This is a genomic window from Acinetobacter sp. NigerLNRRAM0016 (assembly GCF_054112845.1).
In genome coordinates this window covers 1-47,356 of record NZ_JBSYVT010000026.1, presented here as the reverse complement: position 1 = coordinate 47,356, position 47,356 = coordinate 1, and the positions used below count along the sequence as shown (strand labels likewise).

Sequence of the window (47,356 nt, the reverse complement as noted above, 5' to 3'; positions counted from 1 at the left end):
GATATTGCGTAGATGCCACTTTACCGTATTAACGGACAAGAATACTTTATCTGCCAACTCAATATCCGTACAGCCCTCGCTCACCTTAAGTAAAATTTGTAATTCACGCTTGGACAATAATTCAGCCTGAATTGCACTGACAGCTTCATCTTCATGAACAACTTCAGTTTGAGGAGTTGGACAAATTGAAGTGAGCACCTCAGCAAATGCCAAAATTGAATGCTCTTTCTTCGGTTTCGATTTCAAGATAAATTTAACGTAATCCGCTAACAACTGAAACAGCAATGGATGTTCGTCTAAAACAATACGCACTGCTTTGGTCGGCTCTAACAATACTAAAGCTTGCTCAAACCAATTAAACGCAACATCAATCTGCTTTAAACGGTAGTCTGCCAAAGCCAGTAACAACAGAATTCGAACTCGACGTAATGGATAAGTCATAATTCGGGCCAGCTCTTGCTCTAAAAATGCTTTGGCTTGCTGTTCATGCCCCATAAAAATCAATTGGCGATACAGGGCTAAATCATCTCCTGTAATCACATTGGAGATATTTAAGGTTTTCTCTAAATGCTTTTGGCATAACTGTTCCACTTCTTGTGCATCAGCATCCAGTAACTTGTGCTTTTTATCAAACCACTGATATTGTTCATAAATGCTTTGCACAGTGCGACTTAACCTAGGCATGACCCAATCATTGGTGCAAATTTGTGATTGAGTCAGACATGCCTGCTCTGCCTGTAGATTGCCTTGAATATGCGCCAGACGTAATAACAGCTCAAACCCGACAATCGCAAGGTCAGGAATAATCAGTTGCTCACCATTATGAAAATGCTGCAAGGTATTTTCAGCGAGTGAAATCTCGTTCAGATCATAATAGAGACTGGCTTTTACACTGCTGGTAATCATTTTAACAATTGGTCGGAGAAACTCATCTGAACTCAGTTTTAAATAATCATCACTTTTCCCGATATATTCGAGTTTGAGTAAAGCTTTATCCAGATTCCCCTCTAAATAATCACACAACGCCTCAATACAGTCAGTAATGATCAAACCGAAGACATTCCGCCCTTGTATATACGCTGCACGGGTCTGAATGATGATTTTTCTGGCTTCAGTGATTTTCCCCAGACAAATGTGATACAAAGCACCGATTCCAATTAAGGGTGCACGCACAAAATAAGAGGCTTCTTCTAGTTTTAAGACATTCTCTTGCGCCAATTCTGATGCTTTTTTAATGTCATCACTCATTAACGCAACCATAGGTGCCAGAGCCAACTGGTCGTCCCCAACGATGCTTTCACTCGAATCCACTTTGAGCCAAAGCTGTAAATAATGATTGCCAAGTAAATGCTGATGAGTAATGGTTAAGGACCAAATCACGTCATAGAGTAAAACTGCCCGTTGTGCCAATAGTGCATCTGGGATGAGTTTGACCAATTCCAATAGACTATAAAAACGCCCTTCCAAGACCAGATCACGGCTCACATCACTTAAAAGATCCAAGACCAGCATTTGATGTTCTGCCTGCTGGGCATGGTAAATGGCTTCCATTAAATAATGGCGCTGCTGATACCAGTAAGCTGCACGAAGATGCGCTGCTTTATACTGTTCTGGGTTTGAAACTTTAAACCGATTTTCGAGGAATTCACGGAATAAATGATGAATTCGATACCACGAGTTTTGTTCATCTAAAGCTTGCAGGAACAATCCTTTTTGAATCATGTTCTCTAGCAATTTAGCTGCGGCTGGGTTTTCTGCCACTTCTAGAATATTAGATAAGCTAATTTTTCTTAATACACTAATATTGAGCAGAAAATTTTGCATATCTTCTGGTAGCTGAATAAAAACCTGCTCACTCAAATAGTCGACAATTTGATTGTGGACACCACTTAAGCTTTCAATTACTGCACCAGCATCGTGATAATTTTTTAAATATAGATTCGTCAGTTGAATGCCAGTTAACCAGCCTTCCGTTTTTTCAATCAACTGCTCAGCTAAAGCAGGCGTCAAAGTCACATGATCAAAATTCTGTTGTTTTAAAAAATCAATAAGCTATGCGCTGTCTGAAGGTTTAATGCTTAAGTGAACTTCCGTCACCAACTTCAAGCGCCCCAACAGATATTCTTTAGCAAAACTCCAATTCGGTTTAACCCGTGATGAAATTACCAAATGACAATTTAAAGGTAAATATTGGTACAACCACCACAGAATATTTAAACACTCAGGGTTTTCGATGACTTCAAACTCATCGATAAAGAACACCGTTTCAGCACTCATATCTGAAACTTTATGGGTTAATTCAAGAATATTTTGCTTATGCACCTGACGATCAGGAATAGAACTCAGCTGATCTAAGCCTAAGAGTGCAACCCAAAGATATTGATAAAGTCGAATCGGGTCATTGTCATCGCTATCCAGTGTTAACCAGCTAATACGTTTGCCCTTGGCAATCAGTGCTTCACTTAGCTGATGCATTAATGTGGTTTTACCATAACCCGCTGCCGCATGGATAAAGACGAGAGAAGATTGGCAATAGTCCAGCATATGGCCTAACAACTCAGGACGTTGCATTGCCTTAGCGCTCACAATGCTTGGACGGCTGAGTTTAGTTTTTAATACTTTCATTTCAAATCATCCAATCTTTCTTATTTAATTCCATCAGCAAATTTCTACTCCTTGAAATTTAACAGCAAATTTACATACGCTTCAAATATATGTATTCCGCTAGTATAAAGCCGTCCCCAAATTAAAATAAGGCAAACAATCTCGTCATGTGAAATTGCATCATAATAAGGTTGAAAATATAGCTTAGATACAAACTAATCGAACAATAATCAAACAACCCTAAATCCATTCTTTTGAATGGTTTGCTAATTCTGAAACGTTGCTATGCTCAAGTACATGGAAATAGCAGATATTCGCTGATCTAAGCGTTCTGATATCTCACTCACAAATAAAGACATACATGGAGTTTGTCATGAGTATTGCACAATCAATTAAACATCAAGACCGTTTATTAACTATCAACATTAATGATGGCGAAATTCAAAACGCATTACCAGGCGTACATGTTACCCCTTGCTTCTTAGATCCAGACAATGGTACTTGGGTAATCCGTGCGCGTTTTGATGCTGGTGTAGTATTACCACGCCATTTCCACACTGGTGTTGTACATTTCTATACAACAGCGGGTTCGTGGCATTATGTCGAATATCCAGAAGATGTTCAAACTGCTGGTAGCTATTTATTTGAACCAGCTGGTTCTATCCATACCCTATCTACTCCTGAAGGTGCTGAAGGATTCATGGTGATTGAAGGCGCGAATGTAAACTTAAACGATGATGACACACTAATGTTCATCATGGACGCTGGTTGGATTGAGCGTACCCTTCATGCAGTTGCGCAACAAACAGGTCAAAAAATGCCTCGCTACATTAAGCCTGGTTCAGAAGTTGCATTTAACAACAAATAAGTTCATAAAAGACTTTTAGCGCCTGCTAAAAGTCTTTCTTTATTTTAATAAAAAACAGCTACCAAGGATGAATGAAATGTTTGGCAAAATGATGCATCAATCTTTGTTGATTAGTAATTTACTAGAGCACGCAGCAAAGTATCACTCCGACACCTCTGTCATTTCACGTGAAGTGAATGGTCAAATTACGACAACCAACTGGTTACAAGTTCAACAAAACAGTAAACGCTTAGCCAATGCTTTTACGACATTTGATCTTGAAGCGGGTGACCGTATTGCGACAATCGCTTGGAATAACCATCGTCATTTAGAAACTTGGTACGCAATTTCGGGCAGTGGTTATGTTTGTCATACCATTAACCCACGTCTTTTCCCTGAGCAACTGATCTTTATTATTAATGATGCTCAAGATAAAGCGATTTTCTTTGATTCAACGTTCCTCCCTTTAATCCTTGCTGTGCAAGGTAAGGTTCCGTCTGTTGAACGTTTCATCTGTTACGGTTCACACGATGAAAAAATCGTCGAAGCTTTACCAGATGTACTTTTCTATGATGAATTGATTCAACATCAATCTCCAGAATATAACTGGCCACAGTTTAGCGAAGAAACACCAAGCTCATTGTGCTACACCTCAGGTACGACTGGTAACCCGAAAGGCGTACTGTATAGCCACCGTTCTACGCTATTGCATACCATGGCAATTTGCTTACCAGACTGCCTGAATTTATCTGCGCGCGATATCGTGATGCCAGTGGTACCCATGTTCCATGTAAATGCTTGGGGCGTACCTTATGCAGCAGCAATGGCTGGCAGCACCATTGTACTTCCTGGTCCAAACTTAGATGGTGACAGCCTCGTTAGCCTCATTGATGACTACAAAGTAACTGTCGCTTTAGGTGTTCCGACCATCTGGCAAGGTCTATTGGCGGCGGCGAAAAAACGCGGCACCAAATTAGAAAGTATGAACCGAAATGTGGTGGGTGGTGCAGCTTGCCCTCCATCTATTATTCGAGAGTTCAAAAACAGTTACGACTGTGACACGATTCATGCTTGGGGTATGTCAGAGACTAGCCCAGTGGGTACAGTCAACCAGCCGAAAGCCAAACATTCTGCGTTAAATGAAGCTGAATATGAAAACCTTCGTTTAACTCAAGGTCGTCCTCCATTTGGCGTTGAATTACGTATTGTGGATGGTGATAACCTCGCTGCATTACCAAATGATGGTCACACTCAAGGTAACCTACAAGTTCGTGGTCCTTGGATTGTTGAAAACTACTTCAACCAAGAGAAAAGTGCACTGACTGCCGATGGTTGGTTCGATACAGGTGACATCGCAACCATTGATGCAGATGGCTATATGACCATTTGTGACCGTGCAAAAGATTTAATTAAGTCTGGCGGCGAATGGATTTCTTCTGTTGAAATTGAAAATATTGCAGTGGGTCATCCAGAAATTCGCATGGCTGCGGCAATTGCTGCTCGTCATCCAAAATGGGATGAGCGCCCAATTTTAATTGCAGTGAAACAAGAAGACTCTACGCTTTCTGAAGATGATGCGCGTGCATACTTTGAAAACAAACTTGCTCGCTGGCAGATTCCTGATGTCGTGATCTTTGTCGATGCACTTCCAATTAACGGTACAGGCAAAATTGTTAAAGCTGATTTACGCAAACAATTTGGTGATGTTCTGCTTAAAGACGAAGTTGTCTAATCACTGTAAATTTAATGTTGATCTGAGGACATTGCGATGAAAAATAATAGCTCAAAAACAGCATGGGTGACTGGCGGTAGTAGCGGTATTGGTCTTGAACTGACGAAACGTCTACTCAAAGACAAATATCAAGTGTGTATTTTTGCCCATGCAGGTATTGAACAAGCCGTTACTGAATTGCAAAAGCTCTCTCCTGCTGTATGTGGATTTGAACTTGATGTACAAAATGAAAGCACGATGGAAGCAAAATTTGCTGAAGCTGCTGCAACATTTGGTGCGCTTGATCTGTTAATCAACTCTGCGGGGATTAGTATTGCGAAGAACTTTGATGAAATGTCTTCGCAAGAATTTGAAAGACAGATCAACATTAACTTGGTAGGTAGCCGTAATGTAGCGCATGCTGCTTTACCACACTTACTGCAAGCAGTTCAGCAAGGTAAACGCCCTAAAATCGTGTTTATTGCTTCTGCTGCAGGTCTGGTTGGTTGCTATGGTTATACAGGCTACTGCGCATCTAAATTTGGTGTGATTGGTTTAGCCGAAGTATTACGTATGGAATTACGCAGCAAGAAAATTGATGTTGCTGTGGTTTGCCCACCTGAAGTCGATACACCATTAGTCACTGAAGAGCGTAAAGCAGGCTCACCTGTTACCGCGGCCTTGAAACAATTGGGTGGTGGCACCATGCCAGTCGACAAAGCCTGTAAAGAAATCTATGAAGGCATTTTCTCAAATGATTTCATGGTGATTATTGGTGCTCAGCTGCGCATTCTGACCAAACTTTCTCGTGTCTTGCCAGATCTTTATCGTAGCCAAATCGATAAAAAATTAGACAAGATCATCCAGAAATTTTCGTTATAAGACACGGGTTGATTCAGCTACACGGTAGCTGAATCAACCCCAAATAGAATAAAAAGCCCAATTCCTAAAATTCGGTTTTTTCACTGCAAACGGATTTGAACCTGTTCATGTAAGAACACTATTCATAGATTGCAGTAAAACAAAAAATTCATTCAGATTCAGCAATGCAACGGCCGCCTATTTCTTCAGAATGGGTGTTTAGATAACTAATGCCTAATTTTCATAAAAATTAGAAAATTAATTGTCCATGTGCCTGTTTCAGTGAAATTGAGGTCTCTGAATAAAGCTATTTATTACAACACTCATAAGGATAATGAGATGCAAAATAATTCGTCAAAAACAGCATGGGTTACGGGTGGCAGTAGCGGTATTGGTCTAGAACTGACTAAGCGCCTACTCCAAGACAACTATCAAGTCTGTATATTTGCCCACGCGGGTATCGAACAAGCTCTAAAAGACCTCCACAAATTGTCTCCTAAAGTTACTGGCTTCGAAGTTGATGTACAAAATGAAAGCACCATGGAAGAAAAATTTGCGGAAGCAGTGGCTACATTTGGTACACCTGATCTTGTGATTAACTCTGCTGGTATTGGTGTTGCAAAATCTTTTGAAGATATGACTTCAGAAGAATACCAACGTCAAATCAATATTAACCTTGTCGGTAGCCGCAATGTTGCACATGCTGCTTTGGCACACTTAAAACAAGCCGTTCAACAAAGCAAACGACCTAAATTAGTATTAATTGCTTCTGCAGCTGGTTTAGTAGGTTGCTATGGTTATGCAGGCTATTGTTCTTCTAAATTTGGCGTGGTTGGATTAGCCGAAGTATTGCGTATGGAATTACGTAGTCAGAAAATTGCTGTGGCTGTGGTTTGCCCTCCAGAAGTCGACACCCCATTTGTGACAGATGAACGTAAGAATGGTTCCCCAATTACGGCTGCATTAAAACAGTTGGGTGGTAGCATGCCTGTTGAGAAAGCATGTAAAGAAATTTACCAAGGTATTTTCTCGAAAGACTTTTTGATTATCCCTGGTACACAAGCACGTATTTTGACCAAACTTTCTCGCGTATTGCCAGATACTTACCGTAGTCAAATTGATAAAAAACTTGATCAAATTCTTGAGAAATTTGCATCCTAATCAGAATCATATTTCTGACAATAAAAAAACCGAATGCATTGCATTCGGTTTTTTTTATTGTGATGAACTTACATCTCTGCAATCACACCTAAAATGCCAGTAATAATCATATCAATCGCAATAGTACCAATCAGTAACGCAGATAATCGACCCACAATATCCACATAACGGTCTATATATTTGGCATGCTTATACCTGAGATGATCATGCGAAAACTTCATCAAAATCATTAAACTACAGGTTAGCGCCAAGGTCAGGAAAATCACCAGTGCAGCGCCACCGATGGGCAAAGACATGCCTGTTACCACGGCGGCACTAATCGTCCCCGGTCCAATCATAAAGGGCATGGCAATGGTACCTGCCAAATGTTCAGGTGCTCCCCGCATCTCCCCGATGGTGTCTGCCCCTTGAAACACATAGCGATAACCAATCACCAAGAAAATAAGCCCACCAAAAATTTGAAATGCCTCAAATCGCACATTCAAATATTTGCTGAAAATCGCTTCGCCACCCCATGCAAACAGCATAAATACCACATAAGCAATTAAACAGCCTTGAATCAGGGCTTTATTAAACACTTTGGCTTCTGAATTACGAATCATGCCAATCATGTAAATGCTCATGAGAAATGGATTGAGCAATGAAAAGAACAACGCAAAAGCATGTAAATATGAGGTATACATGGTGTCCCCCGATTAGCCTTGTGGGTCTGGAAATAAAGGACGATTTCCAGGACTGATTCGGTTTATATGTAAGAAGGTCATATGCCGTTCGTATCTGTCTAGAATATCATTAATGACTTGCTCTTTGGTGTAACCAACCAAATCGTTCCCTTGTGAGCCTTCATAAAGATATGTTTCCAAACGGAAATAAAAACGCTTACCTAACTTACCGCGTTCACTAAATGTGGGTGCGATATAACGTACAGGCCAGATCTGATAAACAAAGTTCTGTTCTTCTTCCAGATGAATAATCAGATCTAAATGATATAAAGTTGGATCTTGCTCTAATGCACTTTCCTGAACGTCAATATTCACGCCTCTTTTTTGCATTTCTTCTGCGACGGCCAGCACCGCGGGTCGGCAGATTTCATCCAGCATGCGTTTAGTATCGGTCGTTCCGGGGTGATGCATGACCCGTGACAAGCGTTTTTTCCAGTTCAGAATATCTACATTACCCACCACAGGTGCTGCATTCAAACTACTACTAGCTTGTCGATAATCTTCCAGCCTTAAAGATTTATATAGACCTGCCATCACCAAGAACATCACAAAGCTAAAAGGCAGCCCCATGATAATGGTGGCATTTTGCAAAGCGGTAATCCCATTGGTCATTAACATGGCCAAGGTCAACAAGCCAATGGCAATAGCCCAAAATACACTGAGCCAGCGCGGTGCATCATGGTCGACATTGGTAAATTGTGTGGTGAAATTCCCTAAGACCAAAGCCCCTGAATCGGCTGAAGTCACATAAAACAACAACCCAGTAATGGTTGCGACGCCTGCAATAAAAGGAAAATACGGATATTGAGCCAACAGGTCGTAGAAACCATGTGCTGGATTGGCAATGACGGTTTGAGCCAATGCCAGATTTCCATCAAAAATCACATTGTGTAATGCGCTATTTCCGAAAATTGACAGCCAAGTTAAGGTGAAAAATAGCGGGATGATTAAGGTACCGCTGACAAATTCACGAATGGTACGCCCTCGTGAAATACGCGCAAGGAAAAGTCCAACAAAAGGCGACCAAGCCACCCACCAAGCCCAGAAAAACAGCGTCCAACTGTTCATCCATTCTTTGGGTTGCTGAAAAGCAAAACTTTCCAAGGTCATACTTGGGAAACGACTAATATAATCGCCAATGTTTTGCACAAAAGTATTCAGCAAAAATTCAGTATTGCCGAGGAATAAAATAAATAGCATCAAACCCACGGATACATAAATATTCACTTCCGAGAGTATGCGCAGACCTTTATTGACACCCGAAGTTACCGAAATAATGGTCATCACCACAGCAACACCAATTAGGGCTGCCTGCATCCACAGATTTTCAGGTAAATCGAACAGTACATGTAAACCGTAATTCAGTTGCACTACACCAATACCGCAGGTGGTCGCAATACCGAAAATCGTCCCGATCACCGCGGCAGTATCCACACTATGTCCAATCGGACCATGAATTTTTTGACCAAAAATCGGATAAAGCGCGGAACGGATGGTGAGTGGCAAATTATAGCGATAACTGAAATATCCCAGTGCCATGCCAATCAAGGCGTACATGCACCATCCTGTCAGACCATAATGGAATAAAGTCCAGACCATACTCTGGCGTGCCGCTTCAAAGGTCTGCCCTTCACCTACAGGTGGATGCATATAATGGGATAAAGGTTCAGCGACCGAGAAGAACATCAAGTCGATGCCAATCCCTGCTGAAAACAGCATGGCAGACCAACTGAGTAAACTAAATTCGGGTTTGGAATGTTTGGGGCCAAGCTTAATATCGCCATAGCGTGAACAGGCAATAAAAATCACAAACACCATATACAGTGTGGCTGCCAGTAAATAGTACCAACTGAAGGTGGAACTGACCCATGCCAAAACTGCATTCAGCGTTTGATTGGCGAAGTCATTGAACAAAATGGTGGTAATCGAAAAAATTAAAATAATGAGAGCTGAAATATAAAAGACCACACCATTTAAACGGTCTTTTGGCGCTAATGTTTGATCATCAACTGCTCTTGGATTATCTGTTGCCATACAATCCTCAAGGAAGTAAATATAAGTTGAAAATCAATTTTTAAACTTCTCGCTGTCGAGAGCTTAAAAATCGACAAGTGCTATACGACAGTACTTTTGTCTCCGACAAAAATGCTATCTTCGTGTAACCGAATGCTTAGCCAGAATATAAAGATGTGTGGCAGTGTAACAAATTCCCTGAATTTGCCCTGCTTAGACAACCAATTCCAACATGAGAACGACATAAATAAACGGTTCTTCTCCTTAAACTCAATTTTTGTAGAGGCTTTTGAGTGTTGTATCCGATGCTTCAAGCAAGAACATAAAAAAATGCGCGTACTCTGCCACAGGTTCATTCAAAGCCAACTACAAAACTATCCATATGATAAATAAGCATTAATGCTTTAAAAATTGAGCACAAATTTTGCAAAGCTGCATTCAATTTAAACAACATGATACTTTTAATTGATTGAACGTTCAATCAATTAAAAGTATCATAAAAAAATGCTATGATGTTTTCCATGTCAATAATTGAATCTAACACCTTTAAATCTAAGGTAAATTTTCTGGATTATCATGAATAAACGTAGAGTAAAACCTGAGCATGAACGTCGTGAAGAAATCATTCGCGCAGCCTATGAGGTCATTTACGAGGTGGGTTTATCCAATACCACCATTGCTCAGATTGCAAAAAAAGCCCAACTTTCTACAGGCATTGTGAGCCATTATTTTGGTGATAAGCAGGGTCTGATTGAAAGCTGTATGCGACAAATGCTCTTTGTATTACGTGAAACGGCGGCAACCTACAAAGCCAAAGTTAGTCAGCCCACACCAGAAAATTTACTCAAGGCAATTATTGATGCCAACTTTGACATCAGTCAGGTGAATCAAACAGCGATGCGTGTCTGGTTAGATTTCTGGTCCGCCAGTATGCACATGCCTGATTTAGGTCGCTTGCAGCGAATAAACGACCAGCGTCTTTATTCAAATTTGAAATTTCATTTACTGCAGATGATGCCCAAAGACCAAGCCAGCCATGTCGCCAAAGGGCTTGCCGCTTTGATTGATGGTCTTTGGTTACGCGGCAGTTTAAGTGGTCATCAAGCATTTGATCGTGACTTGGCACGTTCTATTGCATACGACTATGTCGATATGCAACTTCGCTTAATACAACAGATACGGCAGGAACAGCAAAATGAATGATGCACAATTACATCAATTGTATATCCATGGACAGTATGTCAATGCCACCAGTGGTAAAACCTTCGACACAATTAATCCTGCAACAGGTCAAATCCTTGCTAGCGTTCAGCAAGCCGCTAAAGCCGATGTAGATGCGGCGGTAAAAAGTGCCCAACAAGGGCAACAAGTTTGGGCTGCCATGACGGCTGTTGAACGGGCACGTATTCTGCGTCGTGCCGTGGATATTTTACGTGAACGTAATGATGAGCTTGCCCGTCTAGAAACGCTCGATACGGGTAAAGCCTATAGCGAAACCTCCAGCGTCGACATTGTAACTGGCGCGGATGTTCTCGAATATTATGCAGGTCTTGCAACCGCGATTCAGGGCGAACAAGTGCCCCTTCGTGAAAGTAGTTTTTTCTATACTCGTCGAGAACCCTTAGGCGTTGTAGCGGGTATAGGCGCGTGGAACTACCCTATTCAAATTGCCCTATGGAAATCTGCACCTGCCTTAGCTGCGGGGAATGCCATGATTTTCAAACCCAGTGAAATTACGCCACTGACGGCCTTTAAGCTGGCTGAAATTTATACCGAAGCGGGTCTACCTGCTGGGGTCTTTAACGTGGTTCAAGGGCTTGGACATGAAGTGGGTCAATGGCTGACTGAGCATCCTGAAATCGCCAAAATCTCGTTTACAGGTGGTGTAGAAACAGGCAAAAAAGTCATGTCCAGTGCAGCCGCTTCCAGTTTAAAAGAAATCACCATGGAACTCGGTGGCAAGTCTCCGCTCATCATTTGCCCTGATGCCCATCTTGACCGCGCTGCGGACATTGCAGTGATGGCAAATTTCTTCAGTTCGGGTCAGGTGTGTACCAACGGTACACGGGTCTTTATTCCACGCAACCTGAAAACCGAGTTTGAACAGGCTGTACTCGAACGCGTTAAACGTATTCGTGTGGGCGACCCAATGCTGGCAGCAACCAATTTTGGTCCGCTCACCAGTTTCCCGCATATGGAAAAAGTCTTGTCTTATATTGAATTGGGCAAACAGCAAGGTGCGACACTTTTAATTGGGGGTGAACGAGCGACGTCTGCTGAACTGGCTCAGGGCGCTTATGTCATGCCAACTGTCTTTACGGACTGTCATGACGACATGCGGATTGTACAAGATGAAATCTTTGGACCAGTGATGAGTATTTTGACTTATGACAGCATTGAAGAAGCCATTCAACGTGCCAACCAGACCCTTTATGGTCTGGCAGCGGGAGTTGTAACACAAGATATCTCGCAGGCGCACCGCATTATTCACCAACTTGAAGCGGGTATTTGCTGGATTAATACGTGGGGCGAATCCCCTGCTGAAATGCCTGTTGGGGGATATAAACAATCTGGTGTGGGACGTGAAAACGGTTTGTCGACCCTGCAACATTACACCCGCATTAAATCCATTCAAGTCGAATTGGGCGATTATCACAGTATTTTCTAAACGCTAAATACTGAGCTTTATTCTTTATTTTTCTGTTTTTACATCCTCAACTCAACATGTCGCCACGCTCTGATCGGGCGTGGTACTGCCATAGAAAAAGGATCATTATGCATTCTACACACTACGATTATATTATTATTGGCGCTGGCTCTGCGGGCAATGTTCTTGCCGCACGTTTAACCGAAGATGCCGATGTCTCTGTTTTATTATTAGAAGCAGGCGGACCTGACTACCGACTCGATTTTCGTACCCAAATGCCTGCTGCATTGGCTTATCCACTGCAAGGGCGACGTTACAACTGGGCTTATTTAACTGACCCCGAACCACATATGAATAACCGCCGCATGGAATGTGGACGCGGCAAAGGCTTGGGTGGATCGTCGCTCATTAATGGCATGTGCTATATCCGTGGCAATGCCATGGACTTAGAACAATGGTCGACTTTAAAAGGTTTAGAAAACTGGAGCTATGCCGATTGCCTGCCGTACTATCGCAAAGCAGAAAGTCGCGATATTGGCGCCAATGACTACCACGGTGATCATGGACCTGTAAGCGTGGCGACACCGAAAGCCAATAATAATGAGCTGTTTCATGCCATGGTAGAAGCTGGCGTACAAGCAGGTTATCCACGTACAGATGATTTAAATGGCTATCAACAAGAAGGTTTTGGTCCTATGGATCGAACTGTCACGCCCAATGGTCGACGCGCCAGTACAGCGCGTGGATATCTAGATATGGCAAAGCAGCGTCCTAATTTGACCATTATGACGCATGCCACCACCAATAAAATTCTATTTAGTGGCAAACAAGCAATTGGCGTCGAATATCTGCAAGGTGCGAATCAGCAACAGTTACATCAGGTCTATGCCAATAAAGAAGTCTTGCTCTGTGCAGGCGCAATTGCATCACCGCAAATTTTACAACGTTCAGGTGTAGGCTCTAGCGAGTTACTGCGTGATTTAGAGATTGCACTTGTACATGATTTACCTGGTGTCGGGGAAAATTTACAAGACCATCTGGAAATGTACCTGCAATATAAATGCACAAAGCCTGTTTCGCTCTACCCCGCCTTGAAATGGTATAACCAGCCTGCCATTGGTGCAGAATGGTTATTCAATGGAACGGGGATTGGCGCCAGCAACCAATTTGAAGCGGGTGGTTTTATTCGCTCTTCCGATGAATTTGCTTGGCCAAATATTCAGTACCATTTCCTGCCTGTTGCGATTAACTACAATGGTAGCAATGCAGTCAAAGAGCATGGTTTTCAAGCCCACGTCGGTTCTATGCGCTCACCCTCGCGCGGGCGCATCAAACTGAAATCTAAAGATCCATTTGAACATCCAAGCATTCTGTTTAACTATATGTCCACAGAGCAAGATTGGCGCGAATTCCGCGATGCCATTCGGATTACGCGTGAAATTATGCAGCAACCTGCATTAGATCCTTATCGCGGTGAAGAAATCAGTCCAGGTAAACATTTAAGCAGTGATGCAGAATTGGATGACTTCGTACGTAATCATGCCGAAACGGCCTATCACCCTTCTTGTAGCTGCAAAATGGGCGAAGATGAAATGGCGGTGGTCGATGGTCAAGGACGTGTGCATGGTGTGCATAATTTACGTGTGGTTGATGCCTCTATTATGCCGCTGATTATCACAGGGAATTTAAATGCTACGACCATTATGATAGCCGAGAAAATTGCCGATCAAATTCGTGGTCGTCCAGCATTAGCGCGTTCTAATGCAGGTTTTTATCAAGCTCGTTCATCTGCATAATTTTCATACACTCATGATGTATCAGACCACATTATTGCGATGAATTAATATGGTCTTTTTAATTCCTTATATTTTTTAGGTATTATAATTAGATATATTTTGAATATATTTTCATTATTTAAATTGCTTATAATTTATCCATTATCATATAGTGAATATTCTGCTGTGATTATAGTTAAAAATAGGGTTTAATTAGGGTAAACTTGTAGTTCATTGATTTATAGAAGAAATAGCTTTAATATAAATCACTGAAATTCATAAAAAATAATTTAACCATCACTCAAATTTATACATATTATATCCACATTTATAATAAAAATTACTTAGTCAATACTTATTTCGTCTAAAATGGCAACCGATTGGAAATGTGTGGTTAAACTAAAAGGTACATTTTTTCTTATTCTTAAGGATTCATGTATTTCACTCCCTCTCTTCTGAACTTTTAGTTTGCCACCATTTCCGTCACCCTCTTTTTTATATTTTTTGTTGCTCTCTATTCGCTCTAAAGCGATACAAAACACCTGCTCCCAAGGTCAAAATCGCATGAAAACTTTTTTAAAATACCTCACGGTATTTGTCGTACTGCTTTTGCTTGCAGTATTGATTTTTTTATTCCGTACAACTGCGTCTAAAAAAATTCAAACCTCAAATAATGAACCTGTTGTCGATGCCGTTTTAGTTGGTGGTGGCATTATGAGTGCGACTTTAGGCACTTATCTCACCGAACTGGAACCAAACTGGCAAATCCGCATGTACGAACGACTCGATCAAGTTGCTCAAGAAAGCTCGAATGGCTTTAACAATGCAGGCACAGGTCACTCTGGCTTTATGGAAATGAACTATACCTCTGAGAAAGACGGTAAGATGGACATTACCAAAGCGGTAAAAGTGGCTGAACAGTTTGAAGTTGCAAAACAATTCTGGTCTTACCAAGTTAAACAAGGCGTTTTAGGCGAACCAACAAGCTTTATTAACCCTGTTCCGCACATTGCTTTTGTCTGGGGCGACAACGTTAATTTCCTAGAAAAACGTTATGCAGCAATGGTTCAAAACCCAATGTTCTACGGCATGAAATTTTCAGAAAATCCTGCTGAAATTAAACAATGGGCGCCATTGGTCATGAATGGTCGTGATGCTTCGCAAAAAGTTGCAGCAACGCGTATGGACGTTGGTTCAGACGTCAACTATGGTTCAATTACCACACAATTGGTTAATCACCTGAATAAGCAATCCAACTTCAAATTAGAAACCTCAACAGAAGTCACGGGCATTAGCCAAAATGATGACAAAACTTGGACGGTTTCTTTCAAGAATTTGAAAACAGATGCCACCAACCATGTGAAAACGCGCTTCGTGTTTATTGGTGCGGGCGGTGCTGCAATTAAATTATTGCAGATGACTGATCTTCCCGAATCTAAGCAATATGCAGGTTTCCCTGTGGGTGGCGTGTTCTTGATGACCGACAACCCTAAAGTGACTGCTGGTCATACCGCTAAAGTGTATGGTCGTGCTGAACTCGGTGCTCCGCCAATGTCTGTTCCACATATTGATACGCGTTATATTGACGGTAAAAAATATGTGTTGTTTGGACCATTTGCGACTTATTCAAATAAGTTCTTGAAGCAAGGTTCTCAACTAGATTTAATAAAATCGACCACCAAAAACAATGTCTTACCAATGACCGCTGTCGGTCTGGAAAATCTGGACTTGGTGAAATATTTAGTGAGTCAGGTCATGATGACGAATGAAGATCGTTTTAATGAACTGAAAAAATACTATCCAGATGCAAAACCTGAAGATTGGCGTTTAAACCACGGCGGTCAACGTGTACAAATCATCAAAAAAGAAGATGGCAAACCAGCCAAACTTCAATTTGGTACAGAAATCTTCGCTTCTAAAGATGGTGCTGTAACGGCCCTACTTGGTGCATCACCTGGTGCTTCGACTTCACCCTACATCATGTTGAGTTTGCTTGAAAAAGCCTTCCCGCAACAAGTACAAGGTGAATGGAATCCGAAATTACATGAAATTGTAAAATCGTACCAACAAGAGTTAAGCACAAACCCTGTGTTACTTGACCAAGTACGTCAATACACCAGCCAAACTTTAGGACTGAAATATACTCCTATGGCGCAAGCAGCCAATGATTCAACAGCTGCTCTAAGCAAAGCGCAATAATTTCAGCTTTATCAGAGGGATGAACTACGGTTCATCCTTTTGTTTTTCATATTATTCCTATCTTTATTTATGTCTTTTCTCCACTCTGAAGCCTTTATTGCCTTCCGTTGTCGTGATTTCTCTTTGCTTAGCCTCAATCAACTTTGTTTGGTCCTTGCGGTGGTGATGCAGGAAGTCGCCATTGGTTTTGCACTTTATCAAATAACCCAAGATCCGCTCAGTTTAGGCTTCATTGCAGTCGTCGAACTGCTGCCTTTTATTGGCTTGTCATTTTTGGGCGGGCATTGGGCAGATCGATATAACCGTCAAAAGCTGCTGCAATGGAGCTTTAGTTTGAGTAGCAGCATTCCGCTGTTACTGATTGTGGTTTTTTATGCTTTCCAGACCCAACAGATTGAGCAAAACACGCTACTCTGCTTGGTTTATTTTCTTATTTTTTGCTTAGGCATTTTGCGCGGAATATACAGCCCTGCATTTAATTCAATACGCCCTTTTTTAATCGCTCGACAAGCAGAAAACAATGCCTCCACTTGGACCACTTCGATCTGGCAATTTGGGGCCATTGTTGCTCCGCTATGTGCTGGATTATTACTGAGCCATGTGGGACTTGTTGAAACGCTAGGTGTCGTCTTTCTGTTGAGTTGTATTGGCAGCCTTGCTGTTTGGCAATTGAGTCCACGTAGTTTTCCCATCTCGGTACACAACCAAGTTTTGCAAAGTTTAAAACATGCTTTTGGATTTATGCTGCAACAGCGCTTAATGTTTTGGAGCATGTTATTAGATCTTTTTACAGCCTTATTTTGTAGTGTCATCGTGCTGCTTCCGATCATCGCTCACGATGTACTGCATTTAGGCGCCGAAGGCTTAAGCTTACTAAGAGCAGCACCAGCTATCGGCACGGCTCTCATGATGTGTGTATTACTGCATTTTACGCCAACTCAAAATGCTTGGCGCAATATGTTACTTGCCAGTATAGGAATCGCAATCACGACATTTGTATTTGCCTTATCGACATCACTTTGGCTATGTATCGCCCTGCTTATGCTCATTGGCGCTTTGGACAGCATCAGTATGGTGATTCGCCAGAGTTTGTTACAGCAACTTCCTCCTCAAGACTTACATGGTCGTGTTGCGGCACTCAATGGCATATTGGTCACTACAGGCAATCAATTGGGTGCGTTAAACAGCAGTATGGCATCACGTTATTTTTCCATTACCCCTGCATTACTCATCGGAGGCAGTCTATGTTTAAGTCTGTGTCTTTTCAGCTTTTTTCGTACCCGAGATTTACTCAAAACACCATCAAGTTATGAGAAATATACAATACTTACAACAGAAAAATAGAAGCTTACACAGAATATGCCTATGCTTATTTCATGCGTAATGAGTTTAGATAAGGATTGATTTTTATGGCAAAAACAACCGAATTGACCCATCGACTTTATACGCTCATTTATTTTGTGATCATCTTTGTCATCTTGGCGTATTGTGTGCTGAACGCCATGTATACGGTGATTATTGGGGGCACCACTTTCTATCTCTTTGCCAGTTTTATACTGGTTCTACAGTGTATTTTTGCCTTGCGAACTTCGCTGGATAGTCGCATTTACGCCAGTTTAGGACTGGTATTGCTCATTGTAGGATTGTTATATACCCACGGGCTGGATTTTTTGAGTCATTTAAAAGCGATTGTTCTGATTCCAGCGCTCATGCTGACCCTATTTGGTCTTGATAGTTTATATAAATATCCAACTCGCTTGATGCTCTTGAAAATAGGACTCGTGATGGGGCTACTGCTGCTGGCTTATAGCCAATATTATGAGTTGGTTGAACTACAAAACTACTATAACTCGCTGCACAATGGTGAAACGTGGCAGCAATTTGGAGCGTTATAAATGATGATTTAAAAAAATTAAAGTCTTGATATATAAACTTTAAAAATAAAAGCAATAAACTTAAATAATATATTATAAAAAACCGCCCTGAGGCTGTTTTTAAATTAGTCTAAAATTGCAGACCAAAGCGAGTAAAAAGCTTGAATATCCGATTCAAGGAACTCATCACTTTCAGCATCATAAACAAAAGATTTTTCTTCTAATAAATATTCGCCATCTTGTTCAATCAAATATTTTTTTAAGAAAGTTTTAAAGTTATTTGCTCGATCAGGGAAAACTTGTTCTCCATCAAAAAAGATCATAACAACCTCTAACTTACTAGATCAGGTATGATTCTAAAAAATTTATTGAGGTTTATCAACATAAGATAATTTATTGATAAATACATCACTGTTTTTAAAGAAAAACAATTTTGTATCTTCCCACAATACCCCCCTTAATCTGCGAGAGAATGAGCAACCCTATCTGACTAAAGTCAAATAATTTTACATTTAATCAATTTATGTATCTTTATTTTCAAATAATGTGATTCATTTTGCATTTTATAAAATTCTATTTAAAATATAGAAAGGGATATTCCATGAGGTTCTATGCTATGAATTTCGATGTATTCTTTTCTGCTAAAGACCGTACAGAAGCAATTGATACCGCTAAACAAATGGTCTTTTTACCTGAAAATTGTTATTTCCTTGAAAATACAACACCAAGTATAAGTTTTTATCAAAATCATGATAATGAAATTTTCGCTAAAGTTATTGTTTCTTATCAAAATTGTGTGACAGAACTGATTACCGACAAACCCTTTACACTCAAGTTTCATGATAATGGTGTACATCAATTTTGGGAGTACGTTGATACTGGGACTAAAGAAACTTGGTTAATGTAATGTGACTTAAACAACAACATAGAACTATAAAATAAAAGGGAACTGTACTCATAGCAGTTTCCTTTTTTATGAGCCTATAGAAATTTTTCGTATATAGTATTTCTCTAAATAAGCGCAAATCAAGAAATTGTAGCTCTTCTATCTACCTACATCTTGCTTGACTCTGAATGCTCTTAGAAATTATAGACGACTACTCTAAGACTTAAATATCTTATATTGATTATGATAATAATTATCATTACAATTCATAAAAACATTCATCCCCTTTTCACTTGCATAACTTGGATGTTTGAAGTGGCAAAGGTTATATATGGATTCGAAGACGCCCAGAAACTCATGGTTCAGTGATCAATTTCACTTACACCAATCCACCTTGTTATCTTGGTTTAAGCACAAACTACAACATCACCATCAGTCCGAAGATTTAAGTCAGGAAGTCTTCTATCGCGCGTTAAAAAGCCAATATCAGTATGAAAAGATTAAAGAACCGCAAGCATGGTTTATGGGGATTGCTAAACATGTGATCATTGATTACTGGCGGCGGCAGCATATTGAGCGACTGTATTTAGAGGCATTGGCTCAACTTCCAGAAGAAGCCCACCCTTCCGTAGAACATGAGATGTGTATCCGCGAGACTTTATTGCAATTACATATCGTATTAGATCAATTACCCACGCGGACTGCGCAAGTCTTCTTACTGTCCCAGCTTGATGGTCTAACTTATAAAGAAATCAGTCAAAAATTTAACATTTCAGAAGCCACAGTAAAAAGAGAGATGAAACACGCCTTTTTAGCCTGCCTAATTCTCTCGTACCCATAAATGAGCACAGATTCATCATGCCCCCTTCTTTAAAAATCTCAGATGAGATACTCGATACTGCGGCAGACTGGATGGTTCTACTGCACTCTGGAGATATGTCCAATCAAGCACAGCTTGAATTTGAACAATGGAAAACCCAAAGCCCTGAACATGCTTTAGCCATACAACATCTGGAACAATTCACACAAGGTTTGAGCCAACTTCCAACGCAGATTCATCCCCAAACTTTGGTGGATTCTAATCAGAAATTTAAGACTGCTGTGAAACGGAACCTTATGCTGAGTCTTTCGGGTCTGGTGCTGTTAGGCAGTAGCTTGAGCCTATTGCCATGGGATAAGTGGCAATGCGATTTGCATACCCAAGTCGGGGAAATTCAAAATTTTAATCTAGATGATGGTTCTCAACTGGTTTTAGCCAGTGATAGTTATGTCGACATTGAATATACCGCGCACACGCGACGGATCAAACTGATCGAAGGTGAAATCTTTATTCGAACGGCAAAGGATATTGAGCATCGTCCTTTCTTAGTAAAAACCCAATCTGGTTTGGTTGAGGCACTCGGAACCGAATTTACAGTCCAGCAGGAGAAAAATAAATCTACCCACGTCGAGGTCTTTCAACATGCGGTGGCAATTCATCCCTATAAAAATGCCCAAGCGAAAATTCTTAAACAAGGGTTATCGGCAAATTTTAATAATCATGAGATTTCATCTTCGCAACCGCTCCAGAATCAACAACCCTATTGGACTCAACATTTGTTAGTCGTTGATAACTGGCCGCTAGACAAAGTCCTGAATGAACTTTATCGCTATCAACATGGTATTTACCATTTGGAGGATGACTTAAAGAAACTACCTGTTTCGGGCGTATTTTCACTAACCCACCCACACAACAGCATTGAAACACTGGCGTATACCCATGCTCTTGACCTGCAAAAATACGGTCCATACTTACTCAATATCAAAAAAATTCAAAAAAAATGAGCTGTTTTTCTGAGTAATTCGACTTAGAGAGAAATAGCTGCTCATATGAGAAAAATACATGAAGGACAATCAGGTTAAAAACACGTTAGCAATTGCTATACGTGCAGTGTTATTGGGGATTCCATTGATGGCGGGTAGCCTTGCCAGTACCGCTGTTTATGCTGTGACGACCTATCCAGTCAATATCACCCAACTCCCTTTGGATGAAGCACTTAAACAACTTGCGATTCAAACGGGAACCACCATTAGTTATGACGCCATAACCCTTTCTAATTTGCAGGGTAAAGCCCTCAAAGGAAATTACGCAGTCGATCAGGCATTGACAACTTTATTACAGCCTCATGCACTGGTGGCAGTTCAAGTGACCAACGGTGGCTATAGCATTCAAGCCAATCCGCAAACACCGAAAGAAACCCGCATTATAAAATTAGAGACAATCCAAACCCAAGCGCACTCAACCAATAGTTTAAGTCAGGCTCAAATGCTTGAGGATGCAAACACTACCCATCTGCCGACCATTGCATTGAAAGCGCAATCCAACACCCTTATCACTGAAAATTCAGGAACCTATAAGGCTGAAGCGAGTACAGCCGCAACGGGTTTAGCCTTATCGATAAAACAGACACCTCAATTGGTCAGCGTCATTACCCGTCAGCAAATGGAGGATCAGCATCTAACACAATTGACGGATGTTGTGTCACAGGCGGCAGGTTTAAGCATTAATCAGAGTGGTAATATTGGCAGTGACAACTCCCCCATTTATGCGCGAGGACAAGCTGTAGACAGTTACTTGCTGGATGGCGTCAAACTTCTTAGTTCTTATTCCAGTATTTTCCAAAGCCAAGATACCGCCCTGTTTGACCGTGTTGAAATTGTCCGCGGTGCAAATGGATTAATGACGGGTGCGGGAACAGCAAGTGCCAGTATTAATATGGTCCGCAAAAAACCATTACAAGATTTCAAAGCCTCCGTCAGTAGCAGCCTAGGCTCATGGGATACTTATCGTGCAGACGTAGATGTGTCCTCTCCACTAAATGATGCAGGTACGGTGCGTGGTCGAGCAGTACTGGCATATCAAACGGGGGATTCCTATATTGATCGCTACAGTGAAGATCGTGAAATTGCCTATGGCGTGATAGAGGCTGACATAAGCCCAAATACCAAAGCTAGCTTTGGTGCTAGTTTTCAACAAATTGATATTACTGGCATTGCCCGCGGTGGTCTGCCCTCCTTTTATAGTGATGGCAGCTTGATAGATTGGTCACGCTCAGATTCTGCTGCGGCTAGTTGGACTTATTCTGACCGCACCACCACTGCCTACTTTGCCGATATTGAACACCACTTGAATGATCGCTGGACCCTTAAAGGTACAATTTCTCGAACCGAAACCGCTTCAGATGAAGTGGTTGGATATACCTATTCCCGCTCAGGCATAGATAAAGTTACAGGTGCTGGTGCAATGCTGTATGCAACACGCTGGGATTATAAACCTATCCAAAACTTGTTTAACCTCACCCTAAACGGAAGTTTTGATCTGTTTAATCAAACCCATGACGTATTCTTGGGCACCACCTATACCAAAAGTGAAAATAAGCGACCAACCTATTCGGGATGGAATAATGCTTATACATGGGATAGCGATTTGGACAACATTTTTACTTGGGATGGCACCACACCAAATCGCCCTGAAACCATGATTGATGGCTGGTATAGCAATGATGAAACCAGCCAATCTGTATTTGGTGCAATTCGCCTTAAACTTACCGATCCGCTTGCAATTATTTTAGGGACACGTGTCGAAAACTGGGAACGCATAGACGGCGACTATTCTTCATCTGACCAAACCACCACCTACGCGAAACGTCAAGAAAATGGAGAAGTCATTCCCTACTTCGGTATTACCTATGATTTTAATGAGCACTGGACAGGATATGCAAGTTATACCAATATTTTCTCCCCCCAAGACAAGAAAACCAGTGCTGGAGGATATATTGAGCCTTTAGTCGGAAATAGTACTGAGCTTGGCATTAAGGCAGACTTTTTTGATCACCAATTGAATTTTGGAGCTGCGATTTATCAAACCCAAGAAGACAATAAAGCCATCGCAATCACCAATGTTTATGCCCCTGATGGATCTCAAGCCTACCGCACAGAATCTGGCACTGAAAGTCGTGGGTTTGAATTGGAAACCACAGGTAAATTGACTGATGTGTGGTTAGTGTCAGCCAGTTTTACTCGTAATCTATCTGAAGATAATCAGGGAAATAATCTCAACAGTAATATTCCCAACAATACTGCCAAATTATTTAGCACTTATACTCTGCCTTATCTCAATGAAGCCCTAACCCTTGGTTGTGGTCTGCGTTGGCAAAGCGATATTTACTCGGACAATGCCGGACCTACCAAAGTGAAGTTTACACAGGACAGTTATGCTATCGTAGACTTAATGGCACGCTATAAAGTGAATGAAAATTTATTGCTGAACTTTAAATTAAATAATCTGTTTAATGAGAAATATCACCTATCGACCACCAATAGCTATTATGGAGCACCGACCAACTTTAATGTGGGCGTTCGCTATCAATGGTAGGTATTCATCATTTTGAAATGAGATGACTGAGTCAAATTAAACTCAAATGCTCTATGGAATAAATTGGATAGGTCTATTCTGTAGAGCTTTGTAATATTGATCTAAGCGATTCGCAATAAGAATAAAGCGGTTTTCTTGACTATTTCCTTATCAGAAAATATATCTAAGCCCCCTCAACACGGATATAAAATCCACTAAGTCGCTTCGTTAATTGAATGCAATGGTTTGTACTTTTGAATTAATAGACTGTACACCTAACATATCAGCATGTACTTCAACTATACGATCCTCTACTTTACTAGTAGATCATGTTGGATATTTCGATTGTGTAAGTTTTTTTCTTAAGTGCTTTATTACCAACCGCTTTATACAACTGAGCAATTTTTTTTCGATGCATTTTTGATTATCAAGGATGAGATCTAAGAGTATCTTAAGTGTTGTATCGAACATCTTCTTGTCGTTAGCTGGCTCTGATGCTGCGTAATCTGCAGTTTTACACCAGATGTTTTGTTTTACGTAGTCGCAATAAAAAGCCCCTTCGTTATGAATAGGGCTAATATGCTGGGTATTTAGTTCAGATTTGTTGAGTATAAATAGTTTGGTTATGCAAGTTTATACATTTCCTTGTATATTTTTTGCTGCTCTAGGAATTTCTGATATGCCATTTGCACTATATGAGGCACTTTTAAGGTGAGAAATTCATTGGTTACTGGAATATCAACGCTAGGATTTACATAGGTTAGATGCGGCTCAATCGTTTTAAATTTTTTAATTATTTCCAACTTATTGTCTATAGCATATTGAATATCTTCTTTCCTAAAAAATGAAGCTTTAAAGCGAGGATCCTCAACAATAACAATATCTAAACCCCAATAATTAACAGGGTTATTCTGAGCATCTCTAATTAAAGGGTGATGAACAGCTAACGCCCATTGTGACAAACTTCTTAATTCATTTGGGTTCAAAAACATTAGTTCAGCATTTTCTAAATATTTATCACTATAGGCGATAATTTTATCTGCAAGCGGATGATGACTCATTTTCATTAACTCCATTTAAATTATTAATTTTTTTCCATTTATAATCAAAATATGAGGTTAAGCCATACCAAATTAGCAAATATACAAGCAAAGTTGCATCCCGATTTTTGGGTAAATTCTATTCAATTTATTACCAATAATCTGTTAAATCACCTACCAACAAGCAGAATCAGACAGCCCCCAAATAAGGCAAATCATTCCCCATAACTCAATCATTGCATCACGATTGTCATAAATAGGTATACCGCCATTGCCACAAGATCATAAAAATCACGATCACGGCTAGACGAGTTGAAGTGAATGAAATTTTAAGGAAACACGATGAATAAAGTTAAATTAAAGCTTGAAGAATACTGATCTCAATTAATTGCTTCGGATATTAGTTTGGTCAACTCGATTGATGTCGCGACCATCCTTGGTTTGAAAACAAATACTCTGTGTATGTGCAAGTTGAGGAAAAGGCGATTTGAAACCTGTGATGACAGGCAATCGCGAAAAATGGTGACTGACGGACATTCGCAATTTAGTGGGTGTATAAAGCCGACAGATAAAATCAATAATCTCAAACCTCCAAATGGAGGTTTTTTATTGCCCATATATCTCAGCCACCGACATTCTCGTCTTTATTAGAAATATTTTGAGTGCTTACATGGATTCTAAAAACAAAAAAGCACTTAGGATTAGTGCACCTAAGTGGTTGTTTTATTTGGTGGGCCCACCCAGACTCGAACTGGGGACCAACGGATTATGAGTCCGCTGCTCTAACCGACTGAGCTATAGGCCCAAATATAAGTTAATGAAATTAAATCAATAACTTGAAGACTGAGCAATACTAGCGATGTTTAATTAAATAAGCAAGTTTTTTGCGGCAGTTGTTTAAATATCTGCTATCTACTTATTTAATAATCGTGAAGTATTTACTACGTTAGCGATTTTAGCGATGTCATAAAAAAGAGTAAAGCGAACATAGACATTTTTTGACCAAACCGAATCAGAATCATCGACTTATTTTTTAGATGATTTTCTTTACAGTCAGCTTTTTTTACTGTTTAGAATAATATGAAGGTTTTATATGCCAAACCCTACTGAAAAAATCAATTCAATCATCAATCTAGTACAGCAGGGCTTGGATCAGATCGAACGAATTACCAGCCTAACTGCTTGTTCAAAGTCGCAGAATCGTAGTAGTCGCCTTGGTAAACAATTTTGTCATTTTTAACACGAACAAAACTGACACCTTCAAAGTTAATAGGCTTGTTTGTTGCAGGTGTATCTTGACTCCATGCACCAGTATTATCCCCAGTAAAGCGCCATTGGAAAGAAATACCATCTTTACTCTCAATTGGCATACTGGTCATTTCCCACTTTAAATTAGGTACAGCATTAATAAATACACTGATCACGTTATCTCGTGCTGCCTCTTGTCCTTTTTGAGGTGTACCTACAGCAGCATCATAAAATACGCCATCTTTAGCAAAATAAGAGGCTGCTTGGTTAGGATTATGTTGATTCCATGCTTTCATATAAGATTCAACCACCTGTTTCGGAGGTACAGCAGCATGTGCAACTGTTACACCTGCCATTACAGGAACTAAAACCAGTGCTTGTAAAATATTTTTCATGTGTCTTCCCTTTTAGAAAAAATATACAAATTGCATGATGATCCCAAATTCATCATGCTAAAAATTAGTCTTCGTATGCACTCATCACGTGTTTAACGCGGGTGTATTCTTCAAATCCGTAGCTAGATAAGTCTTTGCCGTAACCCGACTTTTTAAATCCACCATGTGGCATTTCCGCAGTGAGTGGAATGTGCGCATTGACCCACACCGTACCAAAATCCAAATCACGGCTGAAACGCATGCTGCGACCATGGTCATTTGTCCAAACGCTGGACGCCAGACCAAATTCAACATCATTGGCTTTGTCTAAGGCATCTTCCTCATCTTTAAAAGTTTGGATGGTCACAATCGGTCCAAAAATTTCATTTTGAATGGCTTCATCGTGTTGTTCTAAACCACAGATGATGGTTGGTTCAAAATAGTAGCCCACGTATTGCGTCACTTGTTTTCCACCCGTCACAATTTTGGCATGTGCAGGTAAACGATCTAAAAAGCCTTGAATGTGAACTAACTGTCTTTGGTTGTTTAAAGCACCATACAAAGCGGTTTCATCATCAGGTAAACCGCAGTGGATTTTTTTGGTTTTTTCCAGCATTTTTTCCATAAACGCTTCATAAATGCTTTCTTGAACCAATACACGTGCAGCAGCAGTACAGTCTTGTCCTGCATTAAAGAAGCCCGCAACAGAAATTGCATCTGTGGCTTTTTCAAGATCCGCATCTTCAAACACCAGTACTGGTGCTTTACCACCGAGTTCCAAATGTGCCTTTGCTAAGTTGCTTGCAGCAGAGGCTGCTACTTGGAGTCCTGCACGCACTGAGCCTGTAATTGAGACCATTGCAGGAACAGGATGTGACACCACTTTTGAGCCTGCATCTGCCAGACCTAAAATGACATTGATCGCACCTTTCGGAAAAAACGGGGCTGCAATTTCTGCCAGAAGCAAGGTACTGTTTGGTGTTGTATCACTTGGTTTGAGAACCACCGTATTGCCAGCAGCTAAAGCAGGCGCAATTTTCCAAACCGCCATCATTAATGGATAGTTCCACGGTGCAACTTGCCCAACCACGCCAATCGGCTCACGTCGAATACTGGAAGTAAAGCCTTCTAAGTATTCACCTGTCGATTTACCTTCTAGGCAGCGCGCAGCACCTGCAAAAAAACGAATGTGGTCTGCCGAAGTTTTAATTTCTTCAGCGGCAATCATATGTTTAAGCTGACCCGTTTCTAAACTTTGTACATCAACCAGCTGGTCTGCATGGGTTTCTAGCGCATCTGCGAAAGCCAATAATGCTTTTTGACGCATAGATGGAGTTGAACGTCTCCAGACTTTAAATGCAGCTTTTGCACAATCATATGCATAATCAACATCTTGTTGGGTTGCATTTGGAGATTGAGCATAAATCTGACCATTAACAGGACTAATTAAATCAAAGAATTCGATCCCTGTTGTTTGAATAAATTCACCGTTAATAAAATGTTTTAATTGTTTAACGTGCATTTGAACAGATCCATTCGCCTGTCCTAAATTTTCACCAATATGAAGGTCTGTCATGCAATTTCCTTATTCCGCAATTCAATAAAATATCTTTCTATTCACCACAACTGCTTATGTATTATTTCTATTTTTTCTTGTCAAGGAAAAATATTTTCACATATCTATTGAAATACAATATATATTTCCATTATTATATGTACATATTTTAAATATTATCATCGCTTTTTTGATGATTAAATAACAATTAAATTATTGAAAAATATAAAAATAAATAAATTAAATTCCAAAAATTACATCTATACAAATATGTACAGTTATTTTTCTTAATTTTCACAAAAAAAGATATTTTTTCCCAAATTTGCTCCTTGTCAAATTGCCAAATTGGCTCTCGTTTGCCTTTCCGAAAACCGACAAATTAAGTCCTGTAAATACCTTGCGGTTTGAAAAAATTTTCCCTCTACAGGTAATTTTTGAATCAAAACCGCAAATAAGAAATATCTTTTAAAACCAAAAAATCAATCTAAGCAGTTGATTAGGATGATTTTCTTAAGTTTCTTCTATCTTTATAGAAACTTTTTACAGCCAGATGAATCGATACCCCAAACAGGATTGGGCGTATTTAAAAATACAGATGTATTGAACTTTTTTGCAGAATAAGGAAATTGCATGACAGACCTTCCTATCGGTGAAAATATAGGACAATCGGAAAGTTCCGACACAGTCCAATCTTCACAATTTGAACGATCAATCGGATTAATCTCAAATTTCTCACTTGGTTTTACTTATTTATCGCCATTAACGGCAGTGTATTCATTATTTGCACTTGCAATTACTCTTGCAGGTCCGCCATCTATCTGGTGGATTATGATTGCTGCTTTTGGACAACTTTTGGTGGCTATTGTGTTTGGTGAAACCGCCTCACAGTATCCAATCACAGGCGGTCTGTATCCTTGGGCGCGTCGTCTGTGGGGCAGAAAATACGCATGGATGGCGGCGTGGATTTACCTTTGGGCTTTAGTCGTTACCGTCACTTCTATTGCGGAATATAGCGCTGGTTTTGTGGCATCGTTATTTAGCTACGAAGCTAACGCCATGAACAGCTTATTGACCACCATCGTATTGCTCATTTTATGTATGGTGGTAAATATGTCGGGCACCAAGAACCTTGCACGCGTTGCGCGTATTGGTTTCTGGTGTAAGATCGTAAGTGTAATTGCACTGGGCATCTACTTATTGATTTTCCACCGTGCTCAACCCTTCTCGATCGTGTTCGATACAATGGGTGTATTGGCGCAGAATGGTTCTTATACCACGGTATTCTTCTCTGCATCCCTACTGGGTTTATTCATGTTCTTCGGTTTTGAAGCCTGCGGTAACGTGGCTGAAGAAGTCAAAAATCCAAGTCGTCAGATTCCTGTTGCCATGATTTTAAGTATTGTGTTTGGTTGCATTTCGGCAATGGTGTCTGTATTGGGTTATTTACTTGCATCACCTAACTTACAAGCCATTGTAAATGGTCAAGTGACTGATCCAATTCCATTTATTTTACGTGATGCCTTGGGAACCCATGGCGCGAATATCTTCATTGTAATTGCAATTATTGCGATGTTGTCTTGCATCTTGTCTTTACAAGCAGCACTCAGCCGTCTGTTGTTCTCATTTGCACGTGACCAAATGCTTCCGGGTAATCAATGGATTGCTAAATTATCCAAGCAAAATGTACCTGATAACGCGATGATTTTAAGCTGCTTATTGCCTTTAATTTTCTGTGTTGTGGTTTATTTCTCCCCAGATAACTTAGCGCGTATTACGGCCTTTGCGGTCATTGGTATTTATGTTTCTTTCCAAATGGTGGTCTTTGCTGCACTCAAAAATCGCTTAAAAGGCTGGAAACCTGCGGGTGAATGGAGTGTGGGTGCGTGGGGCTTACCGATTAATGCACTGGCATTGATTTACGGTGTTGGCGCAATTTTCCTTCTTGCACAACCCGCAGATGCAGCATCCTTCTTTGACAGTTGGATTGTACTCATTGGCTTGGCTGTGGTGATTGGTAGTGGTTTGCTTTATATGTTCATTGCGAAACCCTATGGCAAATCTCAAGCACCTGAAAATGATGCATTGTCTTATGCCGCTGAACTTCGTCAAAAGCGCAATTCAGTCTAATCAACTCTGAACATCAGCTTAACGATCACGTCCCAACCTAACCCTAGAATGTACCATCTACCAAAAAAATGATCAGTACATTCTAGAGTTAAGCCTGATGATCACAATCACGCGTGAAATGGCTAAATTAACGCATATCAGTGTCATGCCACTCAAATGATCCTGATACCGATCTAAAGCCATTTATGTCATGGATGACGAATCTGAATAGATTCATAAATTGCAGGTTATAAGAAATGGACAATCACAACCTTAATGTTCGTAAACTCACCTTATGGCAAGTCATTATTGTCGGGATTGCATATATGACGCCCATGACCGTGTTCGACACTTTTGGCATTGTATCGGATGTCACCAGTGGTCGTGTTCCCCTTGCCTATATCTTTGCACTGGTGGCCATGTTACTGACGGCATTTAGTTATGCCCGCCTCAGTCAGCAAACAGAGCGTCCTAGTTCAGCCTATACCTATACCGCAGAAAGCTGTGGTACTGCGGCAGGTTTCTTTGTGGGTTGGTGTTCATTACTCGATTACATCTTATTGCCATTAATCAATGCCTTATTGGCTGGCATCTACTTGAATGCACTCATGCCCGCCATTCCTTATGCCGTCTGGGTGTTTATTGCAGCGGGATTAGTGACATTGGTAAATTGTTTTAGAATTCATATTCTTGCCAATCTTTCCTTGCTGTTCGTGTTCGTGCCTTTAATCATGTTGGTAATCTTTATCTATCTGGTGATTCATGGCATTAGCAGCAATGGCTATGAACATGTTCTGACCTTAACCCCATTATTTAATGGCGATAGCAGCATTGTTCCTTTAATTACAGGTGCCTCAATTCTGTGCTTCTCCTTTTTAGGTTTTGATGCAGTCACCACCTTATCTCATGAAACCCACAACCCAAAAAAAACCATTCCGCGTGCAGTCATGCTGACAACTTTAATTGGCGGCGTAATCTTCATTTCTGCCTCATGGTTTATTCAATTGTATTTCCCAGACAATTCAAGATTTAAAGACCCAGAAGCGGCATTACCTGAAATTGCCTTGTATGTCGGTGGCGCATTATTCCAAGCGGTTTTCCTTGTGGGACAAATCATGAATACCGCGGCATCGGGTTTGGCTTCACATGCCAGTACTGCCCGCCTGATTCACATCATGGGACGTGATGGCATTTTTCATAAAGGCATTTTCGGTGCATTCAACCATAAATTAGGCACGCCTTTATATTCAGTGCTGACCATCGGTTTAATTTCGATGACTGCCATGTTTTTAGATTTATCGACTGTGGTGAACCTGATTAGTTTCGGCGCTTTGATTGCCTTTACTGCGGTGAATTTCTCGGTGTTTATGAAGTTTTATGTACAAGACAAACAACGTGCGGGATTCAAATATTTCGCCTTGAATCTGTGCTTACCCTTCTTATCCGTCTTATCGATTGTCGCGATGTGGGTCAATTTAGAATCCAGCGCCTTACATTTTGGCGGTGCTTGGCTGGCTTTAGGGATCGTACTGTTTATTTATAAGAAACTGCGTAAACAAAGCATCGTCCTGAGCAATGCTTAAAAAAGATGAATAAAATGAATAGAGAGTTAAATATGTCAATCAATGTCACAAAACCGAAATTACTCCAAGATGTTGCCTTTAAAGCCAGTCACTATCAACAGACAGGTAAGGAATGGAACTGGATTGCTCCTACACATGGACAGTTTGATCACCCTGCCAATTATTATGAAAGCTCCTTGCAAGACTGGAACACCTTCCCCGCGCTCAATAACGATATTGAATGTGATGTCGTGGTCATTGGCGGTGGATTATTAGGATCCTCTGCGGCACTACATTTGTCAGAACAAGGCATTGAAACGGTTTTGGTCGAAAAAAACCGGATCGGCAGTGCTGCTTCAGGACGTAATGGTGGACAGCTCACTCTGGGCTTGGCACGTTGGGAAGCCGAAACCATGGCTGAACACTTTAGCTTTGAAGATGCCAAAAAGTTATGGCATTTCACTTCTACTGAAGCCATGTCTTTAATTGACAACATTAGCGAAAAATATGACCTAGATTTACAGCGTAAACGCGGGCATATCACCGCTGCGGTACACTCAGGGCATTTGGATGCTTTACGTGACGGCATGCAGGCGCGTGAATATTTAGAAGACAAAAATACTGCAATGTTGTGTCAGGATGAATTACGTGAGCACATTCAATCCTCAAATTATTTTGGTGGCTTGTTGGATCACTTAGGTGGACATATTCATCCCTTAGCCCTAACCCGTGGTTTGGCTTATGGTTTTTGCCAAAATGACGGAAAAATCTATGAACAAACAGAGGTCATTTCTATACAAGAACATGCCGATGGGGTTTATGTCAGTACTGCCAATGGTGTGATTAAGGCACGTAAAAGTGTGGTGATGGCGGTGCATCACGCTTCGTTTAAGTTATTAGAACAACGTAGCCAAACCACCATTCCTTTCTATACTTATGTGTGTACCACCGCACCATTAGAAGTGGATTTAAAAGAATTACTGCCAACCGATATGCCTGTGTATGACACCCAGTTCCAGATTGATTATTACCGTGGTGTATCTCAAAACCGTTTACTGTTTGGCGGCGAAGGTACAGGTTCATGTTGGGGTGCGGAACAAACCCATGACTATTTGCTCGGGCGAATCCAGCATGTATTCCCGCAACTAAAACACGTCAAAATTGATTTTGTCTGGAGCGGCACTACAGATTTAACCGTAAATGGAGCGACAGACTGCCGTAAGTTTGGAGATAAATATTCGATCTATTCGGTGCAAGGCTGGAGTGGTCATGGCGTCGCGCAAACTGTCCGCATTGGGAAAGCCATTGCCGATGATTTCTGTGGTCGTTCAGATGATTTTGACATGCTCACCAAAATCCAGCATATCAATATTCCGATGGGTCGTGCACTCGCTCCGATTGTGATTCCAATTGCCAAGAGTATGTACGGCATTGGCGCGATGATTAATCCTGGGAAAATGGTGTCGTTCTAAAGCTTGCTTCCGCCCTATTGATGGCTGCCTTTGTGCAGCCTTTTTTAGTTTGATTGTTAGACTATTCTTTCGCTTTACAGCTTTTACGCTTGAGATGGATCACCGTGAAAAAGACTGAAATGGTAACCTGCTCAAATATTTTTTATGTGCTGAACAGTCGGTCGATGCCTTAACATCAATACAAAAGCACCCATTTTATTGGAAGAATAAATTCGAAAAGGATTGAAGTAATGAAAAGAGTTTAGCGAATAGAAATACAACAATCAAATAATTAAGACTATGATTTAATGCCTTTTTTCTTACGGGAGTCTAGATAAAATTCGATTAATGACCAAATCACAATGAGCAAGAAAAAGAATAATACCAAGAGAAAAGCTGAAACATACGTCATATTGTTCAATCCTAAACTTACTTGGGTAAAACGACCGATAGGCAATGAAACTCCATTTCATCTACGACAAAAGTCTAATACGGTTTAGGAGCGATGAATAGTGATTTTTTTCAATTAACTGATACTTTTTTTCAATAAATTCAGAGCTAAAAGCGATTAATCCAGCGAATTCAAACGCTTTTACGCGAATCCATCACAAAACAAAATTTCAAAAAATATACATCCATATTTTATTATTTGAATTACGGCATTCCAGCCATTGACCTTATTTTAAAATAAGAAGACATTAGCAGGCTTGATTAACCCCATAACATTTAAATTTGCTATGTTAAAAAAAATGATTGGTGAGTCCGCATTTAAACTTGCGGGTTGGCAATATCACGTAGAACCCAATACGCTCGAAAACAAACAGGTGATTGTTGGCTTTGAACACACCTCAATGATGGATGCCGTTTTGTCTATCGCCTTGTTTCAGATTTACGATATTAAAATCCATACACTCATCAAGAAAGAACTGTTCAAAGGACCGATGAAACCGCTGCTGGAAGCTTTAGGTGGTATCGCAGTAGATCGCAAATCCAATCAGGATATTGTGGGACAAATGGTTGACCTATTTGCTTCGCATGAAAAGTTCAATCTGGTGATTGCTCCTGAAGCAACGCGTGCCAAAAATGGTGAAGCACGTCGACCGATCCGCACTGGCTTTTGGCATATTGCCAAAGCAGCGAATGTGCCGATTGTCCTGATGTATGCCAATTCTCAAACCAAACAAGGTGGTATTTTTGGCAAAATTTACCCAACAGAACTGCACCACGACCTTGCCCTGATGCAAAAGCTGTATAAGGAAAATGTCGGTCTGGACATCGTCATTCCTGAACCCAAATAGTTGCTGCTAATTGTATAAAAACTCAAACTTAAGCCCTTTCTCACAAAAAAGGGCTTATGGTAGAATCTGCACAATTTGATTTGGCATACAGCCAATCTACAAGGAGCATATTTCGCATGGCGGGTCATTCCAAGTGGGCTAATACTAAGCATCGTAAAGCAAAACAAGATGCGAGCCGCGCTAAAGTATTCACAAAATTCATTCGTGAAATCGTTACAGCTGCCCGTTTAGGCGGTGGTGATGTTGCGTCTAACCCTCGTTTACGAGCTGTCGTTGAGAAAGCATTAGTCGCAAATATGACGCGTGATACGATCAACCGTGCAATTCAGCGCGGTGTTGGTGGTGAAGAAAATACAGATTTAAAAGAAGTCACTTACGAAGGTTATGGCGTTGGTGGTGTGGCTGTTATTGTTGAAACCATGACAGACAACTTAAACCGTACTGTGCCAGATGTTCGCCATTGTTTTTCTAAAACAGATGGAAACTTGGGTACTGCGGGTTCAGTAGCGTATATGTTTACTAAACGCGGTGAGATTACTTTTGAAGATGTATCTTTAGAAGACAAAATCATGGACGTGGCTTTAGAAGCTGGCGCTGAAGATATTGAAGTGGCTGAAGATGAAATTTTAGTCATCACAACCCCTGAGTCTTTTGGTGAAGTTCAAGATGCGCTCACAGCAGCAGGTTTAAAATCTGACAATGCTGAAGTGGTGATGAACCCTTCAACGAAAGCATTGATTACTGATGTAGATCAAGCGAAAAAAATCGTGAAAATGATTGATATGTTTGAAGATTTGGATGACGTGCAAAACGTTTATACCAATGTTGAATTCACCGATGAAGTTTTAGCTCAACTCGATGCTTAAACCCGTCAACATAAAAAACGCGCAATTTGCGCGTTTTTTATTGTTTAAAAATACAGATACTTGTTCTGCAATACCGACTAAAATCAAACTTTATTTAATAAGCCACGACAGTTAAAGACGTCATATTCCTTAATCACGAAACTGGAATGTAGCGCCACCACATGCTCAATCTTACCAATCCGATTCAGCAAAATCTGACTGTAGTTCTCCATATCCCGTGCAATCACTTCGACAATAAAATCTGCCGACTGCCCTGTCACTAAAAAGGCATTAATCACTTCTGGAATGCTTTCCAACTCTTCTAAAAATTTAGAGAAGGTATCGCTATCATGCTTGCTTAAAGACACTTGCAGTAATACATGCAAGCTAAAACCGAGTTTTTGATAATTAATATCGCGACGCACATTGGTCATGACATTGGTGTCAATCAAATGCTTAATACGGCGATGCACAGAGCTCACGGAAAGATTGATTCGCTCTGACAATTCATTCAGATTCACATCTTCATGGGTTAGAATTTCCAGAATTTGTTTATCAAAGCGGTCTAATTCCATTACTGGCTCCAAATTAAAAAATTGAGTGCAGACAACAACTCAGGTATGAATTAATTGAGTTTCTCAAGATCTCTGCTCAACATCTGAAAATGATTATTTCGCTTATTCCGTTAAAAAGAAAGTCATTGTGCGACTTATTTTTAGCAAATGCGGAATTTATAGAAATTTAATGAAATAAATGCACATTTTTCTAAACTAGATTTCATTCTTGAAGCAGTTCTGCGAGTTTATTTTCACTTCATTTATGAAGAAATGAATTACATACCACGCCAGTCAACGCGTGCATTGCGTTCCGTCTGATAAACACGTTGTACATACTGCCCCAAAGGCAAGTCTAAAAATTGCTGCTTAAAGGCATAAAACTCTTCAGAACTTCCAGAAATATAATCTTCTTCACGCTCCCACGGCGTGCCTGCAATTTCCAGAAGTGGTGCCAGCATTGAACACACTGAAATATCTGCCAGTCCCAAACGCTCACCGACAAAATAGCGTCCACCATTTTCGAGTAATTTCTGATTCAATACAGCAATCAGTTGCTCCATTTGATGTTTGGAATATTCGACTTTTTCAGCATCCAACTGATAACTTTTCGACACCAGTGTTCTTAAAATCGGTTTAGAAAACTTTTCAAATTGACGCAAATAGCCTTTTTCACCAATCATGATGTCTAAGGTTTCATCGCTTTCAGACAGGCTCTGTGCCAAGCCCCAACGGCGCACATGCAAACCCAGCTCCGATGCCAAGGCATTTATTTCTAAGGCCATTTCTCTTAAATGTGGGTCTGCTCTTAATAAGGCATGTTCAGGATAGGTCTGGTCTAAATACAGCGCAATTTGGGTGGAGTCTGCAATCCAATACTCGTTGTCTTTTAATATCGGCAGTTTGTTCTGCCCTGTTTTGAGTTGGGCAAAGGCTCGATGCACACCTGGAATTAAATTCTGTGCCACATAGTCCAGTTGTTTATGATCGAGTAACCAGCGAGCTTTCTCACAATAATGAGATAAAGGGAACTGGTATAAAATTCGCATAAACACTCCAAAAGATGCTGGGACATTGATTTATCTAGAAAACCAACGCTTTCAGTCTGTTACTTTAGTCAGTCAAGCCCAGAAAAACAATGTACTTTTTATCCCAAAATAAACACCTGCTGTTCTTGCACAGTTATACATTTTTATGCCTTGATTATCTTTAAACTTGATAATCCTCAATTTTTTAAAATTACAGCAAATTAAAATAATATATTTACCTTATAAATCATGAGTTTAATTTATCTGATTTTATTCAAACCTTTCCATTTAAAGTTTTAAACATCGTTTTTCATAAGTACAGAAAAATCAATCATTTAATTTTGTAAGGCTCGACACTTAAAGTTTGGAGATTGCTTTAAAGGTGTCACCATGGCTTATCTCAATTCAAAAAATATACAGATCATCGAAAATGATCAGGATGCAATTAATGCAGCGTATCAAGTTGCAGACTTTGCCCTCGAAGGTCGCAATCATCGCGATCAAACGCGAACCTTGCCTTTTGCCGAAATAGAACAATTTAGCCAAAAAGGTTTGGGCGGTTTAAGAATTCCAAAACAATACGGCGGAGCGTATGTCTCCAATAAAACACTGGCACGCGTATTCCGCATTCTGAATAAAGCTGACTCCAGTGTCGGGCAAGTTCCGCAGAATCAAATTAGCCTGCTGTATTTAATTGACCTGATGGGCACCGAGGCGCAAAAGCAGTTTATCTTTCAGCAAATTTTAGATGGTAAACGACTCGCCAATGGTGGACCCGAACGCCACACCAAAGACTCGAAAACACTGAATACCATTTTGAGTACTGAAAATGGCCACCACTATCTACAAGGTGAAAAATTCTACTCAACGGGAAGTAGTTTCGCAGATTGGTTAGCCATTAAAGCCATTCATCCCGAAGGTCATGTGGTGCTGGTATTGGTAGATCGTGAAGCTCAAGGCGTTGAGGTGATAAATGACTGGGATGGTTTTGGACAGCGTACTACATCTAGCGGCTCAGTCCGTCTGACACAGGTGGAAATCGATCCCTTTCTGATTTTTGATGAACGCATTTTAACGGATGCTCCAACCTATCGCGGGGCGTATTCACAACTTTTACAAGCCGCAATTGATGTCGGCATTGCGGAAGCTGCTTTTGAAGATACGCTGGCAACCGTCAAAAAAGCGCGCCCGATTGTCGATGCGCAAGTGGAAAAAGCCAGCTTCGAACATTACACCTTACAAGAAATCGGCAAACTACAAATTCAGCTTGAAGCTGCCATTTTACTGCTGGATGAAGCCGCAGAATATCTGGATGAGCTAGATCAGCTCGATGCTGTGACGGATGAGCAAGCCGCACGCGCCTCTATTTTAGTCGCTGAAGCCAAAATCTATGCCAATGATGCTGCCCTCAATATTTCCGAAAAACTCCTCGAATTGGGGGGGAGCCGTTCCAGTTTAAGTCAATTCAATTTAGATCAGCACTGGCGTAATGCGCGTGTGCATACCTTGCATGATCCTGTGCGCTGGAAACTGCATGCACTGGGTGATTATTACCTGAATCATAAACTTCCAGCCCGCCATGCATGGATTTAAGGAGAACAACATGACGTCCTATCAAAGTATTTCCCCTGCACAAGCAGCGCAACTTGCACCCGCGCATATCATTCAATCGGATGCTGAGGCATTGGAAATTGCCCATGACCTCGCAGAACAATTCAAACAAAATGCGATTGTCCGCGATGCAGAACGCATCTTGCCGTTTGAGCAAATTGAGGCCTATAGCCAGTCTGGCTTGTGGGCGATTACTGTGCCCAAACAATATGGTGGTGCGGAGGTTTCTAGCTATACCGTGGCGCGAATTATTGCCCTCATGAGTGGTGTCGATGGTTCAATTGGTCAAATTCCACAAAACCATTTTTATGCCTTGGAAGTATTGCGTAATACAGGGTCAGAACAACAAAAACAGAAGCTCTATCGCGAGGTGTTGCACGGTGCCCGCTTTGGCAATGCCCTTGCGGAATTTAAAACCAAGAATGCTACGCAAAAACAAACATCCATTTCCCCTACAACCGATGGCTTCATCGTCAACGGAGAAAAATTCTATTGCACAGGCAGCTTGTTTGCACATCGAATTCCAACCTTGGTCAAAGATGCGGATGAACGCGAGTTTCTTGCTTTTATTCCTCGTGATAGTAAAGGCGTAGAACTGATTGATGATTGGTCAGGATTTGGACAACGTACCACGGGCAGCGGTACGGTTAAATTCCATCAAGTCTTTGTCTCTGCGGAAGATGTGATTCCGTTCGATCAAGCTTTTTTACAACCGACTTTGGTGGGTCCCTTTGCCCAAATTATGCATGCCGCGATTGAAACAGGCATTGCACGTGCTGCCTTTGAAGAAACCTTGGTTCGTGTGCGTCAAGCCCGCCCTTGGATTGATTCAGGCGTAGAAGCTGCAACCCAAGACCCGCTGACCTTATTGGAACTGGGGCATATCGTGGCAGATGTGCGTGCCAGTGAAGTCTTGTTAAAACAGGCAGCACGCTCGATTGACGCAGCCAAACCACAACCCACCGAAGACAACATCACTCAAGCGTCTTTAGATGTTGCCAAAGTTCGCGCACATAGCAGTGAAACTGCACTGAAAGCCTCTTCCAAACTGATTGAACTGGCTGGCAGTCGTGGCAGCCAACGTGCAGATGGTTTAGACCGATTCTGGCGCAACGCCCGCGTGCATACCCTGCACGATGCGGCACGCTGGAAATATTACTTCATTGCCAATTACACCCTCAACGGCATTCGCCCTCCACGTCGGGGGACCTTGTAATGACACAACAAACGCCAAAACAGATTCTTTTAAATGCTTTCGATATGAACTCGGTTGGGCATATCAATCATGGTTTATGGACGCATCCACGAGATCAATCACACCGATTTAATGAACTCAGTTATTGGACTGAACTGGCGAAAACGCTGGAGCAAGGTTTATTTGATGGTTTGTTTATTGCCGATATTACGGGTGTTTACGATGTCTATCAGAACGGGATTGATCTCACCCTAAAAGAATCGATTCAGTTGCCGAGTCATGATCCAAGCACTTTGGTTTCAGCCATGGCTTCCGTCACGCAACATTTGGGCTTTGGGGTGACGGTTAATTTGAGCTATGAAAATCCGTATCAATTTGCCCGTCGTTTTGCCAGTTTAGATCACCTAACGCAAGGCCGAATTGGCTGGAATATCGTGACAGGTTATTTAGACAGTGCGGAACGCTTGATCGGTCAGCAAGGCTTAAAAGAACATGACCTGCGTTATGCTCAAGCCGAAGAGTTTCTTGAACTCTGCTACAAATTTTGGGAAGGCTCTTGGGAAAATGATGCGGTACTGAAAGATAAAGCACTGCGCATTTTTACCGATCCAGCAAAAGTGCATGCCATTCAGCATCAGGGGCAGTTTTATCAAAGTCAGGGAGTGTTCCAAGTTTCCCCTTCACCACAGCGCACGCCAGTTCTGTATCAAGCAGGAGCATCACCTCGTGGTTTAGCTTTTGCAACGCAACATGCGGAAGGCATTTTCATTGGTGGCGACCGACCTGAAAAAATCAAACAGCAAGTCGATAAAATTCGTGCCCTTGCGATTTCACAAGGTCGAGATGCAAATAGTATCAAAATCTTTGTGGGCATTACCGTGGTGACCGCAGAAACGGATGCTCTGGCACAAGAAAAACTGGCTGAATATATCCGCTATGCCAGTCCTGAAGCGGGTTTGGCACATTACTCCAGTTCAGTCGGGATCGATTTATCCAAGTTTGCTGATGATGAAGCGATTCCCTATCAAAAAACCAACAGCATTGCCTCGGTTAATCAGAAATTCAAAGAACAAAGCATCACCCGTAATGACTTAAAAGCCCAGCATGTCTTAGGGGGCCGTTATCCCCTGATTGTCGGTTGCGGTGCTGCGGTAGCGGAACAACTGATTCAGTGGATTGATGAGACAGGCATTGACGGTTTTAATCTGACCCGCACGGTTGCCCCAGAATCGCATCAAGACTTTATTCACTATGTCATTCCTGAATTACAACAACGTGGACGCTACAAAACCAGCTATAGCACAGGCAGTTTAAGACACAAACTATTCCAGCAAGGTGACCATCTTACAGTCCAACATCCTGTGCAGCAGTTCCGATGTTTAAGCTCAACTTCGACTTCAGACTTAACCACACATTCAGAAAAACAGACAGCTTAACTGCTGTAAATTTAAAAATACGAGAGACAACATGGCTTTAACAGCAAAAAATAAATTTACCTTTTTAGGGGTACTGGTCGCTGCACTGGTGATCGGACTGGTGGCGTGGAGCTACCACAAAAAAACCAGCAATACTGAGTTGGTGATTGGTATTAGTCCGCCCTTTGCCAATCCATTAAAAGTTGCGGTGGAAGAAGCGAAACAACAAGGCATCAATGTGAAACTGGTGGAATTTTCCGACTGGAATACGCCGAATATTACCTTAAATCATGGCGATATTGATGCCAACTATTTCCAGCATCAACCTTTCTTGGACAACGCGATTAAGGAAACCCAGTTCAAGTTAAAAGCCTTGGATAAAGGCGTCACCACCCATGTCGGTTTATATTCCAAAAAATATCACTCACTAGATGAATTGCCTGATCAAGCGCGTGTGGTGATTCCGAACGACCCTGTCAATCAAGGTCGTGCCCTATTGCTATTACAGCAAGCCAAACTGATTACTTTAAAAAATCCCGAGAATCATTTATCCAACTTGCAGGACATTGCGAACAATCCTAAAAAACTGCAATTTATTGAAGTTGAAGGTCCGCAAACAGCACGTGCCGTGGATGATGCAGATTTAGTGTTTAGTTACCCACATTATTTGCGTTTAGCTAAAACCATTGACCCAAATGATGCGCTGATTTTGGATGACAACACCAATACCCGTTATTCAATTTTGTTTGTCGTACGTGATGACTATCAGCAACAACATCCTGAAAAAGCAGCACAATTAGAGAAATTCATCAAAATTTATCAAACCTCTGCCAAGGTTAAACAAACCTTGAATGATGAAATTGGCTCAAAACTTTGGTTCCCAGGCTGGAAGTGAGATTGAGCAATGACAAATTCAGTTTCTATTTCTAAAAATCGTAAAACATGGTTGATTGGATTGGCCGTGGTGATCTTGATTGCTACTGTAGCGGTTTACCGCTATAGCCAAAGTCAAGCACAACAAGATGTGCTCACCATCGGTATTAGCCCACCTTATGCAGAGCTACTACAAAGCGTCGCGGATGATGTGAAAAAACAAGGCATTCAGGTGAAACTGGTCGAGTTTTCTGACTGGCATGCACCGAATGTCGCAGTACAAAACGGCGATATTGATGCCAACTTTTTCCAGCAAAGCGTCTTTTTACGCAATGCAATTCGAGAAACTCAGTATGATTTGCACGCCTTTGCTACAGGTACAGGCAGTCATGTTGGATTGTATTCGAAAAAGTATAAATCACTAGATCAGCTCCCAACCAAATCCCGTGTGGTGATTCCAAATGATCCAGTGAATTCTGCCCGCGCCCTAATTTTGCTACACCGCGCAGGTTTAATGCAGTTGAAGGATATCAATAACGAACTTTCGACTGTGCAGGACATCGTCCAAAATCCAAAACAACTGCAATTTATTGAAGTTGAAGGTCCGCAAACTGCACATGCCTATAACGATGCCGATCTGATTTTTGGTTTTCCACATTATTTAAAAATGGCGAAAGTGACTGATCCGCACAGTGCATTGTTTCTCGATCCGATTGACAAGAAATACGCCATTTTATTCGTAACCCGTAAAGACTATAGCGACCCTAATCAAAAACTAGCCACTTTCGTTAAAGCTTTCCAAAACTCTAAACACGTCCAAGAGATTTTAGATCGAGATTTTGGCAGCAAGATGTGGTTTGAAGGCTGGAAATAAGGAGAAAGACAATGGTGAGTTTTGGTTCTCATGTGGATTTTTCCCTGCCACATATCAAAATCCGTAATTTGAACAAGTATTATGCGGTACAAAATCAACAAGCCCATGCACTAAAAAATATTGATTTGGACATTCCCAAGGGCAAAATTTTCGGAATTATTGGCAAAAGTGGTGCGGGTAAATCTTCCCTATTACGCACCCTGAATGGCTTGGAAAAAGTCAGTGAAGGCAGCATTCACATTCATCAACACAACTTGGCGGAATTGAATCATGCCGAACTGATTCAACTGCGTCAGCGTATTGGCATGATTTTTCAGCACTTCAATTTAATGTCGGCGAAAACCGTGTGGGAGAATGTCGCTCTACCGCTGAAAATTGCCAATTACAGCCCGACTGAAATTGAGCAACGCGTCAGCGAAGTACTTCAATTGGTGGGTTTAGCCAATAAGGCTCAACACTATCCATCGCAACTCTCTGGTGGGCAAAAGCAGCGTGTCGGTATTGCCCGCGCGCTGGTGCATCATCCTGAAATTCTCTTGTGCGATGAAGCCACCTCGGCGCTTGATCCTGAAAGTACCTCCGTGGTGTTATCGCTGCTCAAGGAAATCAATCAAAAACTTGGTATTACCATTGTGCTGATTACCCATGAAATGCAGGTGATCCGTGAAATCTGCGATCAAGTAGTCGTCATCGAACATGGTGAAATTGTGGAATCGGGACAAGTCTGGTCGGTGTTTTCCAATCCTCAACAGCAAATTACTCAAGAATTGCTGAATTTAGAACAATTGGATTTGCCTTTTCAGCTACATGCCGAACCTACAACCGAATCGAGCCATGTGATCATAAGATTAAGCTATGCCTCAACCTTGCAACATGCACCCGATCTGAACTCAATTTTCTCAGTAATTGACCGTCCTGTGCATCTCTATCAAAGTCATATTGATTCGATTCAAGAGCATTTGATTGGAAAATTCGTGGTGGCTGTACCGCACAAAGGTCTGGATCTGAATCAACTTCAACAACAGCTGCAAGCTCAGTTTGCAGCAATCGAGGTACTGGGCTATGCACGACCAACTCATTGAACTTTTGCTTACAGGCACGGTCGATACCCTGATTATGGTCGGTGTATCGGCAATATTGACTTTCCTGATTGGTTTACCAATGGCGGTCATATTGGTAAATACCAGTGAACACGGTATTTATCCCTCAAAACCGATTAACCAAGCTTTGGGCTGGGTCGTAAATATCACCCGTTCAGTACCTTTCCTTATTTTGATGGTCGCGCTGATTCCTTTAACGCGTTTGATTGTTGGCACCAGTTATGGGGTTTGGGCGGCCGTGGTTCCGCTCACCTTAGCGGCTACCCCATTTTTTGCGCGTATTGCCGAAGTGAGCTTACGTGAGGTCGATCAGGGTCTAATTGAAGCTGCGCAAGCGATTGGCTGTAACCGTAAACAAATTATTTGGCATGTGTTACTGCCTGAAGCCCTACCCGGCATTGTGGCAGGCTTTACCGTCACCATTGTCACCATGATTAACTCCTCTGCCATTGCAGGTGCCATTGGCGCAGGTGGATTGGGAGATATTGCCTATCGTTATGGCTATCAGCGTTTTGATATGCAAATCATGCTGGCCGTGATTGTGGTTTTGGTGGTGTTGGTCATGTTGGTACAGGCAACGGGAGATGCACTGGCTCAACAACTGGACAAACGAAAAGTCTAACAATCATGCACTTGAAGGTGCCAAAAAGAAAGATACGAGCCATGACCTGACTTTGTCATGGCTTTCATGTAAAATCAGCGCCAATTTTTAAATAATACGTTGTGAGTCATTTCATGGGTTTTAATTGCGGTATTGTCGGCTTGCCGAACGTTGGTAAATCTACCCTTTTCAATGCGTTAACTAAAGCAGCAATTGCGGCAGAAAACTTCCCGTTCTGTACCATTGAACCAAACACAGGCATTGTTCCTGTTCCAGATCCACGTTTAGACAAATTAACTGCAATTGTAAAACCACAACGTGTCATTCCAACCACTATGGAATTTGTCGACATCGCAGGTTTGGTTGCGGGTGCATCTAAAGGTGAAGGTTTGGGTAACCAGTTCCTTGCCAACATCCGTGAAACAGATGCAATTGCACATGTAGTTCGTTGTTTTGAAGATGAAAACGTGATTCACGTGAACGGTAAAATCGACCCGTTGGACGATATCGCTACCATCAATACTGAACTTGCACTTGCTGACTTGGAAACTGTCACCAAAGCAGTAACGCGTTTAGCCAAATCTGCAAAAGGTGGCGACAAAGATGCGATCGCAACCAAAGCCGTTTTAGACAAAATTCTACCTTTATTAGATGAAGGCAAACCAGCACGTGCCGCTACGCTAGATGATGATGAGCGTAAATTGGTGCGTGGTTTTGGTTTAATGACTTTAAAACCAACCATGTACATTGCCAACGTGGCTGAAGATGGTTTTGAAAATAACCCGCATTTAGATGCAGTAAAAAAACTTGCGGCTGAAGAAAATGCGATTGTGGTTCCTCTTTGCAACCAAATCGAAGCGGAAATTTCATTACTTGAAGATGAAGACCGTGCTGAATTCCTTGAAGCGATGGGCATGGAAGAGCCTGGTCTGAACGTGGTCATCCGTGCGGGTTATTCACTGCTTGGCTTACAAACTTACTTCACTGCAGGCGTACAAGAAGTTCGTGCTTGGACAGTTAAAGTCGGTGCGACTGCACCACAAGCGGCTGGTGTGATTCACACAGACTTCGAAAAAGGCTTTATCCGTGCTGAATGTATTGCTTATGATGACTTCATTCAATACAACGGCGAAGCAGGTGCCAAAGAAGCGGGTAAATGGCGTCTAGAAGGTAAAACTTACGTTGTTCAAGACGGCGACGTTTTACACTTCCGTTTCAATGTCTAATTTCATTTAGATATTTAAAAGCCAGTGTCATCACTGGCTTTTTTATGTTCAGAAATTGACTACTCTCATCAACAATATTTCATATCTTCCTGTACAGGAGGTGTTGATCGATTACCCCCTCCTATTTCGCTTAAAATCATCCAGAAAATACACAGATAAAGATTCAATTTTATCCAAATCCATTTATGATAAATATAATGATAATTATTATCATTATATTTACATTAACCACAACTTCTCCTACACTCTAGGTTAAAGATATAAAAATTGACCTAGGAATATTGTTTTATGGCTTACGTTCTTCCTGCACTACCTTATGCCTATGATGCGCTCGAACCACATATCGATGCCAAAACCATGGAAATTCACCACAGCAAACATCACCAAACTTATATCAACAACATTAATGCGGGAATTCAAGACACACCGTGGGAAGACCTAAGTGTCGAACAATTGGTGACTCAAGTGCATGACGTCCCTACTGAACTGAAAAATAATGTCATGAACAATGCAGGTGGGCATGCCAATCACAGCCTATTCTGGACCATTATGAGTCCTCAAGGCGGTGGACAACCTATAGGAAAAATTGCGGCAGCGATTGATGCTGAACTGGGTGGATTTGATGCTTTTAAAGAGGCCTTTACCAAAGCCGCACTGACCCGCTTCGGAAGTGGTTGGGCATGGCTTACAGTCACCCCTGATCATAAATTATTGGTGGAAAGCAGTGCCAACCAAGACTCGCCACTGATGCACGCTCATATCCCAGTTTTAGCACTCGATGTATGGGAACATGCCTATTACCTGAAATATCAGAACAGACGCCCCGAATATATTGCAGCATTTTTTAATGTCGTAGACTGGCAGGAAGTTAACCGCCGCTATGAACAAGCAATCCAGTAATATGGACGCACTATCTGAGTTGCCTATGTCATCCTTTCAGCGACTACGCCATATCTTGGGATTCGTCATTTTATTGAGTGGTGCACTACTCTGTATGTATAAAGTCGCAGCATTCCTACAAGTTTTCTAACTTTAAAAATCCTGTCCAATGCTCATTCATTATTTTAAGCATTGGACAGATTAAATTTAAGGATTAGAAGTCTGCACAGATTTGCTATCCATGGCTGCACGTTGCTTTCGTGCCTGTTCCAATATGCGTTGCTGTAATTCTTGTCTAAAGCCCAGCATAAACATGGCTTCAGCCAATACAAATAATGGGCCAATAATTAAACCTACCAAATCATCCACAAAGGCGGGCTTTTTCTTTTCATAAAAATGTCCCACAAACTGAAACACCCAACCCACCACAAAAATGCCAACACTTGAGAGTAACCATCCGCTTAAACTTAAAGCAGCCACCTTCAATGCCATCGGATAGACTGCAGAAAAAAGCAATAACATGATGCAACCGAACCAGATGTCCAGTTTTAAATAATAGATTCCACTGATCAAAATCAGCACCAAGGCTAAAGTGATTTGAAAACCTGAAATGACAAAACCAGCTCGTGCAGTCAAACTCATAATCGAGAACACAATCAGCGGAATCCCCACAAAGTGGGTTAAGATATTTTTATGATCCAGATGATAAGCTGCATACTGGCTTAACAGTTGTTCTAATTTAGACATTTGGTACATCCTTGCAAAATCGATGCATCCACTATATAAAAAATTCAAATGTTCAGTTGTCAGCTTGCCGACAACTCCAAA

General features: G+C 41.2%; 39 protein-coding genes and 1 tRNA gene. 28 read left to right on the top strand and 12 right to left on the bottom strand.

Translation table 11 applies throughout. The features are described from left to right. A partial coding sequence (locus ACWQ4X_RS14590) for a LuxR C-terminal-related transcriptional regulator (protein ID WP_457904136.1) occupies positions 1 to 2,016 on the bottom strand: 2,016 nt, incomplete at its 3' end. A 36-nt stretch (positions 2,017 to 2,052) separates the two neighbouring features. Next, the gene (locus tag ACWQ4X_RS14585; RefSeq protein ID WP_457904135.1) at positions 2,053 to 2,625 is read right to left on the bottom strand and encodes a hypothetical protein; all 573 of its coding nucleotides are present in this window, start codon (positions 2,623 to 2,625) and stop codon (positions 2,053 to 2,055) included. Positions 2,626 to 2,977: 352 nt separating this feature from the next. Here ACWQ4X_RS14585 and ACWQ4X_RS14580 point away from each other — a divergent pair, with 352 nt between their 5' ends. The 4 genes from ACWQ4X_RS14580 to ACWQ4X_RS14565 all read left to right on the top strand — a co-directional run bounded on the left by ACWQ4X_RS14580 (position 2,978) and on the right by ACWQ4X_RS14565 (position 7,184). Further along, the gene (locus ACWQ4X_RS14580) at positions 2,978 to 3,472 is read left to right on the top strand and encodes a 2,4'-dihydroxyacetophenone dioxygenase family protein (RefSeq protein WP_142769020.1); all 495 of its coding nucleotides are present in this window, start codon (positions 2,978 to 2,980) and stop codon (positions 3,470 to 3,472) included. 76 nt (positions 3,473 to 3,548) lie between these two features. Then, entirely contained in the window at positions 3,549 to 5,183 is a 1,635-nt protein-coding gene (locus ACWQ4X_RS14575) for a long-chain fatty acid--CoA ligase (RefSeq protein ID WP_457904134.1), read from the top strand. Positions 5,184 to 5,219: 36 nt separating this feature from the next. After that, positions 5,220 to 6,044, top strand: a complete 825-nt coding sequence (locus ACWQ4X_RS14570; protein ID WP_457904133.1) for an SDR family NAD(P)-dependent oxidoreductase — start codon at positions 5,220 to 5,222, stop codon at positions 6,042 to 6,044. 318 nt (positions 6,045 to 6,362) lie between these two features. After that, positions 6,363 to 7,184 carry an SDR family NAD(P)-dependent oxidoreductase gene (locus tag ACWQ4X_RS14565; RefSeq protein WP_457904132.1) on the top strand — a complete coding sequence of 274 codons (822 nt, stop codon included), beginning with the start codon at positions 6,363 to 6,365 and terminating at the stop codon, positions 7,182 to 7,184. A gap of 68 nt (positions 7,185 to 7,252) precedes the next feature. Here the strand turns inward: ACWQ4X_RS14565 and ACWQ4X_RS14560 are convergent, their stop codons facing one another. Next, a complete protein-coding gene (locus ACWQ4X_RS14560; RefSeq protein ID WP_100242664.1) occupies positions 7,253 to 7,867 on the bottom strand; it encodes a MarC family protein in 615 nt (204 codons plus the stop codon). Positions 7,868 to 7,879: 12 nt separating this feature from the next. Beyond that, positions 7,880 to 9,940 carry a choline transporter gene (locus ACWQ4X_RS14555; protein WP_100242665.1) on the bottom strand — a complete coding sequence of 687 codons (2,061 nt, stop codon included), beginning with the start codon at positions 9,938 to 9,940 and terminating at the stop codon, positions 7,880 to 7,882. 555 nt (positions 9,941 to 10,495) lie between these two features. On the opposite strand from ACWQ4X_RS14555, the gene betI reads away from it, so the two are divergent. The 6 genes from betI to ACWQ4X_RS14525 all read left to right on the top strand — a co-directional run bounded on the left by betI (position 10,496) and on the right by ACWQ4X_RS14525 (position 18,435). Then, a complete protein-coding gene (gene betI, locus ACWQ4X_RS14550; RefSeq protein WP_100242666.1) occupies positions 10,496 to 11,122 on the top strand; it encodes a transcriptional regulator BetI in 627 nt (208 codons plus the stop codon). After that, complete coding sequence (betB, locus tag ACWQ4X_RS14545; protein WP_457904131.1) at positions 11,115 to 12,587, top strand: betaine-aldehyde dehydrogenase; 1,473 nt, start codon at positions 11,115 to 11,117, stop codon at positions 12,585 to 12,587. Before betI ends, betB begins: the two co-directional genes overlap by 8 nt. A gap of 107 nt (positions 12,588 to 12,694) precedes the next feature. After that, entirely contained in the window at positions 12,695 to 14,362 is a 1,668-nt protein-coding gene (gene betA / locus ACWQ4X_RS14540) for a choline dehydrogenase (protein ID WP_457904130.1), read from the top strand. A gap of 543 nt (positions 14,363 to 14,905) precedes the next feature. Next, complete coding sequence (gene mqo / locus ACWQ4X_RS14535) at positions 14,906 to 16,540, top strand: malate dehydrogenase (quinone) (RefSeq protein ID WP_457904129.1); 1,635 nt, start codon at positions 14,906 to 14,908, stop codon at positions 16,538 to 16,540. A gap of 69 nt (positions 16,541 to 16,609) precedes the next feature. Beyond that, complete coding sequence (locus tag ACWQ4X_RS14530; RefSeq protein ID WP_457904128.1) at positions 16,610 to 17,884, top strand: MFS transporter; 1,275 nt, start codon at positions 16,610 to 16,612, stop codon at positions 17,882 to 17,884. A gap of 65 nt (positions 17,885 to 17,949) precedes the next feature. Then, a complete protein-coding gene (locus tag ACWQ4X_RS14525) occupies positions 17,950 to 18,435 on the top strand; it encodes a hypothetical protein (RefSeq protein ID WP_457904127.1) in 486 nt (161 codons plus the stop codon). 104 nt (positions 18,436 to 18,539) lie between these two features. Here ACWQ4X_RS14525 and ACWQ4X_RS14520 read toward each other — a convergent pair whose 3' ends face one another. Continuing rightward, positions 18,540 to 18,737: a hypothetical protein gene (locus ACWQ4X_RS14520; RefSeq protein ID WP_161932343.1), complete on the bottom strand. Its 198-nt coding sequence runs from the start codon at positions 18,735 to 18,737 to the stop codon at positions 18,540 to 18,542. 293 nt (positions 18,738 to 19,030) lie between these two features. Between ACWQ4X_RS14520 and ACWQ4X_RS14515 the strand changes: the two genes are divergently transcribed. The 4 genes from ACWQ4X_RS14515 to ACWQ4X_RS14500 all read left to right on the top strand — a co-directional run bounded on the left by ACWQ4X_RS14515 (position 19,031) and on the right by ACWQ4X_RS14500 (position 23,714). Further along, positions 19,031 to 19,321, top strand: coding sequence for a hypothetical protein (locus tag ACWQ4X_RS14515; RefSeq protein ID WP_161932344.1), 291 nt, complete (start codon positions 19,031 to 19,033; stop codon positions 19,319 to 19,321). Between the two features lie 310 nt (positions 19,322 to 19,631). Then, positions 19,632 to 20,141, top strand: a complete 510-nt coding sequence (locus ACWQ4X_RS14510; protein WP_457904126.1) for a sigma-70 family RNA polymerase sigma factor — start codon at positions 19,632 to 19,634, stop codon at positions 20,139 to 20,141. 17 nt (positions 20,142 to 20,158) lie between these two features. Then, on the top strand, positions 20,159 to 21,124 hold the full coding sequence (locus tag ACWQ4X_RS14505; RefSeq protein ID WP_457904125.1) for a FecR domain-containing protein: 966 nt from the start codon (positions 20,159 to 20,161) through the stop codon (positions 21,122 to 21,124). 58 nt (positions 21,125 to 21,182) lie between these two features. Further along, entirely contained in the window at positions 21,183 to 23,714 is a 2,532-nt protein-coding gene (locus tag ACWQ4X_RS14500; protein WP_457904124.1) for a TonB-dependent siderophore receptor, read from the top strand. A gap of 602 nt (positions 23,715 to 24,316) precedes the next feature. Here the strand turns inward: ACWQ4X_RS14500 and ACWQ4X_RS14495 are convergent. From ACWQ4X_RS14495 to ACWQ4X_RS14480, 4 genes are all read right to left on the bottom strand, one after another. Next, positions 24,317 to 24,754 (bottom strand): hypothetical protein, encoded by a 438-nt coding sequence (locus ACWQ4X_RS14495; RefSeq protein WP_457904123.1) that lies wholly within the window; start codon positions 24,752 to 24,754, stop codon positions 24,317 to 24,319. Between the two features lie 707 nt (positions 24,755 to 25,461). Next, positions 25,462 to 25,538: transfer RNA gene (locus ACWQ4X_RS14490), tRNA-Ile, on the bottom strand. Positions 25,539 to 25,899: 361 nt separating this feature from the next. Continuing rightward, a complete protein-coding gene (locus tag ACWQ4X_RS14485; RefSeq protein ID WP_457904122.1) occupies positions 25,900 to 26,376 on the bottom strand; it encodes an ester cyclase in 477 nt (158 codons plus the stop codon). A 64-nt stretch (positions 26,377 to 26,440) separates the two neighbouring features. Then, positions 26,441 to 27,877, bottom strand: coding sequence for a gamma-aminobutyraldehyde dehydrogenase (locus tag ACWQ4X_RS14480; protein ID WP_457904137.1), 1,437 nt, complete (start codon positions 27,875 to 27,877; stop codon positions 26,441 to 26,443). A 663-nt stretch (positions 27,878 to 28,540) separates the two neighbouring features. Here ACWQ4X_RS14480 and ACWQ4X_RS14475 point away from each other — a divergent pair. From ACWQ4X_RS14475 to ACWQ4X_RS14455, 5 genes are all read left to right on the top strand, one after another. Beyond that, a complete protein-coding gene (locus ACWQ4X_RS14475) occupies positions 28,541 to 30,037 on the top strand; it encodes an APC family permease (RefSeq protein WP_457904121.1) in 1,497 nt (498 codons plus the stop codon). 236 nt (positions 30,038 to 30,273) lie between these two features. After that, entirely contained in the window at positions 30,274 to 31,599 is a 1,326-nt protein-coding gene (locus ACWQ4X_RS14470; RefSeq protein WP_457904120.1) for an APC family permease, read from the top strand. 14 nt (positions 31,600 to 31,613) lie between these two features. Next, positions 31,614 to 33,050, top strand: coding sequence for an NAD(P)/FAD-dependent oxidoreductase (locus ACWQ4X_RS14465; protein ID WP_457904119.1), 1,437 nt, complete (start codon positions 31,614 to 31,616; stop codon positions 33,048 to 33,050). Between the two features lie 716 nt (positions 33,051 to 33,766). Beyond that, the gene (locus ACWQ4X_RS14460) at positions 33,767 to 34,327 is read left to right on the top strand and encodes a 1-acyl-sn-glycerol-3-phosphate acyltransferase (RefSeq protein ID WP_142769047.1); all 561 of its coding nucleotides are present in this window, start codon (positions 33,767 to 33,769) and stop codon (positions 34,325 to 34,327) included. 116 nt (positions 34,328 to 34,443) lie between these two features. Beyond that, entirely contained in the window at positions 34,444 to 35,193 is a 750-nt protein-coding gene (locus ACWQ4X_RS14455; RefSeq protein WP_100241530.1) for a YebC/PmpR family DNA-binding transcriptional regulator, read from the top strand. Between the two features lie 83 nt (positions 35,194 to 35,276). On the opposite strand, the gene ACWQ4X_RS14450 is transcribed toward ACWQ4X_RS14455, so the two are convergent. Then, a complete protein-coding gene (locus ACWQ4X_RS14450) occupies positions 35,277 to 35,747 on the bottom strand; it encodes an Lrp/AsnC family transcriptional regulator (RefSeq protein ID WP_100241531.1) in 471 nt (156 codons plus the stop codon). A 257-nt stretch (positions 35,748 to 36,004) separates the two neighbouring features. Next, positions 36,005 to 36,775, bottom strand: coding sequence for a glutathione S-transferase family protein (locus ACWQ4X_RS14445; RefSeq protein WP_142769048.1), 771 nt, complete (start codon positions 36,773 to 36,775; stop codon positions 36,005 to 36,007). 369 nt (positions 36,776 to 37,144) lie between these two features. On the opposite strand from ACWQ4X_RS14445, the gene ACWQ4X_RS14440 reads away from it, so the two are divergent. From ACWQ4X_RS14440 to ACWQ4X_RS14400, 9 genes are all read left to right on the top strand, one after another. After that, entirely contained in the window at positions 37,145 to 38,347 is a 1,203-nt protein-coding gene (locus ACWQ4X_RS14440; protein WP_457904118.1) for an SfnB family sulfur acquisition oxidoreductase, read from the top strand. Between the two features lie 10 nt (positions 38,348 to 38,357). Then, complete coding sequence (locus ACWQ4X_RS14435; protein WP_457904117.1) at positions 38,358 to 39,581, top strand: SfnB family sulfur acquisition oxidoreductase; 1,224 nt, start codon at positions 38,358 to 38,360, stop codon at positions 39,579 to 39,581. Beyond that, positions 39,581 to 40,996 (top strand): LLM class flavin-dependent oxidoreductase, encoded by a 1,416-nt coding sequence (locus tag ACWQ4X_RS14430; protein WP_457904116.1) that lies wholly within the window; start codon positions 39,581 to 39,583, stop codon positions 40,994 to 40,996. Before ACWQ4X_RS14435 ends, ACWQ4X_RS14430 begins: the two co-directional genes overlap by 1 nt. Positions 40,997 to 41,027: 31 nt before the next feature. After that, positions 41,028 to 41,870 carry a MetQ/NlpA family ABC transporter substrate-binding protein gene (locus ACWQ4X_RS14425; protein ID WP_457904115.1) on the top strand — a complete coding sequence of 281 codons (843 nt, stop codon included), beginning with the start codon at positions 41,028 to 41,030 and terminating at the stop codon, positions 41,868 to 41,870. A 9-nt stretch (positions 41,871 to 41,879) separates the two neighbouring features. Continuing rightward, positions 41,880 to 42,722, top strand: a complete 843-nt coding sequence (locus ACWQ4X_RS14420; protein WP_457904114.1) for a MetQ/NlpA family ABC transporter substrate-binding protein — start codon at positions 41,880 to 41,882, stop codon at positions 42,720 to 42,722. Between the two features lie 11 nt (positions 42,723 to 42,733). Then, positions 42,734 to 43,804 carry a methionine ABC transporter ATP-binding protein gene (locus tag ACWQ4X_RS14415; RefSeq protein ID WP_457904113.1) on the top strand — a complete coding sequence of 357 codons (1,071 nt, stop codon included), beginning with the start codon at positions 42,734 to 42,736 and terminating at the stop codon, positions 43,802 to 43,804. Next, the gene (locus ACWQ4X_RS14410) at positions 43,785 to 44,444 is read left to right on the top strand and encodes a methionine ABC transporter permease (protein ID WP_457904112.1); all 660 of its coding nucleotides are present in this window, start codon (positions 43,785 to 43,787) and stop codon (positions 44,442 to 44,444) included. The genes ACWQ4X_RS14415 and ACWQ4X_RS14410 overlap by 20 nt, the downstream gene beginning before the upstream one ends. Positions 44,445 to 44,557: 113 nt before the next feature. Continuing rightward, the gene (gene ychF / locus ACWQ4X_RS14405) at positions 44,558 to 45,649 is read left to right on the top strand and encodes a redox-regulated ATPase YchF (RefSeq protein ID WP_100241540.1); all 1,092 of its coding nucleotides are present in this window, start codon (positions 44,558 to 44,560) and stop codon (positions 45,647 to 45,649) included. A 288-nt stretch (positions 45,650 to 45,937) separates the two neighbouring features. After that, a complete protein-coding gene (locus ACWQ4X_RS14400) occupies positions 45,938 to 46,549 on the top strand; it encodes a superoxide dismutase (protein WP_457904111.1) in 612 nt (203 codons plus the stop codon). A 186-nt stretch (positions 46,550 to 46,735) separates the two neighbouring features. On the opposite strand, the gene ACWQ4X_RS14395 is transcribed toward ACWQ4X_RS14400, so the two are convergent. Then, positions 46,736 to 47,275 carry an Mpo1 family 2-hydroxy fatty acid dioxygenase gene (locus ACWQ4X_RS14395; protein WP_457904110.1) on the bottom strand — a complete coding sequence of 180 codons (540 nt, stop codon included), beginning with the start codon at positions 47,273 to 47,275 and terminating at the stop codon, positions 46,736 to 46,738. Between the last annotated feature and the right edge of the window lie 81 nt (positions 47,276 to 47,356).

Coding starts and splice junctions, on each gene's coding strand:
- ACWQ4X_RS14445 (WP_142769048.1), bottom strand. CDS start 36,775: ATGCGAATTTTATACCAGTTCCCTTTATCTCATTATTGTGAGAAAGCT.
- ACWQ4X_RS14585 (WP_457904135.1), bottom strand. CDS start 2,625: ATGAAAGTATTAAAAACTAAACTCAGCCGTCCAAGCATTGTGAGCGCT.
- ACWQ4X_RS14575 (WP_457904134.1), top strand. CDS start 3,549: ATGTTTGGCAAAATGATGCATCAATCTTTGTTGATTAGTAATTTACTA.
- ACWQ4X_RS14580 (WP_142769020.1), top strand. CDS start 2,978: ATGAGTATTGCACAATCAATTAAACATCAAGACCGTTTATTAACTATC.
- ACWQ4X_RS14505 (WP_457904125.1), top strand. CDS start 20,159: ATGCCCCCTTCTTTAAAAATCTCAGATGAGATACTCGATACTGCGGCA.
- ACWQ4X_RS14525 (WP_457904127.1), top strand. CDS start 17,950: ATGGCAAAAACAACCGAATTGACCCATCGACTTTATACGCTCATTTAT.
- ACWQ4X_RS14440 (WP_457904118.1), top strand. CDS start 37,145: ATGGCTTATCTCAATTCAAAAAATATACAGATCATCGAAAATGATCAG.
- ACWQ4X_RS14475 (WP_457904121.1), top strand. CDS start 28,541: ATGACAGACCTTCCTATCGGTGAAAATATAGGACAATCGGAAAGTTCC.
- ACWQ4X_RS14465 (WP_457904119.1), top strand. CDS start 31,614: ATGAATAGAGAGTTAAATATGTCAATCAATGTCACAAAACCGAAATTA.
- ACWQ4X_RS14420 (WP_457904114.1), top strand. CDS start 41,880: ATGACAAATTCAGTTTCTATTTCTAAAAATCGTAAAACATGGTTGATT.
- ychF (WP_100241540.1), top strand. CDS start 44,558: ATGGGTTTTAATTGCGGTATTGTCGGCTTGCCGAACGTTGGTAAATCT.
- ACWQ4X_RS14500 (WP_457904124.1), top strand. CDS start 21,183: ATGAAGGACAATCAGGTTAAAAACACGTTAGCAATTGCTATACGTGCA.
- mqo (WP_457904129.1), top strand. CDS start 14,906: ATGAAAACTTTTTTAAAATACCTCACGGTATTTGTCGTACTGCTTTTG.
- ACWQ4X_RS14515 (WP_161932344.1), top strand. CDS start 19,031: ATGAATTTCGATGTATTCTTTTCTGCTAAAGACCGTACAGAAGCAATT.
- betA (WP_457904130.1), top strand. CDS start 12,695: ATGCATTCTACACACTACGATTATATTATTATTGGCGCTGGCTCTGCG.
- ACWQ4X_RS14410 (WP_457904112.1), top strand. CDS start 43,785: ATGCACGACCAACTCATTGAACTTTTGCTTACAGGCACGGTCGATACC.
- ACWQ4X_RS14480 (WP_457904137.1), bottom strand. CDS start 27,877: ATGCACGTTAAACAATTAAAACATTTTATTAACGGTGAATTTATTCAA.
- ACWQ4X_RS14425 (WP_457904115.1), top strand. CDS start 41,028: ATGGCTTTAACAGCAAAAAATAAATTTACCTTTTTAGGGGTACTGGTC.
- ACWQ4X_RS14395 (WP_457904110.1), bottom strand. CDS start 47,275: ATGTCTAAATTAGAACAACTGTTAAGCCAGTATGCAGCTTATCATCTG.
- ACWQ4X_RS14495 (WP_457904123.1), bottom strand. CDS start 24,754: ATGAGTCATCATCCGCTTGCAGATAAAATTATCGCCTATAGTGATAAA.
- ACWQ4X_RS14485 (WP_457904122.1), bottom strand. CDS start 26,376: ATGAAAAATATTTTACAAGCACTGGTTTTAGTTCCTGTAATGGCAGGT.
- ACWQ4X_RS14470 (WP_457904120.1), top strand. CDS start 30,274: ATGGACAATCACAACCTTAATGTTCGTAAACTCACCTTATGGCAAGTC.
- ACWQ4X_RS14455 (WP_100241530.1), top strand. CDS start 34,444: ATGGCGGGTCATTCCAAGTGGGCTAATACTAAGCATCGTAAAGCAAAA.
- ACWQ4X_RS14460 (WP_142769047.1), top strand. CDS start 33,767: ATGTTAAAAAAAATGATTGGTGAGTCCGCATTTAAACTTGCGGGTTGG.
- ACWQ4X_RS14430 (WP_457904116.1), top strand. CDS start 39,581: ATGACACAACAAACGCCAAAACAGATTCTTTTAAATGCTTTCGATATG.
- ACWQ4X_RS14400 (WP_457904111.1), top strand. CDS start 45,938: ATGGCTTACGTTCTTCCTGCACTACCTTATGCCTATGATGCGCTCGAA.
- ACWQ4X_RS14530 (WP_457904128.1), top strand. CDS start 16,610: ATGTCTTTTCTCCACTCTGAAGCCTTTATTGCCTTCCGTTGTCGTGAT.
- betI (WP_100242666.1), top strand. CDS start 10,496: ATGAATAAACGTAGAGTAAAACCTGAGCATGAACGTCGTGAAGAAATC.
- ACWQ4X_RS14555 (WP_100242665.1), bottom strand. CDS start 9,940: ATGGCAACAGATAATCCAAGAGCAGTTGATGATCAAACATTAGCGCCA.
- ACWQ4X_RS14415 (WP_457904113.1), top strand. CDS start 42,734: ATGGTGAGTTTTGGTTCTCATGTGGATTTTTCCCTGCCACATATCAAA.
- betB (WP_457904131.1), top strand. CDS start 11,115: ATGAATGATGCACAATTACATCAATTGTATATCCATGGACAGTATGTC.
- ACWQ4X_RS14560 (WP_100242664.1), bottom strand. CDS start 7,867: ATGTATACCTCATATTTACATGCTTTTGCGTTGTTCTTTTCATTGCTC.
- ACWQ4X_RS14520 (WP_161932343.1), bottom strand. CDS start 18,737: ATGATCTTTTTTGATGGAGAACAAGTTTTCCCTGATCGAGCAAATAAC.
- ACWQ4X_RS14570 (WP_457904133.1), top strand. CDS start 5,220: ATGAAAAATAATAGCTCAAAAACAGCATGGGTGACTGGCGGTAGTAGC.
- ACWQ4X_RS14565 (WP_457904132.1), top strand. CDS start 6,363: ATGCAAAATAATTCGTCAAAAACAGCATGGGTTACGGGTGGCAGTAGC.
- ACWQ4X_RS14450 (WP_100241531.1), bottom strand. CDS start 35,747: ATGGAATTAGACCGCTTTGATAAACAAATTCTGGAAATTCTAACCCAT.
- ACWQ4X_RS14435 (WP_457904117.1), top strand. CDS start 38,358: ATGACGTCCTATCAAAGTATTTCCCCTGCACAAGCAGCGCAACTTGCA.
- ACWQ4X_RS14510 (WP_457904126.1), top strand. CDS start 19,632: ATGGATTCGAAGACGCCCAGAAACTCATGGTTCAGTGATCAATTTCAC.